This window comes from Arthrobacter woluwensis (genome assembly GCF_030816155.1).
Lineage (GTDB): Bacteria > Actinomycetota > Actinomycetes > Actinomycetales > Micrococcaceae > Arthrobacter_E > Arthrobacter_E woluwensis_A.
Genome location: NZ_JAUSXR010000001.1, coordinates 3,429,107 through 3,485,101 on the forward strand (window position 1 = coordinate 3,429,107; position 55,995 = coordinate 3,485,101).

The 55,995-nt window shown below is 68.9% G+C and carries 52 protein-coding genes, 1 tRNA gene and 3 pseudogenes (1 of these 56 running past the window's edge); 33 read left to right on the forward strand and 23 right to left on the reverse strand.

From position 1 onward, the window contains the following. From hpt to QFZ52_RS15790, 11 genes and pseudogenes are all read left to right on the forward strand, one after another. Window positions 1-156 carry the 3' end of a hypoxanthine phosphoribosyltransferase gene (gene hpt, locus QFZ52_RS15740; protein WP_066213334.1) on the forward strand. Its footprint begins 396 nt before the window's first position, so only the last 156 of its 552 coding nucleotides appear in the window; its start codon lies off the left edge, out of view; it ends in the stop codon at window positions 154-156. A gap of 243 nt (window positions 157-399) precedes the next feature. Then, complete coding sequence (locus QFZ52_RS15745) at window positions 400-1,974, forward strand: glycoside hydrolase family 32 protein (protein WP_307498553.1); 1,575 nt, start codon at window positions 400-402, stop codon at window positions 1,972-1,974. A 176-nt stretch (window positions 1,975-2,150) separates the two neighbouring features. Continuing rightward, entirely contained in the window at window positions 2,151-4,178 is a 2,028-nt protein-coding gene (ftsH, locus tag QFZ52_RS15750; protein WP_307498555.1) for an ATP-dependent zinc metalloprotease FtsH, read from the forward strand. A 22-nt stretch (window positions 4,179-4,200) separates the two neighbouring features. Then, entirely contained in the window at window positions 4,201-4,824 is a 624-nt protein-coding gene (gene folE / locus QFZ52_RS15755) for a GTP cyclohydrolase I FolE (RefSeq protein WP_373425689.1), read from the forward strand. Between the two features lie 6 nt (window positions 4,825-4,830). Next, window positions 4,831-5,736, forward strand: coding sequence for a dihydropteroate synthase (folP, locus tag QFZ52_RS15760; protein WP_307498557.1), 906 nt, complete (start codon window positions 4,831-4,833; stop codon window positions 5,734-5,736). 38 nt (window positions 5,737-5,774) lie between these two features. Next, complete coding sequence (folB, locus tag QFZ52_RS15765; protein WP_278269185.1) at window positions 5,775-6,164, forward strand: dihydroneopterin aldolase; 390 nt, start codon at window positions 5,775-5,777, stop codon at window positions 6,162-6,164. Further along, complete coding sequence (folK, locus tag QFZ52_RS15770; RefSeq protein ID WP_307498558.1) at window positions 6,161-6,655, forward strand: 2-amino-4-hydroxy-6-hydroxymethyldihydropteridine diphosphokinase; 495 nt, start codon at window positions 6,161-6,163, stop codon at window positions 6,653-6,655. The genes folB and folK overlap by 4 nt, the downstream gene beginning before the upstream one ends. An 11-nt stretch (window positions 6,656-6,666) precedes the next feature. Continuing rightward, a complete protein-coding gene (locus tag QFZ52_RS15775; protein ID WP_307498559.1) occupies window positions 6,667-7,152 on the forward strand; it encodes a DUF3180 domain-containing protein in 486 nt (161 codons plus the stop codon). Continuing rightward, a pseudogene (locus QFZ52_RS15780) lies at window positions 7,145-8,118 on the forward strand (Rossmann-like and DUF2520 domain-containing protein). The gene QFZ52_RS15775 and the pseudogene QFZ52_RS15780 overlap by 8 nt, the downstream one beginning before the upstream one ends. Before the next feature lie 67 nt (window positions 8,119-8,185). Continuing rightward, on the forward strand, window positions 8,186-9,064 hold the full coding sequence (panC, locus tag QFZ52_RS15785) for a pantoate--beta-alanine ligase (RefSeq protein ID WP_307498560.1): 879 nt from the start codon (window positions 8,186-8,188) through the stop codon (window positions 9,062-9,064). 277 nt (window positions 9,065-9,341) lie between these two features. Next, the gene (locus QFZ52_RS15790) at window positions 9,342-10,841 is read left to right on the forward strand and encodes an MDR family MFS transporter (RefSeq protein WP_307498561.1); all 1,500 of its coding nucleotides are present in this window, start codon (window positions 9,342-9,344) and stop codon (window positions 10,839-10,841) included. A 96-nt stretch (window positions 10,842-10,937) separates the two neighbouring features. Here the strand turns inward: QFZ52_RS15790 and QFZ52_RS15795 are convergent, their stop codons facing one another. Together QFZ52_RS15795 and QFZ52_RS15800 are read right to left on the reverse strand one after the other, a co-directional pair. Beyond that, window positions 10,938-11,771, reverse strand: coding sequence for an alpha/beta fold hydrolase (locus QFZ52_RS15795; protein ID WP_307498562.1), 834 nt, complete (start codon window positions 11,769-11,771; stop codon window positions 10,938-10,940). Between the two features lie 106 nt (window positions 11,772-11,877). Then, window positions 11,878-12,774 carry an alpha/beta fold hydrolase gene (locus QFZ52_RS15800; protein ID WP_307498563.1) on the reverse strand — a complete coding sequence of 299 codons (897 nt, stop codon included), beginning with the start codon at window positions 12,772-12,774 and terminating at the stop codon, window positions 11,878-11,880. Window positions 12,775-12,883: 109 nt separating this feature from the next. Between QFZ52_RS15800 and lysS the strand changes: the two genes are divergently transcribed. The 8 genes and pseudogenes from lysS to dhaM all read left to right on the forward strand — a co-directional run bounded on the left by lysS (window position 12,884) and on the right by dhaM (window position 21,115). Continuing rightward, on the forward strand, window positions 12,884-14,341 hold the full coding sequence (lysS, locus tag QFZ52_RS15805; protein ID WP_307498739.1) for a lysine--tRNA ligase: 1,458 nt from the start codon (window positions 12,884-12,886) through the stop codon (window positions 14,339-14,341). Between the two features lies 1 nt (window position 14,342). Then, a complete protein-coding gene (locus tag QFZ52_RS15810) occupies window positions 14,343-14,534 on the forward strand; it encodes a hypothetical protein (protein ID WP_307498564.1) in 192 nt (63 codons plus the stop codon). A gap of 109 nt (window positions 14,535-14,643) precedes the next feature. Then, window positions 14,644-14,967 (forward strand): histone-like nucleoid-structuring protein Lsr2, encoded by a 324-nt coding sequence (locus QFZ52_RS15815; protein ID WP_066213296.1) that lies wholly within the window; start codon window positions 14,644-14,646, stop codon window positions 14,965-14,967. A gap of 165 nt (window positions 14,968-15,132) precedes the next feature. Beyond that, window positions 15,133-17,670, forward strand: coding sequence for an ATP-dependent Clp protease ATP-binding subunit (locus tag QFZ52_RS15820; RefSeq protein ID WP_307498565.1), 2,538 nt, complete (start codon window positions 15,133-15,135; stop codon window positions 17,668-17,670). Between the two features lie 265 nt (window positions 17,671-17,935). Then, window positions 17,936-18,448 carry an amino-acid N-acetyltransferase gene (locus QFZ52_RS15825; protein ID WP_278267814.1) on the forward strand — a complete coding sequence of 171 codons (513 nt, stop codon included), beginning with the start codon at window positions 17,936-17,938 and terminating at the stop codon, window positions 18,446-18,448. Window positions 18,449-18,554: 106 nt separating this feature from the next. Continuing rightward, a pseudogene (gene dhaK, locus QFZ52_RS15830) lies at window positions 18,555-19,557 on the forward strand (dihydroxyacetone kinase subunit DhaK). Window positions 19,558-19,559: 2 nt separating this feature from the next. After that, entirely contained in the window at window positions 19,560-20,198 is a 639-nt protein-coding gene (gene dhaL / locus QFZ52_RS15835; protein WP_307498566.1) for a dihydroxyacetone kinase subunit DhaL, read from the forward strand. A 194-nt stretch (window positions 20,199-20,392) separates the two neighbouring features. Then, on the forward strand, window positions 20,393-21,115 hold the full coding sequence (gene dhaM, locus QFZ52_RS15840) for a dihydroxyacetone kinase phosphoryl donor subunit DhaM (protein ID WP_307498567.1): 723 nt from the start codon (window positions 20,393-20,395) through the stop codon (window positions 21,113-21,115). Between the two features lie 115 nt (window positions 21,116-21,230). Here the strand turns inward: dhaM and QFZ52_RS15845 are convergent, their stop codons facing one another. Beyond that, window positions 21,231-22,223 carry an A/G-specific adenine glycosylase gene (locus QFZ52_RS15845; protein ID WP_307498568.1) on the reverse strand — a complete coding sequence of 331 codons (993 nt, stop codon included), beginning with the start codon at window positions 22,221-22,223 and terminating at the stop codon, window positions 21,231-21,233. Between the two features lie 81 nt (window positions 22,224-22,304). Between QFZ52_RS15845 and QFZ52_RS15850 the strand changes: the two genes are divergently transcribed. Further along, window positions 22,305-22,943 (forward strand): hypothetical protein, encoded by a 639-nt coding sequence (locus QFZ52_RS15850; RefSeq protein WP_307498569.1) that lies wholly within the window; start codon window positions 22,305-22,307, stop codon window positions 22,941-22,943. 25 nt (window positions 22,944-22,968) lie between these two features. Here the strand turns inward: QFZ52_RS15850 and disA are convergent, their stop codons facing one another. From disA to QFZ52_RS15865, 3 genes are all read right to left on the reverse strand, one after another. After that, complete coding sequence (gene disA / locus QFZ52_RS15855) at window positions 22,969-24,045, reverse strand: DNA integrity scanning diadenylate cyclase DisA (protein ID WP_278267820.1); 1,077 nt, start codon at window positions 24,043-24,045, stop codon at window positions 22,969-22,971. A 216-nt stretch (window positions 24,046-24,261) separates the two neighbouring features. Next, window positions 24,262-24,687, reverse strand: coding sequence for an SRPBCC family protein (locus QFZ52_RS15860; RefSeq protein ID WP_307498570.1), 426 nt, complete (start codon window positions 24,685-24,687; stop codon window positions 24,262-24,264). After that, window positions 24,680-25,072, reverse strand: a complete 393-nt coding sequence (locus QFZ52_RS15865) for an ArsR/SmtB family transcription factor (protein WP_307498571.1) — start codon at window positions 25,070-25,072, stop codon at window positions 24,680-24,682. The genes QFZ52_RS15860 and QFZ52_RS15865 overlap by 8 nt, the downstream gene beginning before the upstream one ends. 230 nt (window positions 25,073-25,302) lie before the next feature. Here QFZ52_RS15865 and QFZ52_RS15870 point away from each other — a divergent pair, with 230 nt between their 5' ends. Beyond that, a complete protein-coding gene (locus QFZ52_RS15870) occupies window positions 25,303-25,938 on the forward strand; it encodes a T6SS immunity protein Tdi1 domain-containing protein (RefSeq protein WP_307498572.1) in 636 nt (211 codons plus the stop codon). 34 nt (window positions 25,939-25,972) lie between these two features. Here the strand turns inward: QFZ52_RS15870 and radA are convergent, their stop codons facing one another. Together radA and QFZ52_RS15880 are read right to left on the reverse strand one after the other, a co-directional pair. Continuing rightward, a complete protein-coding gene (radA, locus tag QFZ52_RS15875; RefSeq protein WP_307498573.1) occupies window positions 25,973-27,349 on the reverse strand; it encodes a DNA repair protein RadA in 1,377 nt (458 codons plus the stop codon). 68 nt (window positions 27,350-27,417) lie between these two features. Beyond that, window positions 27,418-28,546: pseudogene (locus tag QFZ52_RS15880) on the reverse strand (FUSC family protein). A 309-nt stretch (window positions 28,547-28,855) separates the two neighbouring features. On the opposite strand from QFZ52_RS15880, the gene pstS reads away from it, so the two are divergent. From pstS to pstB, 4 genes are all read left to right on the forward strand, one after another. Further along, window positions 28,856-29,974, forward strand: a complete 1,119-nt coding sequence (gene pstS, locus QFZ52_RS15885; RefSeq protein ID WP_307498574.1) for a phosphate ABC transporter substrate-binding protein PstS — start codon at window positions 28,856-28,858, stop codon at window positions 29,972-29,974. 204 nt (window positions 29,975-30,178) lie between these two features. Then, the gene (gene pstC / locus QFZ52_RS15890) at window positions 30,179-31,096 is read left to right on the forward strand and encodes a phosphate ABC transporter permease subunit PstC (RefSeq protein ID WP_373425728.1); all 918 of its coding nucleotides are present in this window, start codon (window positions 30,179-30,181) and stop codon (window positions 31,094-31,096) included. A 1-nt stretch (window position 31,097) separates the two neighbouring features. Beyond that, window positions 31,098-32,207, forward strand: coding sequence for a phosphate ABC transporter permease PstA (gene pstA, locus QFZ52_RS15895; RefSeq protein WP_307498576.1), 1,110 nt, complete (start codon window positions 31,098-31,100; stop codon window positions 32,205-32,207). 35 nt (window positions 32,208-32,242) lie between these two features. Continuing rightward, window positions 32,243-33,022, forward strand: coding sequence for a phosphate ABC transporter ATP-binding protein PstB (gene pstB / locus QFZ52_RS15900; protein ID WP_307498577.1), 780 nt, complete (start codon window positions 32,243-32,245; stop codon window positions 33,020-33,022). A gap of 95 nt (window positions 33,023-33,117) precedes the next feature. Here pstB and QFZ52_RS15905 read toward each other — a convergent pair whose 3' ends face one another. The 4 genes from QFZ52_RS15905 to QFZ52_RS15920 all read right to left on the reverse strand — a co-directional run bounded on the left by QFZ52_RS15905 (window position 33,118) and on the right by QFZ52_RS15920 (window position 38,158). Next, a complete protein-coding gene (locus QFZ52_RS15905) occupies window positions 33,118-34,530 on the reverse strand; it encodes an MFS transporter (RefSeq protein WP_307498578.1) in 1,413 nt (470 codons plus the stop codon). Between the two features lie 520 nt (window positions 34,531-35,050). After that, window positions 35,051-36,559 carry a tripartite tricarboxylate transporter permease gene (locus QFZ52_RS15910; protein WP_307498579.1) on the reverse strand — a complete coding sequence of 503 codons (1,509 nt, stop codon included), beginning with the start codon at window positions 36,557-36,559 and terminating at the stop codon, window positions 35,051-35,053. Between the two features lies 1 nt (window position 36,560). Next, entirely contained in the window at window positions 36,561-37,025 is a 465-nt protein-coding gene (locus tag QFZ52_RS15915) for a tripartite tricarboxylate transporter TctB family protein (RefSeq protein WP_307498740.1), read from the reverse strand. Window positions 37,026-37,141: 116 nt separating this feature from the next. After that, the gene (locus tag QFZ52_RS15920; protein ID WP_307498581.1) at window positions 37,142-38,158 is read right to left on the reverse strand and encodes a Bug family tripartite tricarboxylate transporter substrate binding protein; all 1,017 of its coding nucleotides are present in this window, start codon (window positions 38,156-38,158) and stop codon (window positions 37,142-37,144) included. Window positions 38,159-38,406: 248 nt separating this feature from the next. Here QFZ52_RS15920 and QFZ52_RS15925 point away from each other — a divergent pair, with 248 nt between their 5' ends. Both QFZ52_RS15925 and QFZ52_RS15930 read left to right on the forward strand, forming a co-directional pair. Continuing rightward, window positions 38,407-40,017, forward strand: a complete 1,611-nt coding sequence (locus QFZ52_RS15925) for a sensor histidine kinase (RefSeq protein WP_307498741.1) — start codon at window positions 38,407-38,409, stop codon at window positions 40,015-40,017. Then, window positions 40,014-40,679, forward strand: coding sequence for a response regulator (locus tag QFZ52_RS15930; protein ID WP_307498582.1), 666 nt, complete (start codon window positions 40,014-40,016; stop codon window positions 40,677-40,679). Before QFZ52_RS15925 ends, QFZ52_RS15930 begins: the two co-directional genes overlap by 4 nt. Window positions 40,680-40,713: 34 nt before the next feature. On the opposite strand, the gene QFZ52_RS15935 is transcribed toward QFZ52_RS15930, so the two are convergent. From QFZ52_RS15935 to QFZ52_RS15945, 3 genes are all read right to left on the reverse strand, one after another. Next, entirely contained in the window at window positions 40,714-41,724 is a 1,011-nt protein-coding gene (locus tag QFZ52_RS15935) for an inorganic phosphate transporter (RefSeq protein WP_307498583.1), read from the reverse strand. Next, window positions 41,725-42,342 carry a DUF47 domain-containing protein gene (locus QFZ52_RS15940; RefSeq protein WP_066213231.1) on the reverse strand — a complete coding sequence of 206 codons (618 nt, stop codon included), beginning with the start codon at window positions 42,340-42,342 and terminating at the stop codon, window positions 41,725-41,727. A 216-nt stretch (window positions 42,343-42,558) separates the two neighbouring features. Then, window positions 42,559-43,203 carry a hypothetical protein gene (locus tag QFZ52_RS15945; RefSeq protein ID WP_307498584.1) on the reverse strand — a complete coding sequence of 215 codons (645 nt, stop codon included), beginning with the start codon at window positions 43,201-43,203 and terminating at the stop codon, window positions 42,559-42,561. A gap of 159 nt (window positions 43,204-43,362) precedes the next feature. Here QFZ52_RS15945 and QFZ52_RS15950 point away from each other — a divergent pair. Then, window positions 43,363-43,435: transfer RNA gene (locus QFZ52_RS15950), tRNA-Lys, on the forward strand. A gap of 189 nt (window positions 43,436-43,624) precedes the next feature. Next, on the forward strand, window positions 43,625-44,374 hold the full coding sequence (locus QFZ52_RS15955; protein ID WP_307498585.1) for a hypothetical protein: 750 nt from the start codon (window positions 43,625-43,627) through the stop codon (window positions 44,372-44,374). A 25-nt stretch (window positions 44,375-44,399) separates the two neighbouring features. Here the strand turns inward: QFZ52_RS15955 and QFZ52_RS15960 are convergent, their stop codons facing one another. Next, complete coding sequence (locus QFZ52_RS15960; protein ID WP_307498586.1) at window positions 44,400-45,395, reverse strand: endonuclease/exonuclease/phosphatase family protein; 996 nt, start codon at window positions 45,393-45,395, stop codon at window positions 44,400-44,402. Between the two features lie 203 nt (window positions 45,396-45,598). Between QFZ52_RS15960 and QFZ52_RS15965 the strand changes: the two genes are divergently transcribed. Further along, window positions 45,599-46,270, forward strand: a complete 672-nt coding sequence (locus QFZ52_RS15965) for a FadR/GntR family transcriptional regulator (protein ID WP_307498587.1) — start codon at window positions 45,599-45,601, stop codon at window positions 46,268-46,270. A gap of 40 nt (window positions 46,271-46,310) precedes the next feature. Here the strand turns inward: QFZ52_RS15965 and QFZ52_RS15970 are convergent, their stop codons facing one another. Together QFZ52_RS15970 and QFZ52_RS15975 are read right to left on the reverse strand one after the other, a co-directional pair. Then, the gene (locus tag QFZ52_RS15970; RefSeq protein ID WP_307498588.1) at window positions 46,311-46,973 is read right to left on the reverse strand and encodes a FadR/GntR family transcriptional regulator; all 663 of its coding nucleotides are present in this window, start codon (window positions 46,971-46,973) and stop codon (window positions 46,311-46,313) included. A gap of 97 nt (window positions 46,974-47,070) precedes the next feature. Then, entirely contained in the window at window positions 47,071-47,748 is a 678-nt protein-coding gene (locus tag QFZ52_RS15975) for a FadR/GntR family transcriptional regulator (protein WP_307498589.1), read from the reverse strand. A gap of 435 nt (window positions 47,749-48,183) precedes the next feature. Here QFZ52_RS15975 and QFZ52_RS15980 point away from each other — a divergent pair, with 435 nt between their 5' ends. Next, on the forward strand, window positions 48,184-49,476 hold the full coding sequence (locus tag QFZ52_RS15980) for a helix-turn-helix domain-containing protein (RefSeq protein ID WP_307498590.1): 1,293 nt from the start codon (window positions 48,184-48,186) through the stop codon (window positions 49,474-49,476). Window positions 49,477-49,524: 48 nt separating this feature from the next. Here QFZ52_RS15980 and QFZ52_RS15985 read toward each other — a convergent pair whose 3' ends face one another. Continuing rightward, window positions 49,525-50,151, reverse strand: a complete 627-nt coding sequence (locus tag QFZ52_RS15985) for a thymidine kinase (protein WP_307498591.1) — start codon at window positions 50,149-50,151, stop codon at window positions 49,525-49,527. 89 nt (window positions 50,152-50,240) lie between these two features. Then, window positions 50,241-50,603, reverse strand: coding sequence for a cupin domain-containing protein (locus QFZ52_RS15990; protein ID WP_307498592.1), 363 nt, complete (start codon window positions 50,601-50,603; stop codon window positions 50,241-50,243). 195 nt (window positions 50,604-50,798) lie between these two features. Here QFZ52_RS15990 and QFZ52_RS15995 point away from each other — a divergent pair, with 195 nt between their 5' ends. Together QFZ52_RS15995 and QFZ52_RS16000 are read left to right on the forward strand one after the other, a co-directional pair. Further along, window positions 50,799-51,548, forward strand: coding sequence for an SDR family oxidoreductase (locus QFZ52_RS15995; protein WP_307498593.1), 750 nt, complete (start codon window positions 50,799-50,801; stop codon window positions 51,546-51,548). 177 nt (window positions 51,549-51,725) lie between these two features. After that, window positions 51,726-51,926: a hypothetical protein gene (locus tag QFZ52_RS16000; RefSeq protein WP_307498594.1), complete on the forward strand. Its 201-nt coding sequence runs from the start codon at window positions 51,726-51,728 to the stop codon at window positions 51,924-51,926. Window positions 51,927-52,050: 124 nt separating this feature from the next. On the opposite strand, the gene QFZ52_RS16005 is transcribed toward QFZ52_RS16000, so the two are convergent. From QFZ52_RS16005 to QFZ52_RS16015, 3 genes are all read right to left on the reverse strand, one after another. Continuing rightward, the gene (locus QFZ52_RS16005; protein ID WP_307498595.1) at window positions 52,051-53,394 is read right to left on the reverse strand and encodes an MFS transporter; all 1,344 of its coding nucleotides are present in this window, start codon (window positions 53,392-53,394) and stop codon (window positions 52,051-52,053) included. Between the two features lie 251 nt (window positions 53,395-53,645). Continuing rightward, the gene (locus QFZ52_RS16010) at window positions 53,646-54,995 is read right to left on the reverse strand and encodes a DUF3100 domain-containing protein (RefSeq protein ID WP_307498596.1); all 1,350 of its coding nucleotides are present in this window, start codon (window positions 54,993-54,995) and stop codon (window positions 53,646-53,648) included. Then, window positions 54,992-55,873 carry a M20/M25/M40 family metallo-hydrolase gene (locus QFZ52_RS16015; RefSeq protein ID WP_373425729.1) on the reverse strand — a complete coding sequence of 294 codons (882 nt, stop codon included), beginning with the start codon at window positions 55,871-55,873 and terminating at the stop codon, window positions 54,992-54,994. Before QFZ52_RS16015 ends, QFZ52_RS16010 begins: the two co-directional genes overlap by 4 nt. Between the last annotated feature and the right edge of the window lie 122 nt (window positions 55,874-55,995).

A 55,995-nucleotide genomic window follows, 5' to 3' on the forward strand; every position in this document is an offset into this window, starting at 1 on the left:
CTGCGTAAGCCGGATGCCGCCAAGGTCGAGATCGACGTCAAGTACGTCGGCAAGGACATCCCCAACGAGTTCGTGGTGGGCTACGGCCTCGACTACGCCGAGAAGTACCGCAACCTGGACTTCGTGGGCAGCCTGGCCCCGCACGTCTACGAGTAGACACCCCTTCCGGAACCCCGTCCGGACGCCGCCCGTGCTGACTCAGCAGGTGGTGTTCCGGGCGGGGTTCCGTGCTGCCCGGGGCTTGGCGAGGCCCGAGGCCAGGTGAGGCGCTGCTCGCCGATTCCGGTGCCCGAATTTAGTTCCGGTGCCGCAATTGCCGCACCGGAACGATGGTCGGGCACCGGAAGGCGCGGACCTGCCCGGCTACCGTTCCAGAGCCGGATGCCGTTTAATGTCTCCATGCCCCACAACCCTTGCGCCTCTCTCGACACCCTGGACCTAACACGTGTGAGGCCGGAGACTCCCGACCGCCGTCCCGTCCTGCACTACACGGCGGAGAAGACCTGGCTCAACGACCCCAACGGCCTGATCTTCCACCATGGGCTCTACCACCTCTACTACCAGAACAACCCGTTCGGGAACGTCTGGGGCAACATGTCCTGGGGCCACGCCACGTCCGTCGATCTGGTGCACTGGGAGGAGCACGACGTCGCCATTCCGTGCGAGGACGGGGAGGCCATCTTCTCCGGCAGCGCCGTGTTCGACGCGCGGAACACGAGCGGCCTCGGCACCGCTGAGCGACCGCCCCTGGTCGCGATCTACACGAGCGCCTACGAGGCGCCCCACCCGCTGGCCGGGCGGCAGGCGCAGTCGTTGGCCTACAGCCTCGACGGCGGCTTCACCTGGATCAAGTTCGCCGGCAACCCCGTACTGGACCGGGCTTCCAGCGACTTCCGGGACCCCAAGGTCATCCGCTGCCAGGATCCCGCCGGTGACTTCTGGCTCCTCGTGGCCGTCGAGGCGCTCGAGAGGAAAGTGGTCCTCTATCGTTCGGACAACCTGCGGGACTGGGAGTTCCTGAGCGACTTCGGCCCGGCCAACGCCATCGGCGGCGTCTGGGAGTGCCCCGACCTCTTCCCGCTGCCGGATCCCGAGCGGCCGGGCCGGGAGAAGTGGGTCCTCCTCGTGAACCTGAACCCCGGTGGCGTGGCGGGAGGCTCCGGCGGCCAGTACTTCGTGGGCGACTTCGACGGCGTGCGTTTCACCCCGGATCCCGGCTCGCTCCTGGCCGCGGGCCCTGTGGATGCGGACGGCCCCGCCTCGGACGCGTCCCCGGCGCGACTCCTCGCGGACTGCCTCTGGCTGGACCACGGTCGCGACTGCTACGCGACCGTCTCCTTCGACAGCGCTCCCGGTGAGGGCCGTGTGCTGATCGGGTGGATGAGCAACTGGGACTACGCCGTCCAGACGCCCACGGACCCGTGGCGCTCCGGAATGACGCTCGCCCGGCGGGCCACCCTGGTGTCCACGCCGGACGGCCTGCGGCTCGCTCAGCGGCCGGTCCTTCCCGAGCCCGGTGCGGGGCGGCGTGTTCAGGAGGCCCGCGACGTCGCTCTCGAACCGGGCGAACCCTTCGCGTTGGCGGACTTCCCCGACGACGCGGCGCAGCGCATCCGCCTGGCGGTCCGGCCGGGCACCGCCCCGCTCACCCTCCGGCTGTTCGACGACGGCGAGCGGGCCGCCGTCGTCCGCTACTCGCCGGAGGACGGGGTGCTGAGCCTGGACCGCCGGAACAGCGGCGACGTCGCCTTCCACGAGAAGTTCGCGTCGGTGGAACGGGTACCCGTTGCGCTGCGCGACGGGGTTCTGCGGCTCGACCTCATCCTGGACCGCTGCTCGGTGGAGATCTTCGCCCAGGACGGCCTCGTGGCCCTGACGGATCTGGTGTTCCGCGAGTCCGACCAGGTCGGCGCCTCGCTCGTGGGCGGCGCGGGCGCGGTCCTGGAGTCGCTGGAGGTCGACCGCCTGAGCTGACGGACGGTACCGCCCGACGGCACCCGCAGGCGCCCCACTTTCGCCCTGAGGGAACTTTTCGCATCCGATGTGCGTCTGATGGTGGAGACGGTGTAAAGCTAGATTCCAGAGAAGTGGGTCCAGCGCCGTGCTCGGGCCAAGCATTCGCAGGAGGGATGGGGCACACGCCCCGGTAGATGAAACTCAAAAATATCGCCAAGGGTCCCTGGATCTGGATCGTCGTCGCGGTGGCCATCATGCTCCTCGCCTTCGCCACCTTCGCGCCGGGTGGACCCGCGCAGATCGACACCAACAAGGGTCTCGAGCTGCTGTCGCAGTCGGGCAAGGTGGACCAGGCCAAGATCATCGACGGCGAGAACCGGGTGAGCCTCACCCTCAAGGACTCCCTCAGCGTCGACGGCCAGGATAAGGGCAAGGACGTCTACTTCAAGTACGTGGACGCCCGCGCCAAGGACGTCGTCACCGCGGTGAACGACGCCAAGCCGTCCAAGGGCTTCCAGGACCAGCCGGTCGAGAGCAACTGGTTCTCCGGTCTGCTGTCCCTGCTGCTGCCCGTGCTGCTGCTCGTCCTCCTCTTCTGGTTCCTCATGTCCCGGATGCAGGGCGGCGGCTCCAAGGTCATGCAGTTCGGCAAGTCCCGGGCCAAGATGCTCAGCAAGGACATGCCGCAGGTGACCTTCGCGGACGTCGCCGGCGCCGATGAGGCGGTGGAGGAGCTCCACGAGATCAAGGAGTTCCTGCGCGAGCCCGGCAAGTTCCAGGCCCTCGGCGCCAAGATCCCGAAGGGCGTGCTGCTCTACGGCCCTCCCGGCACCGGCAAGACCCTGCTGGCCCGCGCCGTCGCCGGCGAGGCCGGGGTCCCCTTCTTCTCCATCTCGGGCTCGGACTTCGTCGAGATGTTCGTCGGCGTGGGCGCCTCGCGTGTCCGTGACCTGTTCGAGCAGGCCAAGGCCAACAGCCCGGCCATCATCTTCGTGGATGAGATCGACGCCGTCGGCCGTCACCGCGGCGTCGGCATCGGCGGCGGCAATGACGAGCGCGAGCAGACCCTCAACCAGATGCTCGTGGAGATGGACGGCTTCGACGCCAAGACCAACGTCATCATGATCGCGGCGACCAACCGCCCCGACATCCTGGACCCCGCCCTGCTGCGTCCCGGCCGCTTCGACCGCCAGGTCCCGGTGGACGCCCCGGACCGCAAGGGTCGCGAGGACATCCTCAAGGTGCACGCCAAGGGCAAGCCGTTGGCGCCCGGCGTCGACCTCAACGCCGTCGCCAAGAAGACCCCGGGCTACACCGGCGCCGACCTGGCCAACGTGCTGAACGAGGCCGCGCTGCTCACGGCCCGCTCCAACGCGGACCTGATCGACGACCGTGCCCTGGACGAGGGCGTGGACCGCGTGATGGGCGGCCCGCAGCGCCGCAGCCGCACGCAGAAGGAACATGACCGCAAGATCACCGCGTACCACGAGGGCGGCCACGCCCTGGTGGCGGCGGCCCTGCACAACGCCCCGCCCGTCACCAAGGTGACCATCCTGCCGCGCGGCCGCGCCGGCGGCTACACCCTGGTGGTGCCGGACGACGATCCGCAGGGCTACACCCGCAACGAACTCCTGGACCGCATGGCCTGGGCCATGGGCGGCCGCGTGGCCGAGGAGATCGTGTTCCACGACCCCACCACGGGCGCCTCCAACGACATCGAGCAGGCCACCACCACGGCCCGCCGCATGGTCACCGAGCTCGGCATGAGCGAGAAGGTCGGCGCCATCAAGGTCGCCGGCGGCGTCTCCAACGTCATGGGCGCCGGCCGCGGCGGCGATGACAGCGGAGTCACCATCTCCAACGAACTCGCGGCTCTGGTCGACGAAGAGGTGCGCCGGCTCCTGGACGACGCCCATGACGAGGCGTACTCCGTGCTGACCGAGAACCGGGACATCCTGGACGCCATGGCGCTGGAGCTCCTCGAGAAGGAGACCATCAACCAGGCCGATGTGGAGCGTCTGACGGCAGGCGTGCGCAAGCCCGTCCAGCGTCCGATCTGGCTCTCCAAGGAGTCCCGCCCGGTGCAGCACATCGCGCCGGTGCAGTCCAGCCGCGAAAAGGCCCAGCTGGCCGCTCAGCAGGTCCCGGCCTCGGCCGAGTCGGACTCCGCACCGCATGTGATCGAAGATGACGGACAGCCCGAAGGCCCGCAGGGTCTCTGAGCCGGACGGCTAGGATGCTTAGGTGACTCACATCGACGACGACGTCCCCAGCACTGCCTCGGGCGCCGCCTCAGCGGACAGCCCCATGGACCTGCCGCGCATCGAGGCGGCGGTCCGGGAGATCCTGATCGCCGTGGGGGAGGACCCGGACCGCTCCGGCCTGGCCGACACCCCCGCCCGGGTGGCGCGTGCCTACGCCGAGATGTTCTCGGGCATCCACCAGGACCCGGGATCGGTCCTCCAGACCATGTTCGACATGGACCACGAGGAACTCGTGCTGGTCAAGGACATCCCGTTCTACTCGACCTGTGAGCACCACCTGGTCCCGTTCCACGGCGTCGCGCATGTGGGGTACATCCCCTCGCACGACGGCATGGTGACGGGGCTGAGCAAGCTGGCGCGCCTCGTGGACATCATCGCCCGCAGGCCGCAGGTGCAGGAACGGCTCACCACGCAGATCGTGGAAGCCCTCGTGACCCACCTCAAGCCGCGCGGCGCCATCGCCGTCGTGGAATGCGAACACATGTGCATGTCGATGCGGGGCATCCGCAAGCCCGGCGCCAAGACCGTCACCAGCGCGGTCCGCGGGCAGCTGCACGACCCAGCCACACGAGCTGAAGCCATGAGCCTGATACTCGGAAGGTAATACCCTATGGACTCGCTTGCCGCAGCACCGGGAACCGGCCCGGCCACCAATCCTTTGCCCGTGATCCGGAAAGCCAAAGCAGCAGCCCGATTCGAAGACCTCCCCCAGGACCGCACGCTGGTCATGGGTGTGCTGAATGTGACGCCGGATTCCTTCAGTGACGGGGGCCAGCACACGAACGCGGACTCCGCGATCGCGTACGGGCTCCGCATGTTCTACGGCGGAGCCGACATCCTGGACGTCGGGGGCGAATCCACCCGTCCGGGTGCGGAAGCCGTGAGCCCTGAGGAGGAGCAGCGCCGCGTGCTCCCCGTGGTCGCGACGCTCGTGAAAGCCGGGGCCCTCGTCAGCATCGACACCGTCAACGCCTCCACGGCCGCGGCCGCGCTGGACGTGGGCGCCTCCATCGTCAACGACGTCTCCGGCCAGCGGGTCAGTGACGAGATGATCCAGCTCGTGGCCTCCCGCCGCGTGCCGTACATCCTCACCCATTCCCGGGGCGACTCGCGGACCATGGACTCCCTGGCCGACTACACGGACGTCGTGTCCGAGGTGGTCGCCGAGCTCGAGGAGCTGCGCGCCCGCTTCCGGAGCGCCGGCCACGCCGATGAGCGCCTCATCCTCGACCCCGGCCTCGGCTTCGCCAAGCAGGGCGAGCAGAACTGGGAACTCCTCCGCGGCCTGGGCCGTCTGCAGGACCTGGGCCACCGCGTCCTGGTGGGCGCGTCCCGGAAGCGCTTCCTCGGCGAGCTGCTCACCTCGGCCGGCAAGGCCGCCGCTCCCGTGGAGCGCGACGCCGCCACGCTGGCCATCACCGCCCTCTCCGCCGGGAAGGGCGCCTGGGCCGTCCGCGTGCACGACGTCGGCCCGAACCTCGACGCGGTGAAGGTCGCCGCGCGCTGGGCGGCGTGAGCGGCATGAGCGCGGCGGGGACCGGCGGCGTGCGCACGCTGGACCGGATCGAACTCCGCGGAGTCACCGCCACCGGCTACCACGGGGTCTTCGACTTCGAACGCCGCGAGGGTCAGCCGTTCGTGGTGGACCTCGTGATGCACCGGGACTTCCGCCGTGCGGCCGAGACCGACGACGTCGAGGACACGGCCCACTACGGGCTCGTGGCCGAAGCCGTGACGGCCGTGATCGAGGGGCCCGCCGTGAACCTCATCGAGAAGCTGGCCGTCCTGATCGCCCGCGCCGTCCTGGCGGGCTTCGATGTGGAGTCCGTCGAGGTCACGGTGCACAAGCCCAAGGCGCCCATCGAGGTGCCGTTCGGGGACGTCGCCGTCGTGGTGTCCCGTTCCCGTGCCGATTTCCCCGGACTCGAAGGAGGTTCCGCATGAGCCGCGCCCGAGCCATCCTGGCCCTCGGAAGCAACCTCGGCGAGCGTCAGGGCACCCTGTCCGCCGCCGTCGCCGATCTGGTGAATCACCCGGCCGTGCACCTGGTGGACATCTCGCCGGTCATCCAGACCAAGGCCGTGGGCGGTCCCGAGGACCAGCCCGACTACCTGAACATGGTCCTGGCCGTCGACACTGAACTCGAACCGCTGGACCTCCTGGCCCACTGCCAGGCCGTGGAGCAGATGCATCACCGGGTGCGGGAGGTCCGCTGGGGGCCGCGCACGCTGGATGTGGACGTGATCGTCTTCAGTGACGTCCAGAGTGACGATCCCGTCCTGACCCTGCCGCACCCGCGGGCCGCCGAGCGCGCGTTCGTCCTGGTCCCGTGGGCGGCGATGGATCCCGAGGCCACCCTGAACGGCGCCCCGGTCCGTGAGCTGGCCGTCGCCGCGGCCGACTACCCCGACGTCGACGAGTACGACGAGTACTGATCATGCGCCTGATGCGACCCGTCCAGCTCGCCGGGCTGGCCCTTGCCTTCCTGGTGGTGGGACTCCTGGTCTCGATGATCGTGCAGCGGTACGGTCTGCCGGTGCCGCTGCTCCCGCTCGCCGCGGTGTTCAGCATGCTCGCGATCGCGCTGCTGACGTTCCTGCTGGGCTGGCGCGTGCACCGCTGGAAGACCGCCAAGGTCAAGAAGCAGCTCGACCCGATCCTGGCCGCCCGGACCCTGATCCTGGCGCAGGCCGGAGCGTACGCGGGCACCGTGCTGTTCGGCTGGCATGTGGGCATCCTGCTGGAGCAGCTGCAGTTCCTGCAGTACTCCAGCGCCGTGGACCATGTCATCACGGCCGCCGTCATGGCCGGCGGCGGGGTGGTCATGCTGGTGGTGGGGTTGATCGTGGAGCGCTTCTGCCGCATCCCTCCGGAGGACGACGGCGGCGCGGACAGTGGCAAGGACAAGGGGACCGAGGGTGAGTATGCCTGAGCCGGTGAACGGGCCGGCGTCGAACGGCGCCGGTGGCGGCAGCTCGCGCGCCGGACGCCTGCGCGTCGGAGTGATCGGCGCCGGGAAGGTCGGTGCGGTGCTCGGGGCCGCCCTGCGCTCGGCGGAACATCAGGTCTCCGGGGTGGCGGCGGTGTCCGAGGCGAGCCGGGAACGGGCCGAGAACCTGCTGCCGGGCGTCCCGGTGCTGGAACCCGGCGAGATCGTCGCCGGAAGTGACCTGGTGCTCCTGGCCGTCCCGGACGACGTGCTCGGCGAGCTGGTCTCGGGCCTGGCCTCGCTCGGGGCGTGGCGGCCGGGACAGCTCGTGGCGCACACGTCCGGCCGCTTCGGCGTCGGCGTGCTGGATCCGGTCCGGGCGGCCGGCGCCATTCCGCTGGCCATCCACCCGGCCATGGCGTTCTCTGGCCTCAGCCTGGATCTCGGCCGGCTTCAGGACTGTGTCTTCGGGGTGAGCGCCGACCCGGCCATGCTCCCGATCGCCCAGGCGCTCGTGATCGAGATGGGCGGCGAATCCGTGGTCATCCCCGAGGAGCAGCGCGTGCTGTATCACGCGGCCCTGGCGCACGGTTCCAACCATCTCGTCACCCTGGCCTCCCAGGCGGCGCAGGTGCTGCGGGAGATCGGCGTCGCCGATCCGGAGCGCCTGCTCGGTCCGCTGCTCCGTGCCTCCCTGGACAACGCCCTCGTCTCCGGGGAGTCCGCGCTCACCGCGGGCCGGTCTCGCGCGGCGACGCCGGCACCGTGGCCTCCCACCGCGAGGCGCTGACCGGCCGCGACCGTCTGCTCCGGAACGCCCCGGGCCGCGGGGAGGATCAGTACGCGGTCCCGGGCGACGATATCCTGGACTCCTATCTCTCCATGGCCCGTGCCACTCTTCAGCGCGCCGTCCGCCAGGATCGCCTCCGGGCGGGCCAGGCCGCGGCGCTGGGTGATGTCCTGGGCTGAGGGAGCCCGCAGCACGTCACATCCCTGATCCGGCCCTGCGCCGGAGCAGGCCGAAGAAGAGGTCCTCATGAGCATCGAACTGGTCACCACCAAGGCCGCACTCCGTGCCCGCCTGGCGGAGGCGGCGGCGTCGGGGGTCTCCTCGGCCGGGTTCGTGCCGACCATGGGCGCCCTGCACCAGGGTCATGCCACGCTCGCGCGTCAGGCGGCCCGGGAGAACGACTTCGCCCTCGTCAGCATCTTCGTGAACCCGCTGCAATTCGGCGAGGCCGTGGACCTGGAGCGCTACCCGCGCACCCTCGACGCCGACCTCGCCCTGCTGGAGGAGGCCGGCGTGCAGCTCGTCTTCGCCCCCGAGGTCGAGGAGATGTATCCGCTGGGGGAGCCGGGGGTCCGGGTGACGGCGGGCCCGCTCGGCGGCAAGTGGGAGGGGGCCTCCCGCCCCGGGCACTTCGACGGCGCGCTCACCGTGGTGTCGAAGCTCCTGCACCTGGCGCACGCCCCCGTGCCGGTGAACCGCGCGTACTTCGGCCAGAAGGACGCGCAGCAGCTCGCCCTGGTGCAGCAGATGGTCGCCGATCTCGATTTCGACGTGCGGATCGTGCCCGTGCCGATCGTCCGGGACGCCGACGGGCTGGCCCTGTCCTCCCGCAACCGCTTCCTGTCGCCCGAGCAGCGCGAATCCGCTCTGGTGCTCTCGCGGGCGCTGCGGCTCCTGGAGACCCGGGCCGCCGCCCACGAGCCCCTCGACCTCGAGTCCGCAGCCGACCTGGTGCGTTCCGCGCCCGGCGTCGAACTCGATTACTTCGAAGTGGTGGACCCGCGCACGCTCGAGCCGCTGGCGGAGAACTGCAAATTCACCCCGTTCAGGGGTGACGCACTGGCCATCATTGCGGCTAAACTTAGTTCTGTGCGTCTGATCGATAACACACCGCTTTCTGCCTAGGCGAAACCCAGCCTTCCTCCCGGAGTCCTCTGTCAGGGACTCCCTGGAAATGCTCGGAGTGCGCCATGCGGTGTGCCGGCTTCCGCGGCCCGGCTTCGCCGTGCCCTGATCGCCGTTTCCGCTATCCCTCCCGCTCGGAAGAGCTCTGGTGCCAGGCCTGTCCTGTCCCCTCTTCCGTCCGGGAAACCACCGTTGCCGGTCCCGCAGCCCGTCGTTCCCCGACGCCGGCGGTCCGGCGGCATCTCGCTCCCCTTTGATTCACTCGCAAGGACGTGACATGACCTCCGACATCAAGAACCCCTCCGGCGGGCCGCTCGACGCGCCCGCCGCGTACGACTCACCGCCCGAGGCCACCCTGACCGCGCCCGAGACGGGTGCGCCGGAGAAGCTCTCCCGCGAAGTCGTCGTGATCATCAGCGTCCTCCTGGTCTCCACGTTCACGGTCTTCCTGAACGAGACCATCATGAACGTGGCCCTGCCGCGCCTCATGACCGCGCTGGACGTCTCCGAGAGCACGGTCCAGTGGCTCTCCACCGGCTTCATGCTGACCATGGCCGTGGTCATCCCGACCACGGGCTTCATCCTGGAACGGCTCCGCACACGGCAGGCGTACTTCCTGGCGATGGGGCTGTTCACCCTGGGCACCGTGATCGCCGCGGTCGCCCCGGGCTTCGGGGTGCTGCTGCTGGGCCGCGTGGTGCAGGCCACCGGCACGGCCATCATGATGCCGCTGCTCATGACCACCATCCTGACCCTGGTCCCGATGAACAAGCGCGGCATGGTGATGGGCAACATCACCATCGCGATGTCGGTGGCGCCGGCACTCGGCCCGACCGTCTCGGGCCTGATCCTGGAGCACTTCGAGTGGCGCTTCATGTTCATCTTCGTGCTGCCGGTGGCCATCGTGGCACTGCTGGTCGGCGCGAAGTACCTCGTGAACGTGGGTGAGCCGGGCCGTCAGCGTCTGGACATGCTCTCGGTCCTCCTGACCATCCCGGCGTTCGGTGGCGTGGTCTACGGCCTCAGTCAGATCGGCGGCGGCCACGGTGGTCAGGCGGGCCCCAGCTCCGGCGCCGTCGTGGCGCTGGCCGTGGGCGTGGTCTCGCTGGGCCTGTTCGTCTGGCGCCAGCTGGTCCTCCAGCGGACCGGCGCACCGCTCCTGGACCTGCGGGCGTTCAACCACCGGATGTTCACGGTCTCCGTGCTGCTCCTGGTGGTGGCCATGGTGGCCCTGTTCGGCACCGTGATCCTGCTCCCGCTGTTCCTGCAGAAGGTGCTGGGCGCGGAGCCCCTGGTGACCGGTCTGGTGATGCTGCCCGGTGGCCTGGCGATGGGACTCTCCGGTCCCTTCATCGGCCGGATGTACGACAAGATCGGACCCCGGCCGCTGACGGTCACCGGTTCAGCCCTCATGGTGCTGTGCCTGTGGCAGTTCGCCATGATGAACGCGTCGACGCCGATCTGGTACGTCACGGTCATCCAGACGGTGCTCAACTTCTCGTTGGCGCTGCTGTTCACCCCGGCGTTCACCAACGGCCTGAACCCGCTGCCGCCGCAGCTGTACTCGCACGGCTCCGCCATTCTGGGCACGCTCCAGCAGGTGGCCGGCGCGGCCGGAACCGCGCTGCTCGTGGCACTGTTCGCGGCGGGGACCGCCCTCCACGGTGATCTGTTGGACGGCACGCGGATCGCGTTCCTGACGGCGGCCGGTGTGGCGGTGTTCGCCGTCGTGCTCTCCGCCATGATGCGCAGGACGGAAGGCGCCGGTCACCACTGACCGGCGCCGACCGCAGGCGTGACGCAGGACCGGCCGTGTCCCCTCAAGCTGAGGGGACACGGCCGGTCCGTTTGACAGGTCAGGCAGAAGCGGGCGTCAGCCGGCGAAGAACTCCGCGAGAGGCTCGATCAGACGGGCGGGGGCGCGGTTCACGCCGTCGTGGCCGAGGCCGGGGATCACGCTGTACGCGGAGCCGGACAGGACCTCGTGCAGACGGCCGCAGGCCACCCCGAAGTACGCCGGGCTCTTCTCGCCGACCATGATGAGCGTCTCGAGCGGCAGTTCCAGGAACGGCTCGGCGGACATGTCCGCGGCGATCATGGCCTTGATCTCGCGGACGCCGTTGGGGAGCTGTTCGCGCATCTCCTTGCCGAAACCCGTGGTGGCGGTGAGCTTGTTGCCGAGCGTCAGCATGTGCAGTGGCATGCGGGACAGGGCGCCGTGCGGTTCCAGGCCTCGCATCACGATCGCCAGGGCCTTTTCGGTGTCGCCGGCGGCGCGGGCGGCCTCGTACTCGCCGATCCAGGGCGCCTGGACGCTGCCGTCGATCGAGACGGCCGGGTCATAGACGGCCAGGTGATCCACGGGGATGCTGCGGGCCGCGTGCAGCACGAGAGCCCCGCCGAAACTGTGGCCGAAGAGATCGCGTGTGCCGGTGTGGTCCAGCACGGCCTTCAGATCCTCGACGTCCTGCTCGAGCGAGTAGGAGTCGGTCTGCGGGGTCGACTTGCCCTGGCCACGGCGGTTCAGCACGTGGATCGGCCGCTTCAGCGCCTCGGAGAGGGCCTTGGCGAATTTGGCGTAATCGGCGGCGGTGACCAGTGATCCGATCACCACGACGACGCCCGGCCCCGCGGCGTCCTCGCCCCCGGCGTAGGTGTTCAGTTCCAGCTCGGCACCGTCAGAGGTGCGCACCAACTCACGCTTCATGACAAGAGCCTAGCGGAGCAGTCTGGACGAGTCATGAACCCGTCAGGCGGCGGCGTCCGCCGTCCCCCGCTGCGCCGGCTTCCGCTTCCGTCCGCGGTGCTGTTCCTCACGGCGCGCCGTGCACGTGGAACTCGGCGAGGGCGGTGACGAGCCGCTTACCGACGGCCGGGACGGAGCCGTGCACGCAGCGCGGCACCTGGCGCAGCGGACCCGGCACGGAGCTGTGGAGGAGGCGCGCCGTCTGCTTGAAGTACTCGGGGCTGCGGGCGCCGTAGAAGATGCAGCACTCCTGCGCGATGCCGGCGAAGTCCTCGGCGTGGGCCTCCTCTTCCAGGGCCGCTTTCAGCTCGCCGACGGCGGCGGGCATGAGTTCCGCGAACATCCTGTTCGCCTTGGTCCGGCCGACGGCTCCGAAGAGCAGGCCGAGGATCGGTTCGGGCGCCCGGGAGAGGGCGGTGCCCGGCAGCATGCCCCGCCGCATGCGCGCCATGGCGCGGGGGACGTCGCCGTCGTTCACCGCCTGGGAGAAGGCGGGCAGCCAGTCCACGGGAGTGCTGCCGTCGATGTTGACGGCCGGGTCGTAGACGGAGAGGCGGGAGACGCCGAGCCCGGAGCCGCTGTGCCGTGCCGCGTTCAGCACCACGGCCCCTCCCAGCGAGTGTCCCAGCACGTGCTTCGCCCCGGTGTGCCGCAGCACGGCCTCCAGGTCCGCGATCTCCAGATCCATGCCGTACTCGGGGCCCTGTTCGGGGGACTGGCCGTGGCCGCGGCGGTCGTACACGTGGACGGACCAGCTGCGGCCGTCGTCCTCGGATTCGAGGGCGGTCACGAACGCCTGCGCGAAAGGACGGTAGAGCGCCGCGGTGAGGAACGCCCCGCCGACGACGACGAGGCTCCGGTCCGCGTCCGACTCGCCATAACTGTCCATCGCCAACTCCGCCCCGTCCCCGGCACGGACGATGGATTCGGTGCGGGGAACTTCCAGGACCTTCCGGAACTTCACGACCCCATGCTAGCGTCCAGGTGGGCACGCTCTGCGTCACGTAAACTAGGGGACTGTGACTGCTGAAAACCCCACCCCCCATTCCGAGGCCTCCGACGCGAACGAGCAGATGCGGGTTCGCCAGGAGAAGCGCCAGAAGCTGCTCGAGCTCGGCATGGAGGCTTACCCGGTAGGGGTGGAGCGCACTCACTCGCTGGACGAGATCCGCGAGAAGTACGCCCACCTGGTGGCCGATGAGACCACCGGCGACGTCGTGGGCGTCACCGGCCGCGTGGTGTTCGTGCGCAACACCGGAAAGCTCTGCTTCGCCACCCTCCAGGACGGCAACGGCGTCCGCCTCCAGGCCATGCTGAGCCTGGCCGTGGTCGGTGAGGAAGCCCTCTCGCAGTGGAAGTCCCTCGTGGACCTGGGCGATCACGTCTTCATCAAGGGCGAGGTCATCTCCTCCCGCCGCGGTGAGCTGTCGATCATGGCCGAGTCCTGGCAGATGGCCTCCAAGGCCCTGCGCCCGCTGCCCGTGCTGCACGCCGGCCTGAACGAGGAGACCCGCGTCCGTCAGCGGTACGTCGACCTCCTGGTCCGCGACGAGGCGCGTCAGATGGTCTACACCCGGGCGTCCATCACGCGGTCCATCCGCGAGACGCTCAACCGCCACGGCTACGTGGAGGTGGAGACCCCGATCCTCAACCTGGTCCACGGCGGCGCCTCGGCCCGTCCGTTCGAGACGCACCTCAATGCCTTCGATCAGAAGATGACCCTGCGTATCGCCACGGAGCTGTATTTGAAGCGTGCCGTGGTCGGCGGTATCGAACGTGTCTATGACATGGGACGTGTCTTCCGGAATGAGGGCGTCGATTCCACGCACAGCCCGGAATTCACCACTCTGGAATGCTATGAGGCCTGGGCGGATCAATTCGTCATGGCGGAGCGCATGAAAGAGATCATCCTGGACGCCGCGGACGCAATTGGCGCCGGCCGGGTGATCCAGACGGAGGCCGGTGAAATCGACCTCGGCGGTGAATGGGCGTGGCTCGGTGTGTATCCGGGTCTCTCCAGCGCCGTCGGTCAGGAAATCACCCCGGACACCACGGAAGAAGAACTGCGCGCTATCGCCGAAAAGCACGGCGTGAAGATCGACCCCGCGTGGGGTGCGGAAAAACTCGTGGTGGAGCTTTTCGGGGAGATCGTGGAACCGACTCTGCTGAATCCGACTTTCGTCTACGATTACCCGCCGTCGGCCCAGCCCCTGGCCCGTCCGCACCGCGAGGACGGCCGGCTGATCGAGGCCTGGGATCTGATCATCGGCGGCATGGAACGCGGCACCGCGTTCTCCGAATTGATCGACCCCGTCATCCAGCGTGAGCGCCTGACGGAGCAGTCCCGTCTGGCCGCGGCCGGCGACGACGAGGCCATGCAGCTGGATGAGGACTTCCTCCGTGCCCTCGAGTACGGCGCCCCGCCCATGGGCGGCATCGGTCTCGGTGTGGACCGCCTGGTGATGCTTTTCACGGGAGCCGGAATCCGCGAGACGATTCTCTTCCCCCTCCTCAAGCCTGAGGCGAACTGATATGGAATACATCGCCGTTCTTCTCCCGTCCCTCGTGGTCGGGCTGCTGTTCTGGTTCGCGATCCGCGCATTGCTGAATGCGGACCGTTCCGAGCGTGAGGCGCTGGCCAAGGCGGAAGAAGAGTGGGACGCCAAGGCAAAGAATAACAACGGTGAATCCGGTGGGACCGGGAATAATTCGGGTACTGACTAATCCGGATTATTGACTCGGTGAAACGATTCGGACATACTCTAGTGCGGGGGCGCAGCCAATACGGGTCGTAAGACCTGCTTAAACCACCACACGATGGGAGCCATACTCCATGGCACAGCGAGTCAAAATCATTCTTGTCGACGACGTCGACGGCGGCGTAGCCGATGAAACCATCCGCTTCGGGCTGGATGGAAACAACTATGAGATTGATCTCTCCGCTGAAAATGCTCAGAAGTTCCGGGGCGCTTTTGAGGAATACATCACTGTCGCCCGTCGGGTGACCAGCACCACCCGCACTCCGAAGCGCGCCGCGGCGAAGGGGCAGGACACCGCCCAGATCCGCAAGTGGGCTCAGGAGAACGGCTACAAGGTCAGCTCCCGCGGCCGCGTGCACGCCGACATCATTGAGGCGTACCACAAGGCCAACAGCTGATTTCAGGAGAGCTACGGTTTCGCGGCCGGTCCGGACTTCCCAGTCCCGGGCCGGCCGTTTCCGTGTCCGCGCAAGACGGGTGATTCCCCCTCTGGCGAACACGCCCCACAAGCCGCTGGTCCGCACGTAGCATCTAATTACGTCGTATCTGAGGAGTGTGGCGAAATGTTTGAGAGATTCACGGACAGAGCTCGCCGGGTAGTCGTCCTTGCACAGGAAGAAGCCCGGCTGCTCAACCACAATTACATCGGGACCGAGCACATCCTGCTGGGCCTCATCCACGAGGGTGACGGCATCGCCGCGAAAGCGCTCGAGTCCCTGGGAATCTCGCTTGACGGCGTCCGCGAGCAGGTCCAGGAGATCATCGGCCAGGGCCAGCAGGCGCCGTCGGGTCACATCCCCTTCACCCCGCGTGCCAAGAAGGTCCTGGAGCTGTCTCTGCGTGAGGCCCTCCAGCTCGGCCACAACTACATCGGCACCGAGCACATCCTGCTGGGCCTCATCCGCGAGGGTGAAGGCGTCGCCGCGCAGGTGCTGGTCAAGCTGGGCGCGGACCTCTCCAAGGTCCGCCAGCAGGTCAACCAGCTCCTGACGGGTTACCAGGGTGGCAAGGAGACCGCCGGCGCCGGCGTGGGCTCGGGCCAGCAGGAAGGCACCCCGGCCGGTTCCGTGGTGCTGGACCAGTTCGGCCGCAACCTGACCCAGGCCGCGCGGGAGAACAAGCTCGATCCGGTGATCGGCCGCGAGCACGAGATGGAACGCGTCATGCAGGTCCTCTCGCGCCGCACCAAGAACAACCCGGTGCTGATCGGTGAGCCCGGCGTCGGCAAGACCGCCGTCGTCGAGGGTCTCGCCCAGGCGATCGTCCGCGGGGACGTGCCGGAGACCATCAAGAACAAGCAGCTCTACACCCTGGATCTCGGGTCCCTGGTGGCGGGCTCGCGGTACCGCGGTGATTTCGAGGAGCGCCTGAAGAAGGTCCTCAAGGAGATCCGCACCCGTGGCGACATCATCCTGTTCATCGACGAGATCCACACCCTGGTGGGTGCGGGTGCCGCCGAGGGCGCGATCGATGCCGCCTCGATCCTGAAGCCGATGCTGGCCCGTGGTGAACTCCAGACCATCGGCGCCACCACGCTGGACGAGTACCGCAAGCACATCGAGAAGGACGCCGCACTCGAGCGCCGCTTCCAGCCCATCCAGGTGGCGGAGCCGAGCGTGGAGCACGCCGTCCAGATCCTGAAGGGCCTGCGCGACCGCTACGAGGCGCACCACCGCGTGAGCATCACCGACGGCGCCCTCGAGGCCGCCGCCACGCTCGCGCAGCGCTACATCTCGGACCGCTTCCTGCCGGACAAGGCCATCGACCTGATCGACGAGGCCGGAGCCCGTCTGCGCATCCGCCGCATGACGCCTCCTGCCGAGCTCAAGGAGATGGACGTCGCCATCGAGGCGGTCAAGCGGGAGAAGGAATCCGCGATCGACGCCCAGGACTTCGAGGGCGCCGCGGCACTGCGTGACCGTGAGCAGAAGCTCGTGACCGAGCGTCACGAGAAGGAAGAGGCCTGGCGCAACGGCGGTCCGGATGAGATCGCCGAGGTGGATGAGGAACTCATCGCCGAAGTGCTGGCCAACTCCACGGGCATCCCGGTCTTCAAGCTGACGCAGGAGGAGTCCAGCCGTCTGCTCAAGATGGAGGACGAGCTGCACAAGCGTGTGGTCGGTCAGGACGACGCCATCAAGGCGCTGTCCCAGGCCATCCGCCGCACCCGTGCCGGCCTCAAGGATCCGAAGCGCCCGGGTGGCTCGTTCATCTTCGCCGGCCCCACCGGCGTCGGCAAGACCGAGCTGGCCAAGGCTCTCGCGGAGTTCCTGTTCGGTGACGAGGACGCCCTCATCACGCTGGACATGTCCGAGTACTCGGAGAAGCACACCGTGTCGCGGCTCTTCGGAGCGCCTCCCGGATACGTGGGCTACGAAGAGGGTGGCCAGCTGACGGAGAAGGTCCGTCGCCGTCCGTTCTCCGTGGTGCTGTTCGACGAGGTGGAGAAGGCCCACGCCGATCTCTTCAACTCGCTCCTGCAAATCCTGGAGGACGGTCGCCTGACCGACTCGCAGGGCCGCGTGGTGGACTTCAAGAACACCGTGATCATCATGACCACGAACCTCGGCACCCGGGACATCTCCAAGGGCGTCATGACGGGCTTCCAGTCCGGCACGGACACCAAGACGGGCTACGACCGGATGCGGGCGCGGGTCACGGAGGAGCTCAAGCAGCACTTCCGCCCCGAGTTCCTGAACCGTGTCGATGACGTCGTGGTCTTCCCGCAGCTGACGCAGGAGGAGATCATCGAGATCGTCGACCTGTTCGTCACCCGCCTGGAGAGCCGTCTGAAGGACCGGGACATGGGCATCGAGCTCACGCCCGCCGCCAAGGTCCTGCTGGCCACCCGCGGCTACGACCCCGCGATGGGTGCCCGTCCGCTCCGCCGGACCATCCAGCGCGAGATCGAGGACCAGCTCAGCGAGAAGATCCTCTTCGGGGAGCTCAAGGCCGGGGACATCGTCCTGGTGGACGTCGAGGGCGAAGGCGACGAGGCGAAGTTCACCTTCGCCGGCACCGCCAAGCCCACGGTCCCGGAGCTCGCTCCGAGCGCCCATGGCGACAGCAGCGCCGGGGAGCTGGGCAGCGGAGCCGCCTGAGGCTCGCAGCACCGTGTGTGACTGAAGGCCGTGTGTGACTGAAGGCCGGCGACGGCGGGGAGACCCGCCGTCGCCGGCCTTTCGCATGCCCGGATGTCCACCTCTTCCCTCGTGAGTCCGCTATGGAGGTGGTGAGTCCGCTACATCATGTAGCGGACTCACCACCTCCATAGCGGACTCGGCCCCGAAGAACGGCTGCGGGCGGCGGTGTCCACCCTGCGTCGCACGTTCAACCCGAGCCGGGGGCAAGCCCTACGATGGAGGAATGCCAGCAGCCGACTTCACGCTCCGCCCCGCCCGCACCTCCGACGTCCCGGGGATCAAGCGACTCGTGGCGCCGCTGGCTGAGGAGCGCATCCTCATGGCCAAGGAGACGGTCGCCTACTACGAGGGCATCCAGGAACTGCGCGTCGCCGAGTCCTCCGAAGGGGAGCTGATCGGCTGCGGCGCACTCCACGTCATGTGGGAGGACCTCGCGGAGATCCGCACCCTCGCCGCCGCGGACAGCTGGCGGGGCAGGGGAGTGGGCCACGCTCTCGTCAAACGCCTCCTGGACGAGGCCCGTGCGCTCGGGGTCAGCCGCGTGTTCTGCCTGACCTTCGAGGTCGACTTCTTCCAGCGCCACGGATTCGAGGTCATGGCGGATCAGAGCGCCGTCGATCCGGCCGTCTACGCGGAGCTGCTGCGCTCCCATGACGAGGGCGTCGCCGAGTTCCTGGACCTCGCCAGGGTCAAGCCCAACACCCTGGGCAACACCCGCATGATCCGCCGCCTCTGACCTTCACGGACAACCCCCAGGGGGGTTCCGGCCCGCCCCTCTACCGTGCCCCGGGCACTGGTAGTAGGGTCACAAAGAGGCGCTCCGAGACAAGGCAGGTAGTCCCATGAAAAAGCTCATCAATGACCCGCGCGCAGTGGTGGAGGAGGCCGTCGAAGGATTCGGCCTGGCCCACCCCGATCTGGTGACCGTGACCGCGGACCCGCTCTTCATCACCCGCAAGGACGCGCCGGTGGCCGGCAAGGTGGGACTCGTCTCCGGCGGCGGCAGCGGGCACGAACCGCTGCACGCGGGATTCGTCGGACTCGGGATGCTGGACGCCGCCGTTCCGGGCGCCGTCTTCACCAGCCCCACCCCGGACCAGATCCTCCCGGCGACCCTCGCCGTGAACTCGGGCGCCGGCGTCGTGCAGATCGTCAAGAACTACACCGGTGACTGTGCTGAACTTCGAGACCGCCGCCGAGCTCGCCCAGGCGGAGGGCGTGGATGTGCGCTCGGTCCTGGTGAACGACGACGTCGCGGTCGAGGACTCGCTCTACACCGCCGGCCGCCGTGGTGTCGGCGGCACGGTGCTGGTGGAGAAGATCGCCGGCGCCGCCGCGGAGCGGGGCGACTCACTGGACGCCGTCGAGGAGATCGCCAACCGCGTCAACCACAACGTCCGCACCATGGGCGTCGCTCTCAGCGCCTGCACCGTCCCGCACGCCGGGGTTCCGAGCTTCGACCTGGCCGAGGACGAGATCGAGATCGGCATCGGCATCCACGGCGAGCCCGGCCGGCACCGCATCCCGCTCGAGAACGCCGACGCCATCACCGCACGGCTGTTGTCCCCGGTCCTGGAGGACCTCCAGGCCGCGCCGGGCCAGAAGGTCCTGCTGTTCGTGAACGGTATGGGCGGCACCCCGCAGAGCGAGCTCTACATCGTCTTCCGGGCCGCTTCCCAGATCCTCGCGGACGCCGGGCTCGAGGTGCAGCGCAGCCTGGTGGGGAACTACATCACGGCGCTCGAAATGCAGGGCTGCTCCATCTCCGTCCTGAAACTGGACGAGGAGATGGTGGAACTCTGGGATGCGCCCGTGCACACCGCGGCACTCCGGTGGGGGGTCTGACCGTGACGCAGACGCTCGACCTCGCCTGGGCCCTCGACTGGCTGCGCCGCTCGGGCGCCGTGCTCGCGGAGAACCGCATGGCGCTCATCGAACTGGACCGGGCCATCGGGGACGCCGATCACGGGGAGAACATGGACCGTGGATTCACGGCGGCCCTGGCCAAGCTGGAGGAGCAACCCCCGGCGACTCCCGGCGCTGCCCTGAAGTCGGTGGCCATGTCCCTCATGTCCAAGGTGGGCGGCGCCGCCGGCCCCCTCTACGGGACGGCGTTCCTGCGTGCGGCCACGGCCCTGGGCGACGCGGAGGAACTCGACTCCGAGGCTCTGGCCGCCGCACTGGCGGCCGCTCGCGACGGGATCGTGGCGCGAGGCAAGGCCGAACCGGGGGACAAGACCATGATCGACGCCTGGACGCCCGCCGTCGAGGCCGCTCAGGCCGCAGTGGGGGAGAGTCCCGCCGAGCTCCTGGACCGTGCCGCGACCGCCGCCGAGCAGGGCGCCGCCGCCACGGAGCCGCTCGTGGCGCGCAAGGGCCGGGCCAGCTATCTGGGCGAACGGAGCGCGGGCCATCGTGACCCCGGCTCGCAGTCGACGGCTCTTCTGCTCCGGGCGGCCGCTGACGCCGCGGCCGCCGCGTCCTGACCGCTCCTCGCTGAGGTCCGCGGACCCGAGCCGTTCCGGACCCGAGCCGTTCCGGACCCGAGCCGTTCCGGACCCGAGCCGTTCCAGACATGGTCCGGACGGTTAGAATCAAGCCTGCGGCCCGCCTCGGCGCGCCGCTCCCTGGCGCCCTCCGGGACCAGGTCCACCTCGCTCGTCACGCCGGAAGGGTCCCCATGACTGTCGGAATCGTCGTCGTCTCCCACAGCATCAAGATCGCGGAGGGGGCGTGTGAGCTGGCCGCTCAGATGGCCCCGTCGGTGCGTCTCGAGGCGGCCGGCGGCACCGACGACGGCGGGCTGGGCACCAGCCTGGAGAAAGTGATGTCCGCGGTCGAGGCGGCGAATTCCGGCGAGGGTGTGGTGATCCTCTGCGATCTGGGCTCGGCCGTCATGGTGGCCGAGAGCGCCGTGGAATTCCTCGGCACGCCGCAGGACGTCTCGCTGGCCGACGCTCCGCTCATCGAAGGCCTGGTCGCCGCGTCGGTCGCGGCTCAGGGCGGTGCCGGAGTGGCCGCGGTCAAGGCCGCCGCCGAGTCCGCGCTGGCGCAGCAGGTCCAGGCCCGCATCGACGACAGCACCGCGCCTCCCGTACGCCCCCGCGCCGTCGCCGAGGACGCCGACGAGGCTGTGTCCGTGGGCGGAGCGATCGTCGAGGACTTCGAGGTGCTCAACCAGCTCGGTCTGCACGCCCGCCCCGCCGCGGTGCTCGCCGGGTACCTCGGCGGCCTGGACGTGGAGGTCGACATCAACGGCGCCGACGGCCAGTCCGTCATGATGCTCATGACCCTCGCCGCGGGTCAGGGAACGGTGCTGCACGTGCGCGCGAGCGGCCCCGACGCCCGCCGTGCCATGGATTTCATCGCCGAACAGTGCCGGACGGGTTTCGGCGAGCTCTGACGCTGTACCCCTTTCCATCGACTGCTCCATAGGATGCTGTTTCCCGTCGATTTCGGGGGAAGAGAGCATCCTATGGAGCAGTCGATGGGTTAAGTCGACGGGTTAAGCCGACGAGCTAAAGGGTGACGCCCGCGTCGCTTTCGGTGGCCAGACGGTCCTTGAGCAGGCCCGCCAGGCAGCGCTCCAGCTGATCCGCCGGAGCCTGGAGACGGTGCAGGGCGTCGAGCTTACGGAAGACGCCGTCCGGGCCTCCCCATGCGAGGTCGACCGACGCCGCATCCCCGTCCCAGCCTTCCGGTCGCGCCAGGAAGAGCTCACGGGGCACCGGTGCCCCGGCTTCCCGCAGGACGGCCATCATCGCGCCGCGGACCTGCCGGTCGGTGCCGTGCCAGGACTGGCCTTTCGGGGTGTATTCGGGCTCGGGGCGGCCGGCCGCGAGCCACGCGCATTCCGCGGCGACGGGGCACTCCTCGCACTTAGGGGCCCTCGCGGTGCAGACCAGGGCGCCCAGCTCCATGACGGCGGCGTTCCACGTCACCGACTCGGCCCGGTCTTCGGGCAGGAGCTGCTCCGCCAGCCGGGCTTCCGCCGCCGTGAACGCCGGGGCCGGCAGGGCGGACCCGGTGAAGAGGCGGGCGTGGACCCTGCGGATGTTGGTGTCGACGACGCTCTCCCGCCGGCCGAACGCGAACGCGGCGATGGCCGCGGAGGTGTACGTGCCGACGCCGGGGAGCGCCTGGAGGGCTTCGCGCGTGTCCGGCACGGCGCCGTCGTGCTTCTCGACGATCGCGACGGCGGCCGCATGCAGCCGCTGCGCACGGCGGGGGTATCCGAGGCGGCCCCAGGCGCGGACGGCTTCGGAGACGGGTTCGGCCGCCAGATCCGCAGGCGTCGGCCAGCGTTTCATCCACGCCTCCCAGACGGGGAGCACGCGCACCACGGGGGTCTGCTGGAGCATGAACTCGCTGACCATGATGCCCCACGGGCTGCATCCCCGGGAGTGAGGGAGGGCGGTCCGCCACGGGAGGTCGCGGCCGGCCGCCAGGAACCAGTCCTCGATGAGCTGGGCGGTCTTCCGCTTGAGGCTGTCGCTGGGGTACGTCGTCATGGCGGAATCCACTGTATCGCCCTCGCGTTCCCGGAGCGGCCCGGCGGCGTGCACCCAGGCTCACTGGGTAGGCTTGGAGGTATGGCACGGCAGGGTGTGAGCACAGGCAAGGGGACGCGGCGGAAGGTCAGTCCCGCCGTGTACCGGCGACGGCGCGTGGTGGTCCTCGGCGCATTGATCGTGGTCCTGGCACTCGTGGCCTGGGGTGTTTTCGGACTCATGTCCCTCATGAAGGGCCCTGCCGGACCCGCCGTGGCGGCGACCGGCACCGAGACGCCGGCGGTCACGCCGCCTGCGACGTCGGCCAGTCCGTCCGCACCCGCAACCCCGGTCTGCGATGAGGGCCGCGTAAAGGTGACCGCGACCACGGACAAGAAGGTCTACGGTCCCAAGGAGAACCCGGTGCTGACCCTGAAGGTCACCAACGAGGGCGCCGTCGCGTGTCCCATCAACATCGGCACGTCCCAGATGGAGTTCCTCGTCTCCAGCGGTCAGGACCGGATCTTCAACTCCCGCGACTGCATGGACAAGCCGAACGATCTGAAGAAGACCCTGGCGCCCGGCAAGAGTGAGAGCGCCAACTTCGTGTGGCAGCGCAACCGGTCGGTCGAGGGATGCCAGCTGATCACGACGAAGCCCGGTGCGGGCGGTGCCACGTACGTCTTCCAGGCGACGCTGGGACAGCGCACCAGCGACAAGGCCATCTTCCAGCTCGGCTGAGGCCCTGCCGGGTTCCAGTCCGGGTCTAGATGTAGCGGTCCAGCAGGCTCGATTCGGCCATGCGGGACAGGCCCTCGCGGACGCTGCGGGCACGCTGCTCACCGATGCCGTCCACCTGCATGAGGTCCTCGATCGTGGCGGCCATGAGGTACTGCAGCCCGCCGAAGTGCTCCACGAGGCGGTCGGCGACGGCGCCGGGCACCGCTTTCAGCCCGGAGAGCAGGCGATAACCGCGCGGCTCGACGACGGCGTCCGGTGACGCTTCGCCGCCCGCCCCGGCGATGATCGCCGCGATCCGGTGCGGGTCCACGAGGTCCTGTGCGCTCAGTTCGCGCAGCGCCGCGACGGCCTGCTCGATGTCCTCGGCGGAGGCGTCGGAGCCGGCGTAGTCCCGCAGGATCACCTCGCTGCCCGGGCCGCGGCCGGCGGTGAGCTCGTCGAGCTGCAGGGCCAGAAGGCGTCCGTCCAGGCCGAGCTCCAGGACCAGCTGGGAGATCTCCTCGGAGATCCGGCGCACCATCTCCTGGCGCTGCAGCGTGACCGCGACGTCCCGGACGGTCACCATGGCTTCGATCTCCAGGGAGGAGAGGGCCGCGGTCACCTGGTCCAGGCGGGAGCGGTAGCGTTCGAGCGTGGCGAGGGCCTGGTTGGCGCGGGCGGAGACCTTTTCAGAACCTTCCAGCACGTGGCGCAGGCCGTTCACGTACAACGCGATGATCTGCATCGACTGGCTGACCGAGATCACGGGGAAGCCCGTCTGCTTGGCCACCCGCTCGGCGGTGCGGTGCCGGGTGCCCGATTCGGAGGTCTCGATGCTCGAATCCGGGACGAGCTGGACCCCCGCGCGGACGATGTGGCGGGCGTCCTTGTCGCAGACGATCGCGCCGTCCATCTTCGCCAGCTCGCGCAGGCGGGTGGGGGAGAACTCGATCCCGATCTCGAAGCCGCCCGAACAGATGGAGTCGACCGTGCGGTCCGAGCCCAGCACGATCAGCGCGCCGGTGCGTCCGCGGAGGATGCGCTCCAGGCCGTCACGCAGGGCGGTGCCGGGTGCGACGCGGGCCAGTGTCGCCGTGAGCGTCTCTTCTGGTGTGCGGGCCATGCTGACAGTTCCCTTCAGGCGTCCGGGCCGGGGCTTTGCGGCCCGGCTCCAAGAGCCGTTGGACGATCTGCATCGCGGCGCACACAAAGTGCACCTTCCACGGCTGACACCATCATAGGGTCCAGAGGGGCCGTCTTCCGCATCAGGACGCCGGAAAGTGCCCCGTGGAGCCTTGCATCGGGAGCGCGGAAAGTGGCCTTTTCGGCGCTGTGCGGATCAGGCGGTTTCGGCCAGCACGGTCTCGATCCGGCCGAGCACGCCGGGCCAGCCGTGGCCCATTCCGTCGAGCGCCTGCCGGCCCGCCGGGGTGTCCAGGCGGAAGCCCGCGTGCTCGAAGTGCAGCACGGTTCCGTCGGCCACGCTTTCCAGTCGCCAGGTGATCGTGGTGTCGAGGACGCCCTCGGCGAAGAGGATCGTGAGGGACCGGCCGGGCTCGACGGCGAGGACTTCGCAGCGCTGTTCGCCCCAGTGAGCCATGTCGAGCGTGAAGCGGTGGCCGACGACGGGCGCGATGTCTCCCGCGGCCCACCAGCGGGCGAGGCGTTCCGGCGTCGTGATGGCTTCCCAGACGCGCTCGATCGGGTGCGGGAAGTGGCGTTCGAGACGGATGGCGTTCTCGGCGGTCTCGGGGTTCTCAGTCATCATCGGTCCGTTCTGTGGGGTGGTGAGGGGTGTCGTGGGCGGGGGCTGCTCGGTGCGGCGCGGGGTCTGTGTCCGCGGGCGCCCCGGCGTCGAGGAGGGATCCCAGGTCGTCGAGGCGGCGGTTCCAGTAGTGCTCGTACGGCTTGAGCCAGTCGCCCGCCTGCTCCAGCCCGTCCGGTCGCAGGTGATACACGCGGTTCCGGCCCCGGCGCTCCTCCCGGACGAGGCCGGTCTCGCGCAGCACGGCGAGGTGTTCGGAGGCGGCCGAGCGGCTCAGTGCGAGCAACCCGGTGAGCTCACCGGCCGTAAGCGGTCCCACGCGCAGGGCGTCCAGCATCCTGCGCCGGGCAGGGTTGGCGAGAGCGCCGAAGACGTCGGGAAGCACGACCCCAGGATATGTCGGAAATATCCGACATATCAAGTCCTTCAGCAGGCTTGTGTGCTCAGTTGTTGCGGGTCGCAGGCGCCCGAACCCGCAACAACTGAGCACACAACGGCGGGCACGCAACAACTGAGCACACAACGACCGGGCGCGCGACGACGACGGCGGGCCGCGGAAGGCTGCATTTCGGGCGCGTGCATAATGGCGGGAAAGGTCGGCCGAGAGGACTTGGGATGTTTGATCGTTTCCGCGCACTGTATGCCCCGCTCCGGGAGGAAGGTCCGGCGGGTTCTGCTTGGTTGCACGAACGGCTCACCACGGTTCCGGGGTACACCGATTTCGCCGCGGAGTTCGCGGGGGCGACGTTCGATGGGGGTCTCTACCGGGTCCACGACGACATCTCTGGTCCGCAGGCCATGGAACTGATCGGGGATGCCTTTCCCGAATGCACCCATCGCGTCGTCCCGTTCGGCTATGACTGGCTTGGAAATCAGTTCGCCGTTGACTACGGCCGAATCGTGGAGGGGCAGCCTCAGGTGCTCCTCTTCGTCGTGGGAACAGGCGAGGCGCTGAGGATCCCCGTGTCGTTCACCGCATTCCATGAGGAAGAAGTCGTTGACGATTCAGAAGCCGCATTGGCCTCCGAATTCTTCTACACCTGGTCGGCTCCCAACACGGACACCCTGCCGCTGCGCCGCGATCAGTGCTTGGGGTATCGGATCCCGCTGTTCCTCGGGGGTCAGGACGAGGAACGGAATCTTGAGATCACCGACCTGGAGGTCTACTGGTCCCACACGGGCCAACTGCGCGTCAGCACCTTGGACCTGCCACCCGGGACCTCGATCCAGGGAGTCAAGAGGGCCGAATAGTCTCAGCCACTGGCGCCCGGATACCCACTCGCCCTCACCCGTGGAACAGCAGCTCCAGCGCCTGCGCCAGGTGCTCCACTTCCTTCACGGTGAAGCCGTCCGGCACTGGGCCCGGGCCGTTCGGGCTCGACGGCACGATGGCGTGCGTGAAGCCGAGCCTGCTCGCTTCTTGGATGCGCTTATTGATGCCGGGCACGGGGCGGACCTCGCCGGCCAGGCCCACCTCGCCGAACGCGATCAGGCGGCTGGACAGGGCCTTGCCGGCCTTGGCGGAGGCCACGGCGAGGGCGACGGCCAGATCTGTGGCGGGTTCGCTGAGTTTCACGCCGCCCACGGTGGCCACATAGGAATCGTCCTTGTGGAGCTGGCAACCGGCGCGCTGCTGGAGCACCGCCAGGAGCATCGACACCCGGGAGGAATCCAGGCCGCTCGTCGCGCGGCGGGGCTGGGCGTTGGGGGAGGTGGCGAGAAGGGACTGCACTTCGGCCACGAGAGGACGGCGGCCCTCGAGAGTCACGGTGATGCAGGTCCCGGACACCGGCTCCTTGGTCCGCGAGACGAACAGACCGCTCGGGTCCGCCAGACCCTCGATGCCGTCTTCGTTCAGATCGAAACAGCCCACCTCATCCGTGGGCCCGTAGCGGTTCTTCACGGCGCGGATGAGCCGCAGCCGGGAGTGACGCTCGCCCTCGAACTGGCACACCACATCCACGAGGTGTTCCAGGAGGCGCGGCCCGGCGATCGAGCCGTCCTTGGTCACGTGGCCCACCAGGAGCGTGGTCATGTTCCGTTTCTTGGCCGCGGCGATGAGGGACGCCGCCACCTCCCGCACCTGGGAGACGCCGCCCGCGGATCCCTCCACCTCCGGACTGCTCAGGGTCTGCACGGAGTCCACCACCAGAAGCCGCGGCTCCACCCGTTCGACCTGGCCCAGAGCTTGCGAGAGGTCCGTCTCGGCGGAGAGGTACAGGGTGTCCGCCACGGCGTCGATCCGCTCGGCCCGGAGCTTCACCTGCGCGGCAGACTCCTCGCCGGTCACGTAGAGGACGTCCTGGCCCGTGCGGGCGAAGCGTGCCGCGACGTCCAGGAGCAGGGTCGACTTGCCGACACCGGGCTCGCCGGCCAGGAGGATCACGGCGCCCGGCACGAGGCCCCCGCCGAGCACCCGGTCCAGCTCGTTCACGCCCGTGGGCAGGAACGCCGCCGCGGCGGCGTCCACCGAGGCGATCGGGAGCGCCGGCTCCAGGACGGTGGCGGCCGCCGTCGTGCGGGCGACCGTGGCGCCGGTCTCCACGACCGTGCCCCACGCCTGGCACTCACCGCAGCGGCCCACCCACTTGATGGTGGTCCAGCCGCATTCGGTGCACTTGTATCCCGGCGCCTTGCTGCCACGGGTGGTCTTGCTTGCCATGCCCTCAAGCCTATCGGCGGGCACTGACACGAAAGCCGCGGGGCGGCCGATGTGGAAAACCCCGGGGATCAGAGATCCGGCAGGTAGTCCCGGGCCTCCTTGGCCTCCACGCCCGCGGTCTCCAGGAGATCCACCATGAGGGGGCGGAACAGCATGACCACCGTCTCGCCCTCCAGGCGGCTCACACCCAGCAGGCGGGGATGCAGGCGCGTGGCGATCGAGGCCAGGTCCTGCTGCGCGTCCCGCAGCGCGGAGTCGCGGCCGCGGCCGTCGTCGCCCGCATATCCCACGGCCATGAGGTCCACCGCGTCGGCGGTCTCGAACAGCACCTCCGCGATGCTCTGCGTTGCCTCATCACTCAGCGCGGTGTGATTGATGGCGCTCGTCAGGCGACGGGCGAACACCCGGCAATTGCGCAGGGCGAGATCCAGGTATTCGACCGCCTCGCCGAGCTGGGAGACCTCGGAGCGGTGCCGCCGGTACAGCGGGGACATGGTCGTGACCTCGCCGGAGGCCCGCAAGGTCATCCGCAGGGCGTCCAGACCGGGCTGGCAGTTCCGCGCGCGCACCAGGGCGTGCCAGGCCAGGGTCGAGTCGTTGTCGAGGAGGCTCTTCCCGCATTCGCGCAGCACTTCGGAGGTCTGCTGGAGCGTCGAGCGCAATTGCAGCCGTGGCTCCTCGCGCGGATCCCGGGGGGTCAGGAACGTCACGAGCAGGGCGAACACCCCGCCCACCACGGCGTCGAGGCTCCGGGTGAACGGCCCGCCCGCGGGGGCCGGGAGCAGCACCACCAGCAGCGATTGAAGGCCGAGCTGCGTGGCGAAGATGGCGCCGCTGTCCAGGAAGCGCGCCAAGAGGATCGAGAAGAGCAGCACGACGGCGGCCTGCCAGATCCCCGAACCGAGCCAGTGCAGCAGGACGTCTCCCACCGCGATGCCCAGCGTGCACCCGAGGCCGACTTCCAGCACGCGGCGTAGACGCGTGCCCCGGGCGAAACCGAGAGCGATCAGCGAGGACGTCGCCGCGAACAACGGCCCCCACATGCCCCAGAACGAGCTCGGCGAACGTGTACGCCCCCACCGCGCAGAACGTCATCTGCAGTGCGGGGATGAGCGATTCACGCATGCGGATGACGCCCGTCGTGGCGCGCTCCTTCGCTTCCCTGCCGATCGGCTTCACACCGCCCAAGCGCACCATGGGCTCAGTCTATTGCGGAGCCGACGACGGCGCTCGGCGGCCGGCCGTTCACGTCGCCGTGGCCGGTGGTTCAGGAAGTGTCCTTACGGCGTGCGGCAGGCCAACGCAATGCGGCCCGGCCAGAAGTCACGGACTATCCACGGCCGGTTAACCTCTCGTTCACCTTTAACCGCGGATCCCTTTACCTCGGCTCTTTAGTTTCGTTGAAGGTACAAAGGTACGCATCGTCGGCAGGACCGTCACGCACCCGATCGGGGCGGAAGGCAGAGTCCGGGCCGACGCGACATCAGGACCCTGAAAGGGAACATTGTGAAGGCTCTCCGCTTCGGCCGCCATGCGGCACTCGCAGTCGTCGCAGCAGGCGCTCTGGCGCTGACCGCTTGCGGCTCGGACAACGCGACCGGCAACACCACGGCTGCCCCCAGCAACAACGGTCCCAAGGTCACCGGCACCCTGACCGGCGTCGGCGCCTCCTCGCAGGGTGCGGCCATGGATGCCTGGAAGACCGGCTTCGCCGGCGCCAACCAGGGCGCCAGCGTGCAGTACTCCCCGGACGGCTCCGGCGCGGGCCGTAAGGCCCTCCTGGACGGCTCCGCCCAGTTCGCGGGTTCCGACGCTTACCTGAAGGACGAGGAGTACGCCTCCTCCAAGGAGAAGTGCGGCCCCAACGGCGCCATCAACATCCCGGTGTACATCTCCCCGATCGCCGTGGCCTTCAACCTGCCGGACGTCAAGGAGCTCAAGCTCGACGCCGACACCACCGCCAAGATCTTCCGCGGCCAGGTCTCCAAGTGGAACGACGCGGCCATCGCCAAGCTGAACCCGGGCGTCACCCTGCCCGACCTCAAGGTCACCCCGGTGAACCGCTCGGACGACTCCGGCACCACCAAGAACTTCACGGACTACCTGTCCGCCGTGGCTCCGTCGGTCTGGACCGACAAGGCCGATGGCGTGTGGCCGTCTTCGCTCAAGGGTGAGAACGCCAAGGGCACCTCCGGTGTGGTCAAGACCGTCACCGACACCCCCGGCGCCGTGACCTACGCGGATGACTCCGCCGTCTCCGGCAAGCTCGGCGTGGCCTCCATCAAGGTCGGCGAGAGCTTCGTGAAGCCGAACGCCGAGGGCGCCGCCAAGGCCGTCGAGACCGGCAAGTCCGTGGAAGGCCGCGCTCAGGGCGACCTCTCCCTGAAGATCGACCGCAAGACCACGGACTCCGCGGCCTACCCGCTGACCCTGGCCTCGTTCCACATCCTGTGCACCACCTACAAGGACCAGGCCACCGTGGACCTGATCAAGGCGTTCGAGAACTACGTGGTGAGCGACGCCGGCCAGCAGGCCGCCGCCGACGCCGCCAAGTCCGCGCCGCTGAGCAAGAGCCTTCAGGAGAAGGCCAAGGCCGCGATCGAGCAGATCAAGGTCAAGGGCTAGCATTCCCCGCCCGGGAATGACGGGTTCCCTGTCCAGAGCATTCTCCCCGACGTCGTGGGAACCGGGTTTCACACCCGGCGACCACGGCCCGGGGACGCGGAAGGCCTGGACAGGGAACTTTGCCGTTACCCACCCGATCGGGGAATCCGGCTGGGCCGGGACACCCGCACTGGACTGGAAGGCAGTTAAGTGAGCAGCAACACCATGACCGAGTCATCGGCCGCAGGACGGGCCGGCGACAAGGTCTTCTCCGGAGCCACTCTCGGCGCCGGGATCCTGATCCTCCTCGTCCTCTTCGGTGTGGCCGCATTCCTGGTCGCGCAGGCGATCCCCGCGTTCGTGGCCAACCCGGCCGACATCCAGGGCGGTGCCGGATTCTGGGCCTACATCTGGCCCATCATCATCGGCACCCTGATCGCCGCCGCGATCGCCCTGGTCATCGCGACCCCGGTGGCCATCGGCGTCGCGCTCTTCATCTCGCACTACGCCCCGCGCCGCCTGGCCTCCGCCCTCGGGTACGTCATCGACCTCCTGGCGGCCATCCCGTCCGTGGTCTACGGCGCCTGGGGCGCGGCGTTCCTGGCCAAGGAGATCTCCCCGGCCTACGACTGGCTGGCGGACAACCTGGGCTGGATCCCGCTCTTCGCCGGACCCGCCTCGGCCACGGGCAAGACCATCCTCACGGCCGGCATCGTCCTGGCGGTCATGGTCCTGCCGATCATCACGTCCCTCTCCCGCGAGATCTTCCTCCAGACGCCCAAGCTGCACGAGGAGGCCGCACTGGCCCTCGGCGCCACGCGTTGGGAGATGGTCCGCATGGCCGTCCTGCCCTTCGGCCGCCCCGGCATCATCAGTGCCATCATGCTCGGCCTCGGCCGTGCGCTCGGCGAGACCATGGCGGTCGCCCTGGTGCTCTCCTCGGGCGCCCTGACGGCCAGCCTGATCCAGAGCGGCAATCAGACCATCGCCGCCGAGATCGCCCTGAACTTCCCGGAGGCGTCCGGCATCAAGGTGAACACGCTGATCGCCGCCGGCCTGGTCCTCTTCGTCATCACCCTCGGCGTGAACATGATCGCGCGGTGGATCATCACCAAGCACAAGGAATTCTCGGGGGCCAACTGACATGACCACCACCCTGACACCCAATCGCCGCCGCTCCGCGCTGACCAAGGGGCAGCTGCCCAAGTACGCCCCGTGGGTCGTGCTGGGCGCGTCCCTCGTCGTCGGCGCGGCGCTCGTGAACCTCATCGGGTTCAACCCGTTCGGCTGGGGCCTGATCTCCGCCATCCTCTTCACCGTGGGCCTCGTGGCCTGGAGCGGTTCCGTGGAGGGCGCCCGCAAGGCGAAGGACAAGCTCGCCACCTGCCTGGTGTTCGGCTCCTTCATCATCGCGGTCCTCCCGCTGATCTCGGTCATCTGGACGGCGCTGGTGAACGGCATCCCGGGCCTCATGACCCCCGGCTTCCTCGGCACCTCGATGAACGGCGTGACCGGTGTGGCCGACAACAAGGCCGTGGAGAACGGCACGAGGGTCCTGGGCGGCGTGTACCACGCGCTGATCGGCACCCTGCAGATCACGGCCCTGGCCACGGTCATCTCCGTGCCGGTGGGTCTTCTCACGGCGGTCTACCTCGTCGAGTACGGCAACGACCGTTTCCTGGCCCGCGCCATCACCTTCTTCGTGGACGTCATGACCGGCATCCCGTCGATCGTGGCCGGTCTGTTCGCGGCCGCGTTCTTCTTCATCGTGGTGGGCCCCGGCACCAAGACCGGCGCGGTCGCCGCGATCGCGCTCTCGGTGCTCATGATCCCCGTGGTGGTGCGCTCCAGTGAGGAGATGCTCAAGATCGTCCCGAACGAGCTCCGCGAGGCCGCCTACGCCCTGGGCGTGCGCAAGTGGCGCACGATCGTGAAGGTCGTCATCCCGACGGCGATCTCCGGCATCGCGTCCGGCGTCACCCTGGCGATCGCCCGCGTCATCGGCGAGACGGCGCCCATCCTCGTCACCGCCGGCTTCGCGACCGCGATCAACAACAACGTGTTCGGCGGGTGGATGGCTTCGCTCCCGACGTACATCTACACGCAGATCCTGAACCCGACGTCGCCGTCCAACCCCGGTCCGTCGGACCAGCGGGCCTGGGGCGCGGCCCTGGTCCTGATTATCCTGGTGATGCTGCTGAACCTCATCGCCCGCCTGATCGCACGGGTCTTCGCGCCCAAGCAGGGCCGCTAGAGACACCCACTGAAGATTCCGAAGGAACCACAGCAATGAGCAAGAGAATCGACGTCAAGGACCTGAACGTCTACTACGGCAACTTCCTGGCCGTGGAGGGTGTCAACATCAACATCGAGGCCAAGTCGGTCACGGCCTTCATCGGCCCGTCCGGCTGCGGCAAGTCGACCTTCCTCCGCACGCTGAACCGCATGCACGAGGTGCTGCCGGGCGCACACGTGGAAGGCGAGGTCCTGCTGGACGGCGCGGACATCTACGGCCCCGGCGTCGATCCGGTGACCGTCCGCACGAACATCGGCATGGTGTTCCAGCGCCCCAACCCGTTCCCCACCATGTCGATCCGGGACAACGTCCTGGCCGGCGTGAAGCTGAACAACAAGCGGATCTCCAAGGGCGAGGCCGACGCCCTGGTGGAGAAGTCCCTGCAGGGCGCCAACCTCTGGAACGAGGTCAAGGACCGTCTGGACAAGCCCGGTTCGGGCCTCTCGGGTGGCCAGCAGCAGCGTCTCTGCATCGCCCGTGCGATCGCGGTGGAACCGGCCGTGCTGCTCATGGACGAGCCGTGTTCCGCTCTGGACCCGATCTCGACCCTCGCGGTGGAGGACCTCATCAATGAGCTCAAGGACTCCTACACCGTGGTGATCGTGACCCACAACATGCAGCAGGCCGCCCGCGTCTCTGACAGGACGGCGTTCTTCAACATCGCGGGCACTGGCAAGCCGGGCAAGCTCATCGAATTCGCGGACACCAGCACCATCTTCAACAACCCGAGCCAGAAGGCCACCGAGGACTACGTCTCCGGCCGCTTCGGGTGATCCTTCCGGACGACCCCCGGTGATGCAGAAGACCCACGGAAATGTCCGTGGGTCTTCTGCGTTGGCGGGGGTGAAACCGGCCGGCGTCAGTGCGGTCAGTGCGTGAAGTCCGCCGAGATCTCGGCGAGCGTGCGGCCCTTCGTCTCCGGCGCGAGCCACTGTGAGAGCGCCGCTCCCAGGAACGCGACGACGGCGGCCACCACCATGCTGGGCCCCATGCCGATGTTGGTGATCGCCCAGGGCAGGGCGAAGGTGCCGAGCGCGGCGCCGATGCGGCTGAACGATGCCGCGAAGCCCATGCCGATGCCCCGCAGGTGGCCCGGGAACACCTCGGCCGGGTAGACCTGGGTCATCGTGGTGTAGCCGGCGTTGAAGAACGAGAACGCCAGGAAGAGCACGAGCACGAGGATCGCCGGGGCGTCCGCCCAGACTCCGATCACGAGCAGGATGCCCGCGCACAGCCACTGGCCGGGCACGGTGAGGATGCGGCGTCCGAGCCGGTCGATCAGCAGCACCGTGGTGACGACGCCCGCGGCCGCCAGCGCGGACAGCCCCACGCCGCCCGCCCAGCCGCCGCCGAAGCCGAACTGGTGGAGGACGTCGTCGGCGAACGTGGCGATCGCGAAGTACGGGGTGACAGCACAGAACCAGAAGCCCGAGGTGAACAGGGTGGTCCGCCAGTACTGCGGGGAGAACAGCATCTTGAAGGAGGCGTTCTTGAGGGGGGTCTTGTCCCGGGCGGCCTGGGCTTCCTGGATCGCGCGCAGGTCGATCTCCTCCGTGATGCTGTGGTGCATCTGCGGGGACTCGACGTACTTGCGGGCGATCGCGAGTGCTTCGTCGCGGCGGCCCTTGGTGATGAGCCAGCTCGGGGACTCGGGAAGGCCGATGCGGGCCAGGAACAGGACGAGGGCGAGGACCGTGCTGGTGCCGATCACGATCCGCCAGGGGGTGCCGGCGTCGTGCAGGGCGGTTCCGATGATGAACGCCATCATGAAGCCGATGTACCAGGCGATCAGCGTCAGTCCGAGGAGCCGCCCGCGGAGTTTGGGCGGGGAGAACTCGGACAGCAGCGGTCCGCCGATGGAGTACTCGCCGCCGATCGCGACGCCCATGAAGAAGCGGATGAGAGCCAGCTGGACCACGGCCCCGTCCCCGGTGGTCACGAAGAACTGCGCGGCCGAGGCGAGCAGGAACAGTCCCATGTCGATGAGGAACATGGGCTTGCGGCCGAATTTGTCGGCGGCCCAGCCGGCGAGCGGCGATCCGACGAAGATCCCGACGAGCGGTCCGGCCGCGATCAGCCCGAGGGACAGCTCGTCCAGCTGGAGGTCCGCCCGCATGAGGCCCGTGACGGGACCGATGATGCCGAGGATGTAGCCGTCGAGGAACATGCCCCCGATGAAGACGGCGACGAGGCGCACCATGAACCGGCGCTTGAATCGGGAGTCGGTCGGTTTCGCAGTGGAGGGGTAGACGGAGGCCGTCGTACCGGTCGGTTGGGTCATGGAGTGCAGTTCCCTTCTGGCTTCAGCGGAGGCCGCTGACGGCGCCAGAGCGCCTTGTCCGGGACGCGCGGGTGACCTGTGGTCCGGTGCGGCGGATGGACGAGCCGTAGGGCCCGCTGCCAGCCGGGATGCCGCGCTGGACGCACGAGGTGACTCCGGCGTCGTCATGGATCACGGTCCGCTGAGCCGATCCTGCGGGTTCCTGGCCTCCGGGTCGCACGCGGCGCCCCTGAGGTCAGATCCCGGACCGGCGTCGGCGGGAGTGTGACATATGACTCATATATCAGAACCCTAGGGTGACGCTCCGGCTTGGTCAAGAGTATGACGGAGCGGTTTCCGACCTGGGTTCCGGACCGCGACGGCGGCGTGGGTGCGGGTTGTCCCCGGTGACCTGGGCGATCCCTTGAACGCCGAAACCGTGGGTTCCCGTCGAAACCGTGTATTAAACACGCGGTTTCGACGGGAACCCACGGTTTCAGCGGGGGCTCAGCGGGGGCGCGCCGGACCCCGACGCCCGCCCTCAGACCAGCGCGTCCGCCTTCGGGGCGCGGGTCCGCTTCCAGGCCGCGATGAGGAGCGGGGCCAGGGCGATCAGTGCGACGATCACGTACACCGTCACGCCCACCGGCTCGTTGAACAGGCCCGAGAGGTCGCCGCCGCTCAGCTGGAGTGCCTTGCGGAGCTGCCCCTCGATCCGCGGTCCGAGGATCAGGCCGATGATCAGCGGCAGCACGGGAAGTCCGAAGCGCCGCATCGCGAAGCCGAGGGCGCCCAGCACCAGGAGGATCACCAGGTCGAACGCCTGCAGATTCACCGCGTACGCCCCGAGCGAGGCGAAGAACAGGATGCCGGCGTACAGGTACGGACGCGGGATCTGCAGCAGCTTCGCCCAGAGAGGCGCCATCGGCAGGTTGATCACCAGCAGCAGCGTGTTCCCGATGAAGAGGCTCGCGATCAGGCCCCACACCAGATCCGGCTCCTTCTGGAAGAGCAGCGGACCCGGCTGGATGTTGAACTGGGTCAGGGCCGCCAGCATGATGGCCGCCGTCGCGTTGGTCGGCAGGCCCAGCGCCAGGGCCGGCGTCAGCGTGCCCGCCGCGGAGGCGTTGTTGGCCGCCTCCGGACCCGCGACGCCCTCGATGGCGCCGTGCCCGAACTCCTCCGGGTGCTTGGACAGTTTCTTCTCCGTGACGTAGGAGAGGAAGGTCGGGATCTCGGCGCCGCCGGCCGGCATGGCGCCGAAGGGGAAGCCCAGGGCGGTGCCCCGCAGCCATGGCTTCCAAGACCGCTTCCAGTCCTCCTTGCCCATCCACGGCTGACCCACCGGAATGGTGTCCATCCGCTTGCGGCGCAGGTGGGCGGCGATCCAGAGGGCCTCGCCCACCGCGAAGATGGCGACCGCCACCACCACGATGTCCAGGCCGTCCGTCAGCAGCGGGATGCCGAACACCAGACGCTGCTGTCCGCTCACCGGGTCGAGCCCGATCAGGCCGATCGCCAGGCCGAGGCCCAGAGAGGCGAAGCCGCGGATCTTCGAGGACCCCAGCACCGCGGTGACGGTCAGGAGACCCAGGATCATGATCGCCAGGTAACTCGAGGGGCCCAGGCTGACCGCGAACTGCACGACGGCGGGCGCGAACGCCGCCAGGAGGGCCGTGCCGATGGTGCCGGCCACGAAGGAGCCGATCGCCGCCGTGGCGAGGGCCTGTGCCGCGCGGCCCGCTTTCGCCATCTTGTGGCCTTCGATGGCGGTGACGACGGTGGAGGATTCGCCTGGGGTGTTGAGCAGGATCGAGGTCGTGGACCCGCCGTACATGCCGCCGTAGTAGATGCCCGCGAACATGATGAGGGCGCCGGTCGGTTCCAGATTGGTGGTCACCGGCAGCAGGAGCGCCAGGGCCATGGCCGGACCGATGCCCGGCAGCACGCCCACGGCGGTGCCCAGGAGGACGCCGATGCAGGCGAAGAGCAGATTGGTGGGCGTCGCGGCGGTGGCGAAGCCGTGCATGAGGTTGTTGAGGATGTCCATGTCAGAGAATTCCCGCCAGGATCCCGGCCGGGAGGTGGATCCCGAGGCCGAGGTAGAAACCGTAGAAGGTGCCGACGGCCAGGATGAGCGAGACGATGCCGTCCCGCACATAGTGGCGGCTGCCCAGGGACCAGACGCTGCCCCAGAACATGATGGTCCCGGAGATCACCCAGCCGAGGGGGTCGATCAGCACGATGTTCAGGATGAAGAAGCCGATCAGCGGCAGCACGGTCTTCCAGTCGGTGGGATGGCTGAGGTCGACATCCTCGCCCTCCTCGGCCTGGCCGCTGCCGCCCCGCAGGACGTTGACGGCCAGGAGCACGGCGCTGACCACGAGCAGCGATCCGATGATCACCGGCATGGTCTTCGGTCCCACCACGTCGGAGACGGAGTAGGGCACCGTGATGCGTGAGGCGTCCCAGAGCACGACGACGCCGGCCACGCCGAGCAGGGCGGCGATGCCCAGCTCGGCGCGGCTCCGGCGGCCGGGCGCGACGACCGCGGCGCGCTCGCCGCCGTCGTCGTGCCCGGCGCCGAGGCCTCCGGGGTCCGCGTGACCCCCGGCGTCTGCGGCGCTATGGCTCACGCCAGGCCCAGCTTCTTCAGGACGTCGGCGACCCGCTGATCCTGGTCCTTCAGGTAGGCGCCGAACTCGTCGCCCGTGATGAACGCGTCAGTCCAGCCGTGGGTCTTGAGGGCGGCCTTCCACTCGTCCGTGTCGTGCATCTTCTTGAGGGTGGCGATCACCTTGTCGCGGTCGGCGTCGGAGATGCCGGGAGGGGCCACGATGCCGCGCCAGTTGGTGAATTCGAGGTCGATCCCGGATTCCTTGAAGGTGGGGGCGTCCACGCCGTCCAGCCGCTGGGCGCCGCTCACCGCGAGGACGCGGATCTCGCCCGACTTGATCTGGTCGATGTACTCGCCGGCGCCGGAGGCCGCGAAGCCGATCTTGTTGCCGAGGATGGCGGGCAGGAGGTCGCCGCCGCCGTCGAAGGAGACGAAGTTGACCTTCTTGGGCTCGATGCCCACGGCCTGCGCCAGCTGCATCGGCAGGAGGTGGTCCGGTCCGCCGGGGTTGGAGCCGCCGCCGACGGCGAGCTTGGAGGGGTCGGCCTTCCAGGCGTCCACCAGGTCCTTGATCGTCTTGTAAGGGGAGCTCTTGGGCACCATGATGGCGCCGGGCTCCTGGATCAGGCGGGCGAGCGGCACGGTCTCGGTGAGCTTGGCCGGGGACTTGTTGGTGTAGCTGGCGCCCACCACGCCCAGGCCCATGAGCATGGTGAGGTCCTTGTTGCCCTTTTCGTTGACCAGGCGGGCCAGGCCCACGGTGCCGCCGGCGCCGGCCAGGTTGAAGACCTCCACATTGGTGGCGGTCTTGGTCTCGCCCATGACCTTCGCGGCGGTGCGGGCCGTGGTGTCGTAACCGCCGCCGGGGCTGTTGGGGACCATGATGCGCAGGCCCTTGAGGGGTTCGCTGGAGGCGCCCGACGCCGAACCCTGGGGGTTCGAACCGCCGGAGCCGGTGACGCCGCAGCCGGTGGCGGCCAGAACGAGGCCCAGCGCGGCGGCGGCGAGGCGGACGGCTTTGAGTGAACGCATTGGTACTTCCTTTGTTCGCATGACGTCGCTGTCATGAGGGGGTTCCGGAAAGAACGTGCTTCACGCTATGCGGGGATGTGAGGTGGGTCACCCTTGAGTTCTCAAAGATCGTTGTGTTCATTGTGTTCTCGGTCACATACCCTTTCGGGCTGTCATGATGGATGCGGGGGCGTCCGTCCCCGGGAAGAAAGGACAAGGACCCGTCCCGTGAGTGCCCCATGACGCGTTGGTGGCCTCGACGGGCCAGGATGTCCCTGGCCGCCCAGTACCTGGTGCTGCAGCTGTTGATCGTGCTGGCCGTCCTGGTGGGCGTGATCGCGGTGTCCCTCGCGCAGTCGGAGGACACCTTCGAACGAGTGGAGGGCCGTCGCGCCCTGTCCGCCGCCGAGTCCGTGGCGGCCATGCCCGCCGTGCGCACGCTCCTGCCCGGCGCCCAGCCCGGCCACGGCGCCGCCCTCCCGGCCGTGGCGGAGTCCGCGCGGACCGTCTCCGGCTCGAATTTCGTGCTGCTCGTGCGTCCGGACCGCGTCATCCTCACCACGCCCGATCCGTCGCTGCTGGGAACGCGGCTGGACCTCGGCCAGAGCCACGTCCTGGAAGGCCGGGCGTGGACGGGCGCGGCCGATGTCTCCGGTCACCACGCGCTCGTGGCGCATGTGCCCGTGCTGAGCGACGGCGGCGAACTCGTGGGGTTCGTGGCCGTGGGCCGGGAGTACCCGTCCGTGCTGGACCGCCTGGGTGAGGCGCTGCCCGATCTGGTCACGTACCTGGGGGTCTCCCTCGCGCTGGGCGCGGCCGGCTCGGTCCTGCTCTCGCGGAGAGTCAAGAACCAGACGCTGGGCCTGGAACCCGAGGAGATCGTGGGTCTCGTGGAGCACCGCGAGGCCATCCTGCACGGGGTGAAGGAGGGCGTCCTGGCCCTCGACCAGAAGCAGCGCATCACCCTCCTCAACGAGAGCGCCCGCGCCATGCTCGGATTGCCCCGCTCCGCCGAGGGCCACAGCCTGGAGGAGCTCGGGGTGGATCCGCGGCTCCGGGAGGTCCTCGCGGGGGACGACGCCGTGGAGGACCGGATCGTCCTGGCGGGCGAACGGCTCGTGAGCCTCAACCGGCGCCCGGTAGTGAACCGCGGCCGGGAGATCGGCTCCGTCACCACGCTCCGGGACCGGACCGAGCTCGCCGCCCTGGAACAGGAGCTCGGCGCGACGCGCAGCGCCACCGACACCCTGCGGGCCCAGACCCACGAGTTCGCGAACCAGCTGCACACCATCTCCGGCCTCATCCAGCTGGGCGAGTACGACGACGTGCTCCGCTTCGTGGACGGCGTCCGGCTGAGCAGGACCCGGCTCTATGACGAGGTCACCGAACGCCTTCAGGACCCCGCGGTCGCCGCGCTGGTCATCGCGAAAGCCAGCCTCGCGGCCGAGCGGGCCGTGCCCCTGGATCTCGACCCGGACTCCCGGCTGGGCCGCGTCGGCGAGGGGCTGTCACGGGACCTGTGCACCGTCGTCGGGAATCTGGTGGACAACGCGCTGGACGCGGTCGCTGGACGCCCCGACGCCCGGGTGACGCTACAGATCAGCGACGACGGCGGCCGGGTCGGCGTGCGGGTGCGGGATACTGGACCGGGCGTGGCCGGGGACAAGATCCGCGAGGTCTTCCGGCAGGGGTACACCACCAAGGATGCGCTGGGCGAGGGCGGCCACGGCTTCGGCCTGGCGATCACCCAGCTGGTCTGCCGGCGCCGTGGTGGGGACGTGGAGGTCCTCAATGACGGGGGCGCTGTGTTCACGGCGGTGCTCGGCCGGGGCGTGGAGGCGGCGGACGGGCCGCCGGAGAGGGAAAGGGCGCAGGCATGATCAAGGTCCTGATCGTCGACGATGACTTCATGGTGGCCAAGGTTCATGCGGGGTTCGTCCGTCAGGTTCCCGGGTTCGGCGTGGTGGGGGTGGCCCACACGGCGTCGCAGGCTCTGCAAGAGGTGGAGCGGACCCGGCCGGATCTGGTGCTCCTGGACATCCACCTGCCCGATCGGAGCGGGCTCGAGCTTCTGCAGGAGATGCGGACGCTCCAGCCCGAGCTCGACGTCCTCGTCATCAGCGCGGCCCGGGAGATGGAGACGGTGCGCAAGGCCCTGCGGGGCGGGATCGTGCACTATCTCATGAAGCCCTTCACGGCTCAGGACCTGGCGGAACGGCTGGTGCACTACCAGCAGAGCTACCGCCCTCTCGCCGAGTCCGGCAGCGTGGCGGACCAGGCCGATGTGGACCGCGTCTTCGGCGTCGCGCACCGCGAACGGCCGCTGCCCAAGGGGTGCAGCGTCGAGACGCTGCGCATGGTGGAGGCTCTCCTGAAGGACCACGACGGCGACGTCTCCGCGACGGAGGCGGCCGCGGTCCTCGGCACGTCCCGGGTGAGCGCTCGCCGGTACCTGGAGTACCTCGCCGAAGAGGGGCGCGCGGTGGTGCGTCTGCGGTACGGGGGTGTCGGACGGCCGGAGCGGCGGTACGTCTGGAAGTGAGAGCGCTGAAAGTGAGGGCGCCACAGACGCCGCCTCAGGCCAGGGCGGAGAGCGCCATCTGGAACACGAACGCCAGGGCTGCCGTGGCCACGGGGGTGATCACCCAGTAGCCGAGGATCTTCAGGATCAGGGGCCGGTTGGCCTGGGAGAAGCGCTGGTTCGTCCCCGCACCCCACATGCCCGCCGCCATCGTGTGGGTGGTGGAGATGGGCCAGCTGAGGGCGATGGCCCCGGCGAACTGGAGGGCGAACCCGACCGCCTGGGTGACGAAGCCCCGGAGCGGGTCCACCCGGATCATCCGGTGCCCCAGGGTGTAGGAGATGCGCCAGCCGCCGAACAGCGTGCCGGCCGTCATGGCCGCGGCCACGAGCGTCACCATCATGAAGGCGAGCTGCTGACCGTCGTCGTAGCCCGCCACGAAGAACGCCATGAGCAGGACCAGGAAGGTGCGCTGACCGTCCTGCAGCCCGTGCCCGAACGCCACAGCACCCGCCGTGATCGCCTGGGCCCGGCGGAGCCGCCGGTTCACCACGTTGGGCGGCTGATTCCGGGCCACCCAGGTGGTCGGCCAGACCAGCACGTAGGACAGCACGAAGGCCAGCGCGGGGGAGAGGAGCAGGGGCAGCGCCACCGAGTTCCACAGGGTGGCGGAGGCTTCCGGGATCTCCGTCCCGCCCTTGAGGATGGCGGCGGCGCCCGCTCCGAACAAGCCGCTCAGCAGGGCGTGCGTCGACGAGGACGGGATGCCCTTCCACCACGTGAAGATGTTCCAGATGATGCCGGCGGCGAGACCTGAGACCAGCAGACTGAGTCCGTTCAGCCCCTCGGGGAGGTGCAGCCAGTTGGCGCCGATCTCCAGGGCCAGAGGGAACGCCAGGACCACGCCGAGCAGATTGAAGAAGGCCGCGAGCACCACGGCGACACTGGCGGTCAGCGCCCGGGAGCGGACCGCGAACGCGATCGCGGAGGAGACGTCACGGAAGCCGTTGAGAAAGGTGAAGGTGACCGTCAGCAGGACCGTGAGGACCAGAAAGAGGGCGATCACTCATGATTCCTTGACGATGATCGCCCCGACGGAGGTGGCGACGCGGCGCATGTCCTTGGTGACCTCCACCAGCTGGTTGGCGACGTCCCGGTGGCGGGTGTACTGGGCGAACTTCATGTCGCGGAGCATGTCCGCCACCCAGACGCGGTGGCTGCGCTCGGCACGCTTGGCCAGCCGGAGCACTTCGATCCAGTAGTCCTCGAGCTCATCCAGGTCGTCCAGCCGGCGCATCGCCTCCACGGTGAGTTCCGCCTGCCGGGTGATGATCTCCAGCTGATCAGCGGCGCGGGTGGGAAGGCGTTCGAGCTTGTAGAGCCCGATCAGCTCGGCGGCCCCGTCCAGCTTCTCCATGGCGTCATTGAGGTACCGGGACAGATTGAACATGTCTTCCCGCGGGAGGGTGTTGATGAAGCTGGTGCGCATATGGGTCAGGAGCGCGTAATGCAGGTTCATGGACTCGCCCTCGTGCTGATGCATCTCTTCGACCAGACGGTCGAAATCCGCGGCGGGGGCTCCCAGGAGCTCGGAGAGGGTCCCGGTGCCGAGCACCAATTGGCGGGCCAGCTGGGTGAGGAGCTTGAGGCCTGCAGTCTCCTGCGGGAAGAGGCTGAGTTTCACGTCGTACCGGTGTCCTTGGCTGGCGTAAAGATCTTGAGGCACGGACCTCAGCGTGAGAATGGTGCCGGACCGGATACGCCTCTCGGCGGTAGGCCGCTCGAAGCGGCGAATTGTTGAAGCCCGGGGGTTTCGCGGCCCGACACCAAGTTCAGTTTTCTACTTCCGTGGCCCGGAGTCAACATTGACAGGCTCCGGAATGAGTGATTCAGTGCGCGGTCAGTCCAGGTGGCCGTTGCGCCATGCCGCAGCGGCGAATTCGAGGTCATCGGCCGTGCGGACCAGTCGGTGGGAGTCGCGGGTGAGGCGGGTGGCGTTCGCCTCGTTGCCCAGTTCGGCCGCGTCGGCCAGGCGCGCCTGGCCCAGGGCGATCACCCGGCAGAACGCGGCGAACCGTTCCAGCGCGACGTCGAACTCGCCGTCGAAAGCTCCGGAGAGGATGGCGTCGGACATGTGGCGGATCTCGTCGGCGCCCGGAGGCTCGGCCGCCCCCGCCACCACGTGGGAGACCTGCGCGCCTTCCTTCCCGGCGTTGAAGTACAGGGCCATCCGGTCGGGATCCTTCACGACCGCGGCCCGCAGCGCGTAGAGCCGCCAGAGGGCGCCGGGCAGGGAGTGCGCCGGGCTCTCGGCCCAGAGTTCGGCGATCACTTCGATGCCCTGCCGGTCAGCGAGCTTGACCAGGCGTTTCGTCACGTCCGGGTCGTCCGTGGCGCGGCCGTGTTTCACCAGGGCATGCGCCGCGAGGTGGGCCGCTTCGGAGACGCGCGCGGGGTCGGCGCCTCCTGCGAACGGCTCGAAATCGAGGGGTGCGAAGGGCTTCGGCTTGTGGTGCCGTGGGGCTGCTCCCGGGTTCTCGCTCATGCCCTTACGCTACGCCTGGTGCGGGAGCCATGCCAGAGTGGCGCGGAGCCGCACGACGGCTGCCGCAGGCCCTGCGCGGAACGCCGCCTGGGGTGCGGGGACGCGTGCCGGAACCCCTTGCGCGCCTACGGTAGAGTAGTGACGTCCCTAGGGACGGTTGGGCCTTTAGCTCAGTTGGTAGAGCAGTGGACTTTTAATCCATAGGTCGAGGGTTCGATCCCCTCAGGGCCCACCGGGAACGGCCCCGGAATCTCACGATTCCGGGGCCGTCGTCGTTAACCGGCGCGCGGGAGGTGCGAGCCGGTGAGGACACGGCCTCCTGTCCACAGATCCGCGTTGCCCTTCAGCTCCTGTAAATGTAGGACATATGATGCTGAAAGACGTGTGCAAGGGGCGCATGGGGGACACGGATGGAGCGGGGATGAATTCAGCAGGCAAGGACGTGGTGATCGTCCGCGAGGCCGGGCCGGAAGACCGCCCAGGGCTGGCGCGGGTGATGGCCGAGGCGGGCCTGAGCGAGAGATTTCTGGCGGAGCACGGCGTGGGGGACCCCCGGCTGGGGGATGCGGTCCCACGACGGGCTCTCGGCATGAAGGCGTTCCGGAAGGTCATCCTCAAGGGCGCCGGCGAACCGTCCTCCCCAACGGCGCTCATGCTCGCCACCACGGTCCTCGTGGCGGTGGACCAGGAGGGGATCGTGGTGGGTGGCGGCGTGGTGGCCCCGAGCACCGCCTCCATCCAGGATGCGGTGGCCGGAAGTCCCTCGCGCCGGGAGGAGCTCACACTCCGCGGCCTGGCGGACACCCCGCAACTGGTGGCCGTCGCGGTGAGTCCCGCACATCGGCGCCGGGGCACCGGCAAGGCCCTTTTCGACGCGCTCGTCTGGCACTGCAGGCTGTCCGGGGCCCCGCTCCTCCACGGTGTCATCGAAGCGGAGGCCGACCCCTGGCTCCCGGAGTTCCTGCGGCGGTCCGGGTTCCGGGTGGCCGGCCCGGACGCTTTCCTCGACTTCACCTCCGTGTACGCCACCCGGTCCTATCTGGCGAGCGGCCCGGGCCGGCGCTTCTTCTACCTGGACCTCCGGAATCCCGGGAGCCGGCACTGGGAGCTTCCGGCCACGACCCACGACGGGCAGGACGTTCCGGTGCGGTCGGTTCCCCGGGACCGCTGACGCCCGCGCGGACCGCCTGCCCGGGTCACAGCGGATTGTCGAAGGACGCGACGAGGGCGAGATGGTCGCTGTCGCCGGCCCGCAGCATCGTGTTCTCCCGGGGCACGAGCCCGCGCTGGAAGACGTGGTCGATGCGGGCCAGCGGCAGCCCGGCCGGCCAGCTGAACCCGAAGGACGGGGTGTTCTGCGCCGGTTCGGACAAAGTCGAGCGGATCCCTGCCAGGGCTGGGTCCTGAGCCACCGCGTTGAAGTCGCCCACCGCCACGGCCCGCGGCGCGTCGTCCTTCGCGATCACCTGGGACAGATCCCGGAGCATCTCGTCCCGGGCGCCCTGTTCCCCGGGCCGGACCGAGGCGGCATGCACGGCGTACAGGGTCAGGGTCCCGCCGGGCGCCTCGACGTCCGCCGCCACGGCCCGCTTCCAGCCCAGCCCCAGGCCCAGCGCGCGGGTGTTGCTGAGCGGATACCGGCTCCAGATGCCCACCGTTCCCACGGTGTACGCGTGCGGATAGCGCTCCGCCAGAACCTCCCGCGCGGCCCTGCGTCCGGCGTCGTCGAGCTCCACCAGGACGACGACGCCGGCGCCCCGTTCTGCGAGTGCGCGCGCCGCCCGTGCCGTGGAGTCCGCTCCGCTGCCGGCGTGCACGTTCTGGCTCGCCACGGTGATCCGCCCGTCGTCCGCGCCGGACTGCGCCTGAGGAACGGCCGAGGACTGGAGGGGGATCAGAGCGGGGGCGGCCATCAGCCCCCATGCCAGGAGCGGGATCAGGAGGGCGGCCCTGGCGCGCCGTCGTGCCCAGGGCATGAAGCCCAGGCACAGCAGCGCCGGAATCCAGAGCCACGGGAGGATGATCGCGAAGAACGTTCCGGCGGGTCCCGTGAGCACCAGGTGCAGGAACGCGGCCGCCGTGATCGCCGCCGCGGCGCCGAGCAGCACCAGATCCCGCGGACGGAGACGGGCGGCGCGGGTCCGGTCGTCTGAGGCGGGAGCGGGGGTGCGGGTCGGGTTCAGGGGGTTCACGCGGGGGTTCCTGGGGGCGGGTGCGAGGCGTCGTCGGTCCGGCGAAGGGCCGGACCGGATTGTTCTACATTTATCAAGCGAATCCGGGAGCGGGCTGGGCGCCGTCGCCGGGCGTACACTCACAGTCACTGGTTTCCGCGCCGTACTCAGAACCCGAACCTCCGCCCCCGAACCTCAGACCCCGAACGCAGGTGATCCGTCCCGTGGCCCCCACTGTCAGCACACCCGACGAACCCGTGGACCTGCTGCGACGTCGGCTCAGGGCGGGGGAGTGGCCTGTGGGGTCGAAGATCCCCAATGACGCGGCGCTCGCGGGCATCCTGTCGGCCCCGCAGAGCGCGGTCCGTGAGGCCGTGCGGTGCCTGGTGCACGCCGGTGTCCTGGAATCCCTGCCCGGGAAGGGCACGTTCGTCAGGGCCGTCAGTGAGCTGCCCGGCGCCCTGGTGGGGCGGGTCAAGGACGAGCTCACGCTGCATGCGATGGAGGCGCGCGAGGCGCTCGAGTCGTATGCCGTCCGGCTCGCCGCGCACCGCATCTCCGAGGCTCAGCTGGCCGAACTCCGCACCACGCTCAGGGCCCGGGGGAGCGCCTCGGATCTGGGGACCGTGGCGCGCGAGGACATCCGCTTCCACCGTCTGCTCGTGGCGGCCACGGGCAATTCGCTCATGGTCGAGATGTACGAAGGGCTCGACCAGGGGAGAGTCTTCGACTTCAGCAGCATGAAGGAGGTCTCCCCGGAGGAGTCCCTCCAGGCCGAGCATGAGGACCTGGTCGAGGCGCTGGCCTCCCGTGACGTGCAGGCCAGCGCCCGCGCCGTCGACCATCTGCTGGCTCACGTCCGCGCCAAAGTGCTGGCGCCCGGCGCAGCGGACTGAACGTCGCCTCGCCGCACGGGCGACGAGGCCGGGTGAAGCGTCAGGGGATGCGGTCGGCCAGGAGGGCGGCCGCTGTCGGCTGACGAGCGGTGATCGCCCTCAGGAGCTCGCCCCGCGCGAACCGGACCCGTGGGAAGTCGACCGCCGGCGCGTCGTCGGCCGTCCGGGTCATGTCTTCCAGGAGGGAGAGCCGGTCATAGATGCGCAGCATGAGCTCATTGCCGGAAGCCACGATCACTTCCCGCTCGAAGTCCTCGCCAGGCGCTCCGGAGGGCTCGACGTCGACGGCGAGAAGTGCGTCCAGCCGGGCCAGCCCGTCGGCCGAGGCGCGGGTGGCCGCAAGCCGTGCGGCCTGCGTAAGGAGCGCTCTGCGGGTCTCCGACACCAGCCGCCAGCGTTCGCCGTCCGGCTCCGGTGAGCCCTGGGTGGCGGCGAGGGTGGAGCTGTCCTGCGCACCGCCCTTCACCGCGATCACCAGGCGTCCGTCCGCGGGTCTGGCGGTGAGGATGCCGCGGCGGTGGAGGCCGTCCAGGACCTCATGGGCGTGTTCGAGTTCGGAAGCGCCGAAGATCAGTGCCAGCTCGTCCCAGGTGGGCAGCAGCCCGCCTTCAGGCCAGACCCCCGAGTCGATCCAGTGTTCGAGCTTCTTGCTGAAGTCGTAGGCGACGGGCCGGGTCTTCTGGGGAGTGTGTTCGGAACGCACTCGGCAATTGTACGACAGCTGGACATTTAATTGAATGAATGTGTGCGCGAGTGTGCGTTTCGCCGTCCGGGATGCCCCGACGGCGCTCTTGCGGGAGTTATTTCGACGCGCTGGGCCTGTTGGCGCCGTCGAGTAATTGAAGTGTCGCCGCGACCGCGCCGTCCGGGTCGTGGCTTTCGAGCGCGTCGAGAATGGCTTGATGTTCTTCGAGGAGGAAGCCCTCGGTGTTCAGGCCCGAATAATTGCTTTCATCGTGAATCACCGCCGGCTCGAGGCCGTGATGGAGTTCGGTGATCAGCGGATTGCCGGATGCGGCGACGATGCCCTGGTGAAAACGCACATCGGCCTGCAGGCGGTCCGCGGGCGTCTCGCCTGCGTAGCGCTCGCGGAGGAGCTCGCGGAGTTCCCCGATCTGGCTCTCCGTGATCCGGGAGGCGGCGAGGCGGGCAGCCTGAACCTCGAGGGCTTCGCGGACCTCGAACACTTCGTTGACCGATTCCTCGGAGATGCGGCGGCCCAGGACGGCGCCGAGTTCACTGGTGGAGCGGACATAGGTGCCGTCTCCGGGGCGGGATTCCAGCAATCCGAGGTGGACCAGGGCCCGCAATGCTTCGCGGACCGTGTTGCGGCTGGTGCCGAAGGTCCGGACCAGATCGTGCTCACCCGGAACCTTGGTCCCGACGGGCCAGGTTCCATTCATGATCTGCTCGCGCAACTGCGTTCCGATCTGGACGGACAGCGGAACGTTGCGGACAGTGGGTTGTAGGTGATGCACCCCATAAGAGTAGGACATTTAGCACGGAAATGCGTGGGTAATGCGTAAATCCGAGCGGTGTGACCGGCCGGGGTGGTGAGCCTCACGGAATTCGCCGCCGCGCTTCGCCCGGGACGTCCGGCGGGATGAATGGCGGCACTGGGAATTACGGGCGAAGAAGTGTTCCCGAGGCTTTTTTGATGTCGCTTCTTCGGATGAATTGCGGACGTGGTCCGAGTCCCGTTCGCGGGGACGTCCGGCGCCGGCGCCGCGGGTGCGTCGCCGAGCGCAGAAGGCGACCGCGACGATCGTCTTCAAATGTCCGACATTTGCTGATACCTTAACGCCTGAGGGCCGCGACGGGTCCTGACCACGAGGGAAGGCCCTGTCGCCGTGCCCGGAGGCGGCTCCGGAGGGGCCGCCGTCGTCGTGAAGGCCGGAGGAAGGGAACGCCTGATGGGCCGCATATTCGGCAATCGCCTGCGCGCTGAACGTCTGTCGCGAGGGCTGACGCAGGAGCAATTGGGCGGGCCCGAATGTTCGCACAGCTACGTCTCCCTGCTGGAGAGAGGCGTCCGGGAGCCGTCCATGGAGATCCTCGGCGGGCTCGCCCGCCGCCTCGGTCTGCCGCCCGGCGAGCTGGAACAGTGGGCGCTTCAGCCGACGGTGCAGGACCAGGAGTACTCCCTGGCCGCCTTGCACGCGTGGTGCGCCTGGGACGTCCGCGACTATGAATCGGCCGCCTCGCACGCCCTGGTGGCGGCACAGTTCGCCCGCGAGAGCCGCAAGGACGCGACCGTGTGCGAGATGAATCTCCTAAGGGCCGAATGCCTGACCCGGCTGGGCCGTCACGAACAGGGCCGGAATCTGGTGAATCTGCTGCTGGCCAACACGCTGACATCGGGAAATGCGGGTTTACGATCCGAGGCGCTTCAGCTGTCCGCCCGGATGTCCCTGGCCGAGCGGTCGTTCCGCGGGGCGGCGGCTCAGGCGCAGGAGGGCCTGACTCAGGGCGCCGTCCTCAGCGAGGATTCCATGGTGCGCCTGTCCGCCCTGCATCTCGTCATCCGCACACTGCTGGGCGAGGGGCACAAGGAGGCGGCGTGGCGGCACTGTGAGCTGGCGTCCGACGACGTCGTCCCCGAGCGGGCGCCCTCCCACCTGAGAGGGCGGCTGGCCTGGGTGGTCGGGGATGTGGCTTTCGCCCGCGGGCAGGCGGAGCGGGGGATCGAACGCCATGAGAGGGCTGCCGGGCTTCTGCGGCCCCAGGTCGACCTGAAGGAGTGGGCCACCTTCAACCTGGGTTCGGCCCGGGCCAGGCTGGAGGCCGGGGTGGCGGACGACGGCACGCTCGCCTGTCTTGACCGTGCGGGCTCCGCGCAGGCCATCCTGGGGCAGGACATTTTGGGTTCGGGCGAGGAGCCGCGGCGCGAGTTGAGGTTGCTGCGGGCATCGTGGCTGCATGCCCAGGGCCGGGACGCCGAGGCGCTGGATCAGCTGGCCCCGTTCGAGGAGCGCAGTCAGCGCATGGACCGGCTCTCGTCGGAGGCCGCCTTCCTCGGAGGGCGGATCCTGCTGGGACTGGGTGCGCCGGACGACGCGCTGGCCCGCCTGGCTCTCGCGCAGGAGGGCTTCTTCCGGCTGCGGAACCTCAGGGGCGCGCAGGGTGTCGCGGACCTGATCCTGGAGATCTCCCGGACGCGTTATGCGAACCCTTCCCCGGCCCTCGCGCACTGCGCGGCGAGCTGACGGGACGGGCCCAGAACAGGGGTGCGCGGAACCACGTGTCGCCAGACCTCAGGGGTTGAGGGTGCCGCCGGTCTCCTGGAGGTAGCAGCTGCCGCACAGGGATTCGTACTGGACTTCCTCCCCGTCGATGGCGACCTGGCCGCCGTCGAACACGAACTTGCCTCCGACGATCCGGGTGTTGAACACCGCCTTGCGGCCGCAGCGGCAGATGGTCTTGAGCTCCTCGAGCGAGTGGGCGATCTCGAGGAGGCGCGCCGCGCCCGGGAAAGCCTGCGTGCGGAAGTCCGTCCTGATGCCGTAGGCCAGCACCGGGATGTCGTCCAGGACGGCGATCCGGAACAGCCCGTCCGCCTGTTCGGGCGTGAGGAACTGCGCCTCGTCCACCAGAAGGCAGGCCACCGGGGCCATGTCGACGTGCTCCAGGAGCGCCTCCGGATCGTCGCCGGCCGCGCGCTGGCGGACCAGGGAACGGACGTCGGCGTCGTGCGGGATCACGAAGTCGACCTCACGCTTCACGCCGAGGCGGGACACGATCGAGGTGTCGCCCTTCGTGTCGATCCCGGGCTTGGCCAGCAGGACCCGCTGGCCGCGCTCCTCATAGTTGAAGGCCACCTGCAGCAGGGCCGTGGACTTCCCCGAATTCATGGCGCCGTAGCGGAAGTAGAGCTTGGCCACGCTCAGAGGGCCTTGATCCGGGGCGCGGCGGAGGCGCGGCAAGAGAAGGACATGACTGATAAGTCTAGTGCCGCCCGGGTCCAGGTGACTCAGGCGCTGACGTACACCTTGCGCAGTGTCTCGTGCACGGTCCAGACGGTGTGCTGCCCCTCCCGGAGGCGCACCAGGTCCCCGGGCCCGACCTCCAGAGTGTGCGTGACCTCGCCGTCCTCTCCCTGGAAGTCGATGCGGGCCGAGCCGCCGAGCACGACGAACACCTCTTCGGCCTCCACGTCCGTGGCGACGCCCGGAGTCATCTCCCAGACGCCCACGCTCGAGCCGCCGAGGTCCTCGAGTTCCAGGACGGCCGCGGTGGGGGAGCCGCTCAGGACCTGCTCGGCCGGGAGGGCCTCGTGGACCAGTTCGGCGGTGGGGACGTGGCACAGTGCCGTGACGGAAGGTTCGGTACCCATGGTTCTCCTGCTCGGGGGCGATGCGGTGGATGTCCGCATACTATACCGGGCAGTTCAGTATGGGGAAGAGGCCCTGCGGCCAGGGGGTGCCGGAGGCGGGCCCCGGGTGCAGAATGGCGGAAGGGTCGCCGGCTGGGGATCCGAGAAGGATCGGTCGTCCCGCGGGCGATCCTGCCACGCGGCAAGGAGGCAGTCATGAGGATCGCCATCGCAGGAGGCAGTGGCACCGTGGGCGAGCGTGTCACACGGGCCGTCCGGGAGCGGGGGCACGAGGCCGTGGTGCTGTCGCGCGCGGCCGGCGCGGACATCCGCGACGCCGACGCCGTCCGCCGGGCGCTCGAGGGGGCGGACGCCGTCGTCGACGTGCTGAACATCAACACCTTGAACACCGACCGCGCCACGGAGTTCTTCACCGCCGCCACCACGGCTCTCCTGGACGTGGAGAAGGCGACCGGCGTCGGGCATCATGTGACGCTGTCGATCGTCGGAGTGGACCGCGCGCCGCACGGGTATTACGCGGCCAAGCTGGCCCAGGAGCGTCTCGTGGAGTCCGGCGACGTCCCCTGGAGCATCCAGCGTGCCACGCAGTTCCACGACTTCGCCCGGCAGATGTACGACGGCGCGCGGCTGGGCCCGCTGCACCTGGCGCCCCGCGGTCGGGTCCAGCCGGTCAGTGCCGAGGAGGTCGCGGATCGTCTGGTGGAGATTGTCGAAAGCGGTCCCGCCGGACGGGTGGCCGACCTCGCCGGACCGCAGGAGGAGAGTCTGGAGCGGATGGTGCGAGCCTATGCACGTGCACAGGGGGCGGGCGCCTGGATCCCCGTGATCTCCTTGCCCGGCGGACTCGGCCGGGCGCAACGGGACGGGTCCTTGCTGCCTGGTCCGGGGGCGGTCCTGGGCCGGCAGACGTTTGACGCGTGGCTGAGCGGGCGGGATCCGGATTGATGCCTCACGGAGTATGTGATGGACAACACATACTCCTCTCGGGATGTCTGTGCACCGGCGGCGAGTACAGAGATTCCAACGATCGTTGTTCACCTGCACATGGGGCGCCCGAGACCGATTTTCTAGGCTTGAAGACAAGCTTTCAGAGAACTAGCAAGACAACGAGGGGTTTCAACGATGAAGCGCATCGCCTTGGTCCATGAACGTGCCGTTTCCACTGCGGAGACCGGCGCTCACTGCCCGGCCTCGGGCAACTGGTTCCCGGAGGGCGATCCCTCCAAGGAGCAGTTCATCCCCGAGGGGCACGTGCTTCCCATGGTGGACGGGCGCCCCGCCGTGTGGGTGCGGCGGTCGAGCCGCCTCGCCCAGATGGCCTGACACCGCAGACGCGAGGGGAATCCCTCCGCATCGCCTGATGCACCCGAAGGATGCCGCCGGAGCGAGAGTCCGGCGGCATCCTGCGTTTCTCCGGCGTTGATTTATCCGGCGTTCCGGGCCGTGTTCAGCTCCGCGGGATGTCCAGATCGCTCAGCCTGAGTTCCTTCGTCTCTTTGGCACAGGCCACCGCGATGATCGAGATGACTCCCATGAGCGCCAGGTACAGGCCGATCGCCAGGCCGCTGCCGAAGGCCTGGTAGAGCGCCAGGGCGACGATCGGGGAGAGCGAGCCCGCCACGAGGGACGCGAGGTTGTAGGCGATCGACGTCCCCGAATAGCGCACCGACGTCGGGAAGAGCTCCGAGAAGAAGGCGCCGATCACCGAGCTGTAGGCGGCGAAGATCAGGAGGCCGCCCACGGCCGCGAGGATGATCATCCCGGGATTCCTGGTGTCCAGCAGGGCGAAGAAGGCGAAGCCCCAGGCGACCGTGGCCACGGACGCGGCGATCATCACCGGCTTGCGGCCGATCCGGTCCGCGAGGATCGCGAGCAATGGAATGGCCACCACGGCCACGGCCTGGCCGATCATCACGGCGTTCAGGCCGACCTGACGGTTGAGCTTCAGGATCTCCGTGACGTACGTGATGATGAACAGCGAGTAGATGTAGAAGCCGGCGTTCTCGCCCATCCGGCTGCCCGCCGCGATGAGGATCTCCCGCCAGTGCTTGCGGAAGACGGTGAAGACCGGCTGCTTGGCCGCCGTGCCGTGCTGCGCCTCGGCCTGTGCCTGAGAGGCCTTGAAGAGCGGCGTCTCCTGCACATAGAGCCGCAGGATGAGGCCGATGATCACGAGCACGGCGGACAGGCCGAAGGCGATGCGCCAGCCCCAGGCGAGGAACTCGGCCTGCGGCAGCACGGCGGAGAGGATGGCCAGGACGCCGGCGGCCAGAAGGTTGCCGAGCGGAGGGCCGACGTTCGGCCAGGAGGCCCAGAAGGCGCGCTTGGTGCTGTCGTCGCTGTACTCGGAGACGAGAAGCACCGCGCCGCCCCATTCGCCGCCGAGGGCGAAGCCCTGTACGAGACGCAGGAAGAGCAGCAGCAGGGGAGCCCAGACGCCGATCGAGGCGTAGGACGGGATGACGGCGATCAGGGCGGTCGCGATGCCCATCAGCAGAAGGCTGGCCACCAGGGTGGTCTTGCGGCCGTGCTTGTCGCCGTAGTGGCCGAGGACCAGCGCGCCCAGCGGCCGCGCCAGGAACCCGGCCGCGAACGTGCCCATGGCCAGCATGGTGCTCACCACGGGGTCTCCCGTGGGGAAGAACAGCTTGTTGAAGACGAGGGCCGCGGCCGTGCCGTACAGGAAGAAGTCGTACCACTCGACGGCGGTGCCGGCCAGGCTGGAGGCGGCGACCGCCGGGAGGGTGGTGTGTTTGCGCCGTTCCGGGCGGGTGACGGTGGGTGTGCTCATGTGAACCTCGTTGATGCCGGGGCCGCTGCGTCAGGGCGGCGGAGCCAGGGTGGAACGGTGATCCCCGGGCCGGGAATGTGACCGTACACACACTGTAGATTGTGTGTATACAACGTGTCTACGATTTTTCCGAGGTTGCTGAAGCGTGAAGCCGGAGGGTTGGAGCACGGTCGCGCCCGCGAGATGACAGTTGGCGCCCTCACCCGGCTCGGGTGAGGGCGCCAACTGTCATCTCGCGAAGAGGGGGCGGCTCAGTGCCAGAACCCCAGGGAGAACTCGGCGATCAGGGTCGCGAACAGGAACGATGCCGTGATGGCCACGAGGCCCACCGGGATGATCCGCCAGCCGATCTTGCGGAGCAATCCGATGTCCTTGCCGAGGGAGAGGCCCGCGAGCGTCAGCACGATCGTGGTGATGGACAGGAAGTCCACGGCGCCGACCGTGCTGTGCATGAAGGAGGCCAGCGGAGGGATGAGCGGGCTCGACGCCAGAGCTCCCAGGGTGGTCAGCCAGATGACCGCCTGCACCTTGTTGCGGGTGAGCTTGGCCAGGCCGTAGGCGGCGAGCAGCATGGCGATGATGACCAGGTAGCCGACGACCGTCAGGACGCTGAAACCCTTGCCTGCGGCGAGATCCGCCATGGTGGCAGTGACGAGCCCCAGGCCTCCGACGATCGGCAGCGCGACCCGGGAGGGGACGGCGGTGTGAGCCGTCGCGTCGGCGACCTCGGTGCGGAAGGTGGCGTTGCCGGCGTCGTCGGTGGCAGGTGCGACGGCGGCGGGCCCGGCGACGGCGACGGCGGCAGGGGTGCGGGTGAGCAGGCGGTAGACGCGGTCCGCGAGCGGCAGTGCGATGTACATGCCGACGTAGACGCCGAGCAGGCTCGTGATCATGTTGGACACGGCGGCCATGCCGAGGATGGCCGTCTTGTCATCCGGGTAGGCGCCGATGATGCTCGCCGCCGAGGCCGCCATCATGGAACCGGACCCCACGCCCGCGCCCATGGCGAGGGCCAGCGGGTCGAAGATTTTCCAGTTCGCCACGAGGGACGAGATCAGGCTGATGTGCACGGTGCCGAACACCGTGCCGAAGACGTACATGGCCAGCACGCCGCGGTACTCGTCCGAGTTGGGCCCGAAGCGCTCGGAGACCATGGCGAACGCGGGCTCGCGGTCCAGGGAGAACGTGGCGCCCACGGTCGCGCGGCCCATCTTCAGCAGCACCGCCAGCGGCAGCGCCAGCACGATGGTCCCGAGCAAGTGCCCGACCTCCTGCAGGAGGAGAGCCGGCCCGGCCTTGAGCATGGTGGGGATGTTCGGCCCGATGTCCACGGACAGGCGGGCGCAGAGCACCAGGACGGCGACGCCGGACAGGGCTGCCGCGAGCCGTTGGTACTTGACGGGCAGCGGCTTGATCTTCTGGACCGAGATGACCAGCCCCATGAGCAGCCCCCACACCATGGGGAAGATCAGGAGCGCGCCGACGCCGATGCTGACTTTGAGCGGGCCGATGAGCTGCGCCGTGATGGCGACGGCGAGGGCCATGGCCGCGAGGGGAAGGGCCTTGGTCCGGGTGGTCTGGGGAGAGGTGGTGGTGGTCATGCGATGGCCTCGGTGGTGACGGGGTGGTAGGCGGCCGCGGTGAAGCGCGCCTTCTGCTCGGGATCCGACGCCGCGGCGGCCACGGTGGAGGCCATCGCATAGGCGGCGTCGAACATGGCCTCGTAGGCCTGGGGGGTGTCGGCGGCGGCGGTGAAGCCGGCGGAGTGGATCGGGGAGCTCGCCCCGGGGATGGAGAACATGGGGTGAATGCTGGGGATCACCTGGCTGATGTTGCCCATGTCCGTGGAGCCGCCGCCGGAGGAGTCCTTGGCGGGCGTGACGTCGTGCCCCCGGGAGCCGAACGCTTCGCTCCAGTGGGCGGAGAGCTGGGGGTCCTGGAACAGAGGCTCGTAAAGCGGTTCGATGTCCTCGATGCTCAGATCCGTGCCCGTCGCCAGGGCTGCGCCCTCGAAGCAGTTCTGCACGCGGGAGACGAGCGATTCGTACTCCGGGAGCGTGAAGGCGCGGCACTCGAAGTCGACGACCGCGTGGTCCGGGATGATGTTGGTGGCCACGCCGGCCTCGCGGACGAAGAGCGCCACCCGGTGGTCGTCGGGAAGCTGCTGACGCAGGAGGCCGATGGCCACCTGACTCAGCACCGCGCCGTCGGCGGCGTTGATGCCACGGTGCGGCATCGCGGCAGCATGCGCGGCCTGGCCGGAGAAGGTGGCGCGGAAGCGTCCGACGGCCTGGGAGCTGGTGCCGAGCGGGTTGGCGGTGCGGCCCTCCGGTCCGGGATGGGCCATGAGCGAGAGGCCGACGCCGTCGAACGCGCCGGCGTCCAGCAGGAGGGACTTGCCGCCGCCGTGCTCCTCGGCCGGGGTGCCGATCGCCTTGAGCGTGATGCCCAGCTCGTCGACGAAGGGCGCGAGGGCCAGGGCTGCGCCGACGGGTGGAACCCGCGATCAGGTTGTGGCCGCAGGCGTGGCCGACTTCCGGGAGGCAGTCGTACTCGACGCAGATGGCCACGACGAGGTCGCCGGAGCCGAGGGTGGCGCTG

Excerpts from the sequence above, each read along its gene's own strand:
- QFZ52_RS15745 (WP_307498553.1), top strand. The coding sequence starts at position 400 with ATGCCCCACAACCCTTGCGCCTCTCTCGACACCCTGGACCTAACACGT.
- QFZ52_RS16010 (WP_307498596.1), bottom strand. The coding sequence starts at position 54,995 with ATGACCACCACCACCTCTCCCCAGACCACCCGGACCAAGGCCCTTCCC.
- QFZ52_RS15920 (WP_307498581.1), bottom strand. The coding sequence starts at position 38,158 with ATGCGTTCACTCAAAGCCGTCCGCCTCGCCGCCGCCGCGCTGGGCCTC.
- folP (WP_307498557.1), top strand. The coding sequence starts at position 4,831 with ATGGACTCGCTTGCCGCAGCACCGGGAACCGGCCCGGCCACCAATCCT.
- panC (WP_307498560.1), top strand. The coding sequence starts at position 8,186 with ATGAGCATCGAACTGGTCACCACCAAGGCCGCACTCCGTGCCCGCCTG.
- dhaM (WP_307498567.1), top strand. The coding sequence starts at position 20,393 with ATGACTGTCGGAATCGTCGTCGTCTCCCACAGCATCAAGATCGCGGAG.
- lysS (WP_307498739.1), top strand. The coding sequence starts at position 12,884 with ATGCGGGTTCGCCAGGAGAAGCGCCAGAAGCTGCTCGAGCTCGGCATG.
- QFZ52_RS15870 (WP_307498572.1), top strand. The coding sequence starts at position 25,303 with ATGTTTGATCGTTTCCGCGCACTGTATGCCCCGCTCCGGGAGGAAGGT.
- QFZ52_RS15825 (WP_278267814.1), top strand. The coding sequence starts at position 17,936 with ATGCCAGCAGCCGACTTCACGCTCCGCCCCGCCCGCACCTCCGACGTC.
- QFZ52_RS15815 (WP_066213296.1), top strand. The coding sequence starts at position 14,644 with ATGGCACAGCGAGTCAAAATCATTCTTGTCGACGACGTCGACGGCGGC.
- radA (WP_307498573.1), bottom strand. The coding sequence starts at position 27,349 with ATGGCAAGCAAGACCACCCGTGGCAGCAAGGCGCCGGGATACAAGTGC.
- folK (WP_307498558.1), top strand. The coding sequence starts at position 6,161 with ATGAGCCGCGCCCGAGCCATCCTGGCCCTCGGAAGCAACCTCGGCGAG.
- QFZ52_RS15955 (WP_307498585.1), top strand. The coding sequence starts at position 43,625 with ATGAATTCAGCAGGCAAGGACGTGGTGATCGTCCGCGAGGCCGGGCCG.
- QFZ52_RS15795 (WP_307498562.1), bottom strand. The coding sequence starts at position 11,771 with ATGAAGCGTGAGTTGGTGCGCACCTCTGACGGTGCCGAGCTGGAACTG.
- QFZ52_RS15790 (WP_307498561.1), top strand. The coding sequence starts at position 9,342 with ATGACCTCCGACATCAAGAACCCCTCCGGCGGGCCGCTCGACGCGCCC.
- disA (WP_278267820.1), bottom strand. The coding sequence starts at position 24,045 with ATGGCCCGCACACCAGAAGAGACGCTCACGGCGACACTGGCCCGCGTC.
- QFZ52_RS15905 (WP_307498578.1), bottom strand. The coding sequence starts at position 34,530 with ATGACCCAACCGACCGGTACGACGGCCTCCGTCTACCCCTCCACTGCG.
- QFZ52_RS15980 (WP_307498590.1), top strand. The coding sequence starts at position 48,184 with ATGGGCCGCATATTCGGCAATCGCCTGCGCGCTGAACGTCTGTCGCGA.
- QFZ52_RS15810 (WP_307498564.1), top strand. The coding sequence starts at position 14,343 with ATGGAATACATCGCCGTTCTTCTCCCGTCCCTCGTGGTCGGGCTGCTG.
- QFZ52_RS15860 (WP_307498570.1), bottom strand. The coding sequence starts at position 24,687 with ATGACTGAGAACCCCGAGACCGCCGAGAACGCCATCCGTCTCGAACGC.
- QFZ52_RS15945 (WP_307498584.1), bottom strand. The coding sequence starts at position 43,203 with ATGAGCGAGAACCCGGGAGCAGCCCCACGGCACCACAAGCCGAAGCCC.
- pstA (WP_307498576.1), top strand. The coding sequence starts at position 31,098 with ATGACCACCACCCTGACACCCAATCGCCGCCGCTCCGCGCTGACCAAG.
- QFZ52_RS15930 (WP_307498582.1), top strand. The coding sequence starts at position 40,014 with ATGATCAAGGTCCTGATCGTCGACGATGACTTCATGGTGGCCAAGGTT.
- pstB (WP_307498577.1), top strand. The coding sequence starts at position 32,243 with ATGAGCAAGAGAATCGACGTCAAGGACCTGAACGTCTACTACGGCAAC.
- pstC (WP_373425728.1), top strand. The coding sequence starts at position 30,179 with ATGACCGAGTCATCGGCCGCAGGACGGGCCGGCGACAAGGTCTTCTCC.
- QFZ52_RS15775 (WP_307498559.1), top strand. The coding sequence starts at position 6,667 with ATGCGACCCGTCCAGCTCGCCGGGCTGGCCCTTGCCTTCCTGGTGGTG.
- QFZ52_RS15925 (WP_307498741.1), top strand. The coding sequence starts at position 38,407 with ATGTCCCTGGCCGCCCAGTACCTGGTGCTGCAGCTGTTGATCGTGCTG.
- QFZ52_RS15910 (WP_307498579.1), bottom strand. The coding sequence starts at position 36,559 with ATGGACATCCTCAACAACCTCATGCACGGCTTCGCCACCGCCGCGACG.
- ftsH (WP_307498555.1), top strand. The coding sequence starts at position 2,151 with ATGAAACTCAAAAATATCGCCAAGGGTCCCTGGATCTGGATCGTCGTC.
- QFZ52_RS15820 (WP_307498565.1), top strand. The coding sequence starts at position 15,133 with ATGTTTGAGAGATTCACGGACAGAGCTCGCCGGGTAGTCGTCCTTGCA.
- QFZ52_RS16000 (WP_307498594.1), top strand. The coding sequence starts at position 51,726 with ATGAAGCGCATCGCCTTGGTCCATGAACGTGCCGTTTCCACTGCGGAG.
- QFZ52_RS15845 (WP_307498568.1), bottom strand. The coding sequence starts at position 22,223 with ATGACGACGTACCCCAGCGACAGCCTCAAGCGGAAGACCGCCCAGCTC.
- QFZ52_RS15990 (WP_307498592.1), bottom strand. The coding sequence starts at position 50,603 with ATGGGTACCGAACCTTCCGTCACGGCACTGTGCCACGTCCCCACCGCC.
- QFZ52_RS15850 (WP_307498569.1), top strand. The coding sequence starts at position 22,305 with ATGGCACGGCAGGGTGTGAGCACAGGCAAGGGGACGCGGCGGAAGGTC.
- QFZ52_RS15995 (WP_307498593.1), top strand. The coding sequence starts at position 50,799 with ATGAGGATCGCCATCGCAGGAGGCAGTGGCACCGTGGGCGAGCGTGTC.
- QFZ52_RS16005 (WP_307498595.1), bottom strand. The coding sequence starts at position 53,394 with ATGAGCACACCCACCGTCACCCGCCCGGAACGGCGCAAACACACCACC.